Below are 57,671 nucleotides of genomic sequence, written 5' to 3'. Positions count from 1 at the left end.
ATTAGAAGATGTCACAGAACGGATGGTTTTAGAACAAACTTTAGTTCAAGCCACTAATGAAACCCGTTTATTATTGAGTCGATTATCAGCATCTAAAGCGTATATTGAGCAAATTATTACAGCTATGGCAGATGCACTCTTGGTGACGAAGCCTTCGGGAATCATTAAAACAGTTAATCGTTCGGCACAAAATTTATTTGGTTATAACGAATCTGAGTTAGTTGGCAACTCTATTCGCCTAATTTTGTCTCTAGCTGATGACTTACTCACCGAACATCAACAGCAGCTTTGTGTTGAGCAAAAATCTATCAATAATTGGGAGGTTGCCTGTCAGAAAAAAACGGGAGAAAAAATAATGGTATCCTTCTCCTGTTCAGCGATTCAAATGGAAACAGAAGGTAGTCCCCATTTTATTTATATTGGTCGAGATATTACGGAGCGCCAGTGTACACAAAAACGGATAGCCACTCAACATGCCATTAGCCGTATTCTATCAGATTCAGGCACAATCGAGGAGGCGATGCCAAAAATTTTGCCTGCAATTGGTGAAACGTTGGTGTGGGATTTGGGTGAACTTTGGATTTCAGAAGTGATAGGCGATCGCGAGATAGATAGGATAACACCTCAGTTGCGGTGCGAACATACTTGGGTTAGCCGTGCGATTCCAGAATCGATGTCGATAACTCAGCCATTAATCGCATCCCCTAAGGGGGGATTACTGGGTCAAATTTGGACGAGTCGTTCTCCTGAATGGATTAGCGGTATCACCTCAGAATCTCTATCCCCAATCTTGCCAATTGCTGAATTACGCAGTGCTTTTGGCTTTCCGATTCAAGACGATGAGCAAATTTTGGGTGTAATCACCTTCTATTCCTATGATGTGCAACCCCCAGATCCGGAACTAATGCAGGTTATGGCAACAATTGGTAATCAGTTAGGACAGTTTATAAAGCGTAAACAAGCAGAAGCCGCATTGCGACAAGAGCAGAAAAAATCTGAACAGCTACTCCTGAATATTTTACCTGAACCGATTGTCGATCGATTGAAACATGAACATCAGATCATCGCCGAGGATTTTGCTGAAGTTTCGGTTCTTTTTGCCGATATTGTCGGGTTTACTCAACTGTCGTCCTCAATGCCTCCGATTACGCTGCTTAACTTACTCAATCAAATCTTTTCGATTTTCGACGAACTGTGCGAACAGCATCAATTGGAGAAGATTAAAACTATTGGGGATGCGTACATGGTGGTGGGGGGATTGCCGCGATCGCCCCTCAACCATGCCCACGCGATCGCCCGAATGGCACTGGATATGCAAGCCGCGATCGCCCAATTTCGTGACCAGACGGGACAGGCGTTTAATATGCGAATTGGCATCAACACCGGACCTGTAATTGCTGGCGTAATTGGTCTAAAAAAATTCAGTTATGATTTGTGGGGAGATACCGTGAACATTGCCAGCCGCATGGAGTCACAGAGTATACCCGGACGTATCCAAGTAACAGCGGCAATCTACGAAAAATTAAAGGATACATTTAAGTTTGAGCAACGAGGCATGATTGACGTGAAGGGTAGAGGCAAGATGACTACCTATTTTCTTATTGCTGTAAAATAAATTATTATAATTAGATAGCCAATAAACACATTCAAGCGAGGAGGTATTTGCTTTTCTCCAGCTTGGTTAAACTCTACGCTGATCAGGTAGAGACGTAGCCAGCTACAGCGGTGATTAATAAAAGCAGGATAATAATGAATGAAGAATAATTAATAGTGGGAAATACTATAACTGCTATATATAACTTTTATGCTGTAATTATTGAGGTCAAAAATTATTAGGAATAAAATAAAGCTGAAGAGATTAGCTAATCTAGGTCATATAAATTCCAATGCACCCTCTGTTCAAAAAATTATTATTTTCTCGTCATATTGAATACTTAGCCGTTGATGAGTCATTCAATATTTTAGAACTATCTCATAAAATCGCTCAGTTCGCCGACCGTCCTCAGGATTTGAGTATCGGTAAGGATGTGCGTCTGAGTTTCCCGGAACTTATAGGAATTGAAGAGATTTTAAGCCATATCCTTCAGGGGCGACAGTTAAACTTTGATTTAAAAGGAATTGGACGATTTTCTGGACGAGGTAATCTTCTCTATTTTGATATGTATATTATTAATGACAGTGAAGACTATCAAGCAGGCAATAAACTCATTATTTTATGTGAGGATGTCACTGAGCGGATGAATTTAGAACAGACCTTAGTTCAACGCTCAAATGAAACGACTTTATTATTAGATGCTTGGGCAGCATCAAGTCAATATCTTGATAAAATTATTCAATATATAGGAGATGCTTTATTCGTCACTAATTCGTCATCTGTTATAAAAATTGTCAACAAAGCAGCTAATTTCTTATTCGGCTATAACAATTCTGAGTTAATCGGCAAATCTTTATCTTTAATTATTGATGAGTCTCAGGTGAAAAATTTAGTGGCACAGAAAAATGGCTCTTATTGCAATGGCATCAACACAACTAAAGTGGTTTGTCAGACTAAGACAGGAGACAAGATTCTCGTGGCATTTTCCTGTTCTAGAATTGAGAGCGAATTAGAAGAGGAACAAGATATTATTTATATTGGGCGTGATATCAATCGATGAAGTAAATTTAAGAAATATTAAGAAACCTCAAATTCTTACTGTTCCCTAATCTCAACCGTTAACTTTAATTTTTTCTGGTGCTAGTTCCCCAATCCCCCGCCCAAACTGCATAAGTGTCACCGGATGAGAGATACCTTGGCTTTAAAGAGGTTAAACTGGCAGACATTAGATCCCATCAGCATCAACTATGGAAGCAGGAACATTTCTCCCATCCCCACCCCACCTAAGTCAAGACTTAGCCATTTCTACCCATGGATTGACGAAGCAATTTGACCGACATATCGCCGTCAATGATATCGATTTACAAGTCGCCGCTGGTGAAGTCTATGGATTGATTGGTCCCAATGGCGCTGGGAAAACGACGCTAATTCGCATGTTAGCCGCCGCTGAGGAACCGACGACGGGTGAAATTTATATTAATGGCGATCGCTTTTTGCGGGATCAAAGCAACCCCAAACTCAAACAGCGCATTGGTTATCTCCCCGATGATTTCCCTGTCTACGAAGATTTAACAGTTTGGGATTATCTGGACTATTTTTCCCGACTCTATCGCCTGCGAGAACCCCGACGTACTCGACGCCTGCGGGAAGTGTTGGAACTGGTACAGCTTACCAGTAAGCGCAAAAGTTTAATTGCTACCCTATCGCGGGGAATGAAACAGCGCCTGAGTTTAGCGAGAACGATTATTCACGAACCGATTCTGCTGCTACTGGATGAACCCGTTTCCGGATTAGATCCGATCGCCCGGATGCAGTTTCGGGAAATTATTAAAACGTTACAAGAAGCGGGAATGACGATTCTGATTTCGTCCCATGTCTTGAGTGACTTAGCTGAACTCTGTACCTCAGTGGGGATTATGGAACTCGGCTATTTGGTAGAAAGTGCGCCTTTAGCCGAACTTTATCGCCGCCTTAGCCGTCAGAAGATTATTCTCTCCAGTTTAGGAGATATGGACGCATTGGCGGCTGAACTGAAAAATTATCCCTTAGTGCAAGAAATCGAGCGAATTTCGGGAAAGAACCAGATAAGGGTTGATTTTACTGGGAATCCAGAAGAGAGTGCGATGTTATTGCGATCGCTAGTTGAAGCGGGAATTCCGTTAACCGAGTTTCACTGTACCCAAGAGGACTTAGAAACTATATTCTTAAAGCTAGGACACCAACAAGTCTCTTAGAACGTTTTGAATTATGTGTAGGGGCGGGTTTTACTATTATCGTTTTTGACATCACCCCGATGTCACTAAACCCGCCCCGATCCAGGTTTTTTCACGAATAACAAATGACATAAGACTAAGGACAAATGACCAATTTAGGAGACTGTTTTCATGGTACTTAAAGGAATAGACAAACTAGGAGACTGGAACCCGCAACTGTTGCGGGAAGTGAAAGGAAGGCTGAAGGGGCGGAATCTCGCGATCGCACTTGGCGCATCGGTACTTGGCTATCTAGCCATGTTCTTCTATGGATTGAATCAATTTACTCGCTTGATTGATCCTGAGCGTCACTACTACGTTGACAAAAATGAGATATTTTGTAAGCTGCGTGATACATACCTAGGAAATCAAGCCAAACTATCCCAACTTCAGGAGCAATATCGCTTACTTCAAGACCAATTCTTTCGCTATAGCAGCGCCGAATACTATGATCTAGCAAAAATTAATCAACTCAAAGGCAGTATAGAGAACGTAAAAACACAAATTACAAATCTTCAAGGAATTGCTCCGATTTATGAATGTCCCAAAGATGCTATCGATATTCCGCTTTGGTGGCAATATCAACACGGACAAATGTTCGGATGGCTGAGTGTAATTGCCCTGTTCATCCTGCTAATTGTAGGGACATATATGCTCATCGCTGACTTAGCCGGAGAGGAACGTCGCGGTACACTTAATTTTATTCGCGTTAGTCCCCAATCGGCTCAGAGTATTTTATTGGGAAAAGTATTAGGCGTTCCTATCTTACTCTATATAGCAGCAGTTTTGCTTATCCCCTTGCATTTGTGGTTAGGCTTATCTGCCCAAATTCTCCTGGTAGAGATTTTCAGTTTCTATGCTGTTTTAATCGCAGGTTGTACCTTCTTCTACAGTGCTGCATTGCTGTTTGGGTTAATGAGTTCTTGGTTAAATGGATTCCAATCCTGGTTAGGAGGTGGCGCTGTATTCCTATTTCTGCTGATAGCATTCAATCGGTGGACTTGGATTACTCAGAATCCATTGGATTGGATGAAACTATTTTCTCCTGATGTCATTCTGCCCTATCTTTACAATCAAACAGAACATTATAGTCCTGACTTTATTGGCTATAGTACGCCAATAGAAAGCCTGCAATGGTTCCATATACCTGTGGGGTTGACTGGATTAGGTATCGTCAGTTTTGTCCTATTGAATTATGCTTTATGGACAGGTTGGATTTGGCAAGCCCTGAAGCGACGCTTTCAAAATCCCAATACGGCTGTCCTAAGCAAACGACAAAGTTATTGGCTAGTTGCTTGTGTGGAAATCTTACTGTTAGGATTTGCTGTGCAAGAAAAGCAGGACATCTATATATCTTATTCACTCGTTGATAATCTGTGGATCATTTTCTGTTTCAATGTTGCGCTATTCCTGGGTTTAATTGCAGCACTTTCCTCTCACCGCCAAGTCCTACAGGATTGGGCGCGTTATCGTCAGCAAGAAGGAACAATTCGCAAAAAGTGGAGAATCGTTCATGATTTAATTTGGGGAGAAAAGAGTCCAGCTATCGTTGCCATTGGGATTAATTTAGCGATTGCCACAACGCCTTTTTGGGTTTGGATTGCATTGTGGAATGAGCCAGGATTCGACAAACTCAAAGCCTTGTTAGCCGTCGCTTTCTTCATCTGCATTACGCTAATTTGTGCCACCCTAGGGCAGCTAATATTAATGATGAAAACGTCTAAGCGGGCGCTGTGGGCAACGGGTACTATTGGGGCTGTTCTTAGCTTGCCACCAATTATGCTGTTAGTATTGGGAATTGAGACTCACGACAATCCTATTCCATGGCTATTTTCCTCATTTCCTTGGGCAGGAATTGAATATGCGGCTACCTCAATGATGGCTTTTGCTATCCTTAGCGAATTCCTACTCTGGGGACTCTTAACGTTTCAGCTAACACGGCAATTACGCAAAGCAGGTGAGTCAGCGACTCAAGCTTTATTAGCAGGACATTCCTCAAGTCGTCATTAGATTAAGGTAAATTTCGTTCGTAGTAGGCACTTTAGTGCCATAAGCGTTCGCATCGCTGACTACAAACTGATAAAAGACCCGTTAAACTTGAGAGTATGAGTTCAGCGTTTGTGGTTAGGACTCAAGGTTTTAGGCGCTAAAGCGCAACTACGAACGAACAGTTAATTTGGAGATATTCTCTATGTTTTCTACACTGATAAACCGACTGGGTGATTGGAATCCCCAGTTGATGCGAGAACTTCGAGGACGGTTGCAACTCCGCAATGGATGCCTGGTTGTGGCAACGTCTTTAATGATTCAAGCGTCAATTTTGTTATCGTTTTCTAGCCAAAACTGTACGAGTTATGTTAATAATCGCTGTGTCGAATTCGTCTGGAAATTGGACTGGCTGATGATTTTCAGAACACTCAATTGGATTTTGCCTCTGTCTTTATTTTCCATCGGCGTCTACTTGCTGGTTTCCGATTGGATGCAAGAACATCGGCGGGGTACGCTCAATTTTATTCGCCTCACTCCCCAATCCAGTCAGCGTATTTTATGGGGGAAAATGCTGGGTGTGCCGATATTAGTTTACCTGGGATTAAGTTTTGCTGTTCCTCTACATTGGGTTGCAGGAATTGCCGCAGGTGTTCCCTTGGCTTGGATTATCAGTTTTTATGCTTTAAGCCTGGTTACTTGTGGATTGTTCTATGGTTTAGGATTACTCAATGCGTCTTTAACTAAAGCGTCTTATCAAGGGTTAGCAGCTAGTCTAATCGGGGCGTGGTTAGGGAGTTTGTTTATTGGGGTGCTGGATTGGCATTTTGATTGGCAAAACTTGACCTACAGGGATTTAGGAAATTGGTCTTGGTTTCTTTGGAATCTGGGTGAAGCACCTTTACAGTTAACATTGTGGATACTAATTACAATTAGCGTTAGCGCCTACTGGGTTTGGCAAGCAACTAATCGTATGTTCCGCAATCCCAATGGAACCCTATTAAGTAAACAACAGAGTTATTCGTTAGTAGGAAGTGTTCAAATTTGGCTATTGGGATTATTTTGGTCACTTCCCCGCCAATTTTTAACTAGCCAAGATGCACTATTTGGCTGTCTGTTTGGAATTTCTCTGTTTAGCTTGGTTGTCTTATTAGCGGTTAGTTTTGCAATTTCGCCGCAACGACAAAGTTTGTTAGATTGGTCAAGGTACGGGCAATTCCAACGTCAGAATTCAATGGTTAAAAATGTGCAGATGTCATGGTGGGAGTGGCTTTGGGGTGAAAAGAGTCCTTCATCTGTCGCGATCGCGGTGAATTTAGGGATTACGGCAATTGTCTGGTTCCCATGGTTACTGCGGTTTCCCGTCGCCGTCAATGATAAAGTGAAAGCGATCGCGGGATTGTTACTGTGTGCTAATTTAATTGGATTTTACGCCCTTCTCATTCAATTGATGTTGATAATCCGACGCAAAAAGCCGTGGATTTGGGCAGGAAGTACCTTGAGTATGACGATTTTTGTTCCTCTATTTATTTTATCTGTCATACAAGTGGAATTCACTTCAGGAGTACAATTGCCAGGATTATGGCTTGTGTCTGTATTTGGTGCGCCTTGGATCATTTTAGAACAGACATCCGCCTTCACCGTCTTATTTAGTGTATTGGGTCAATGGGTAATAATGGCAGGATTAATTATGCAATTAACTCGTCAGTTAAAACGTATCGGCGAATCGGCATCAAAACCGCTATTTGCCAATCCTAATGCTTTGCCTAATTTATCGAAAGTGCGCTGAAGTTTCACCAACCAGTTTGGGTTAACACGACAACCATTTAAGGTGTGCCATGCCACTACTGGATTGACACAGCTAAAATTGTGGATTAGATGTGACAATTGAATCGGGCGCAAGTCTTTGCGCCCCTACAGTTTCTGGATGGAATGTAATTCATTAATTACATTAGGTGTGCCAAATCATTACTTTACCAACTTCCCTGTTTCTCCCCTGTCGCGTGGAGAGGGGCTGGGGGTGAGGGCTGTAAGTTGACGAATTCCCCCACCCTATATTGCTTCTATCGCGGCTTCGAGTGCGATCGCGATATGAGTCCAGTGGGTTCCCCCTTGACAAAATACGATATAAGGCTCTCGCAATGGTCCATCGGCGGAAAACTCCGAGGTACTCCCATCAATAAACGTTCCTCCCGCCATAACTAACTGACTCTCATATCCCGGCATTTGAGCAGGTACAGGATCGAGATAGGAACCAATGGGAGAATATTGCTGAATCGCCCGACAAAAGGCGATTAATTTCTCCGGTGAACCTAACTGAATTGCCTGAATAACATCCCGGCGAGGTGCCATGGGTTTAGGATTGACGGGATAGCCTAACTGATCAAAGATATAAGCGGTTAAATGCGTTCCCTTAATTGCCTCCCCTACCATTTGCGGGGCGAGAAAAAGTCCTTGAAATAATAACCGATTCTGTTCAAATGTCGCCCCACCTGAACTACCAATTCCGGGGGCGGTTAATCGACAGGTTGCGGCTTCAACTAACTCGGCTTTTCCGGCAATATATCCCCCAGCAGTGACAATTGTGCCACCAGGATTTTTAATCAACGATCCCGCCACTAAATCCGCACCAACCGCTGGAGGTTCTGTGTCTTCAATAAACTCGCCGTAACAGTTATCGACAAAACAAATTGTATTCGGATTTTGCTGTTTAACACATTGGACAATTTTTTCGATGTCTGTTATTGAAAGACTAGGACGCCAAGAATAACCACACGATCGCTGAATTAAGACGAGGCGCGTCCGTTGTCCAATTGCTGTTTTTAACGCCTGCCAATCAATGGTTCCATCAGCCGTTAATTCTAACTGACGATAATCAATGCCAAACTCCTGTAATGATCCTTGACCTTGACCTCGAACACCAATCACTTCTTCTAAGGTATCGTAAGGCGCACCCACCACAGATACCATCTCGTCACCGGGACGCAAAACCCCAAATAAACAACAGGCGATCGCATGAGTTCCAGAAACCAATTGAACTCGCACGGCTGCTGCTTCAGCACCCATGATTTCTGCAAATACTTGGTCTAAGGTTTGCCGACCTAAATCGTCATGACCATAACCACTTACCCCAGCAAAGTGATGCACCCCAACGCGATAATTACGAAAAGACATCAGGACTTTTTTCAGATTTTGCTTGACGTTGATGTCAATATCTTCAAAAATTGGGCGGAGTGCTTTAACAGCGTCTTGAAGCTGTTCTGAACTGTTGAGTATCATGGGATTATATTTTCGATATAATACATAAAATGCAACGTATTTTTGTCCAACTGGTTATCGTAACCAGTTTAGCCTTAAGCCTCCTCCTGACTAGCATCGCTCCGGCTGAAGCAATGACGGTTAATTTTACTTGGCAAGGCAATCAGGGCTATTTGGCAACAGGAACATTCAATTATGATGAAAAAACGGCTCCTGCTATACTATCAGAAAAAGGAGTGGGTACAACTCAAGCCTTAGAAAGCTTGACCGTTTCTTTTGCTGAGCCATCGAATCACCCAATCAAAACATACAATACTATTAACGATGGTGTATCAACGGGCAAGTATTTTCAGTTTAACTTTAATACGATGACTCAAGACATTATCGGTTTAATTGATATTGGCGGTGAGTTACCCGGAGATATTTATTTAAAAGGAACGGTTGATACAGACTTATCCTTGATTCAAGTTTTTGATTCAGGAGTGGAGAAAATAGTCGATAGTAATTCAGGGACAATTGTTATCCAAAGTAATTAGGGGCTACTGAATACAGCGCTTTTCAAGTAAGTGAGGTACACAGACAGATCCCCGACTTCTTCAAGAAGTCGGGGATCTTGCTTAGAGACTGTACCAGGCTTCGCCTATGTTTGTGTAGCAGCGATTTCAATCGCCGTGGGAAAAGAGGGTGATAAAGGCTTATGACAAATGACAAAGGACGAATGACAAATGACAATCCCTACCTTCTCCCACCTATTGACACCAATTGTTCAATCGCATCTGCCTCAGTTGGTAAAGCGGCGGTGAGGACTTCACTACCCTCCGGAGTGACTAAAACATCATTCTCAATCCGAATCCCACGCACATCAGCAAACTCAGCCAAACGATTCCAGTCAACCACATCTTGATACTTGGCGCGTCGTTCTGGATCATTTAAAATAGCTGGAACTTGATAGAATCCAGGTTCAATCGTCACTAGCATTCCCGATTGCAAGGGTCGATCCAATCGCAGAAATCCTAAACCAAAGCGATCGCTCCTGACTCGACCTTCTGCATATCCGGCTAAATCCCCTAAATCTTCCATATCATGCACATCTAAGCCGAGCAAATGCCCAACGCCATGGGGAAAGAATAAAGCATGAGCATCTCGTTCCACTAAATCCGATACCTGTCCCCGCAGAATCCCCAAATCCACTAATCCTTCAGTCAGGGTGGCGGCGGCTAACAGATGGATGTCGCGATATTCGACACCCGGATGAATTTTCTCAATACAAGCGTTATGGGCGGCTAAAACAGTATCGTAAATATCGCGCTGCGTCGAAGAAAATGTTCCGGTTACAGGGAAGGTACGAGTCACATCGGCTGCCCATCCCCTCTCCGTTTCCGCCCCCACATCCGTCAACAGTAAATCTCCCGGTTGCAAGGGATGGTGATACTGTTCATTGTGCAACACTTCACCGTGAACGGTGACAATACTGCCATAAGCACAACTCATGTTGTGGGCAAGAATCACCCCTTCCATCGCCCCACGGATTGTGGCTTCGTAGAGGCATTCTGTTGCCACATCTCTACCCCCGATTGCCTGCATTCCCGCTTTATGGGCAGCTACTGTCACGGCGGCGGCTTGGCGTAACTCGGATAATGCCTCCGCGTCGTGGCACAGTCGCAAGGATACAATCGCTTTGGCTAAGTCTCGGTCAATTCCTTCGGAGGCGTTAGCCCTGTTGACGCATCGATTTAACAGTTGTTCTTGCTGCTGATACGTCGCCCTATCTTGCACCGCAACAGTTGCAGCATCGGCTGTGCGTGAGGCTAAGTCTGAGAACGGAAATGCCGCATCAGCACCAATTTTTTCGGCAATTTCCTCTCGTTTAGGCATTTCGCCATGCCAAAGGGTACTGGCTGGCGAGGGTTCATCCAGAAACAGTTCCAACCTGCCCTCTTTGAGATAAATAGCGGCACCTTCCAACGGTAAACCTGCAAAGTAGAGAAAATGACTACTGGCGCGAAATGGAAACGGATTTGCCGGAAAGTTGCGCGGACAAGATTTTCCCGCCCAGAGAATGACCGGAAAATCAATAAGCTGGGCGAGACGAACGCGGCGATCGCGCAGGGTTATGGCTAGGCTACTGTGGTTTTGCTGACTTTCCATTAACAGTTGTGTTGACCCATTACCGTATGATAACAAAACTGTTATATCTTAGAAGTCCAATCTGTAACTTGGAGTTCAGCGTGAGAGCCTGCTACTTTTTTATCCTATGAGTCAAAACTGTTGGTGTATATAAGGAAAATTCGCATCTGAGATTATTCAGGATCATCATCAGCAGTGGTGTCTATCCCTTCCGATTCATACCGTTTTTCTGCCTCCGTTTTTTCTTCAGTGGCGTCTTGATCCGCATCTATGACTGAATCGTTCTCAGTTGCCTGATTTTCTTCTTGTGGCGTGGTTTCACTGATGGGTTTTACCAGTCCGCAGGAGGTCATCGTTAAACTGCCCATCATCAGCAGTAAGCTTAATGAAGCGAGAGACGTCCAAAGGGGTTTTCTCGTGTTTGGTTTTCCTAAAAACATGAGTCAGCCTTTATTTTTATTTATCCATTTGGTGCGTTTCAAAGGACGATCAAGCGACTCAAAAAGTTTCGTTAATATCTTGTGTTTGGGTTAACTTATTTTTATTTTAAAACCGAAAAATATATTTGAATCAAAGCGTAATTGATTGAGTGAATTTAGCTCTGTTCAAGACTTACGCTGCCACATATTTACAGCAGATTTCAGGTCGATGAGGTACAGCCTCAAGCAAGATCCCCGACTGCTTGGAGAAGTCGGGGATCTGTCTGTGTACCTAACTTACTTGTAACCTCTTCTCTTTCGGAGGGGAGACTTTCGGAGGGGAGAATGGGAAGCGGAACTATCCCTGACAGACTGGCTGATTTCAATCGATCACAATTGACCCTAACCTCGTGTCATTTTGATATGATCCATAATCTGTTGTTTTTTAGAATCGGAATTCATCGAAAAGCCTCGCTGAGGAATGGTGATCGAGCGTTTGATGTGTTCCATGATTCGCTGTTTCCGTTGGTCTGAGTTAGCCATGTTGAGTCCATTGAATGTTACTGTATGTTAAGTTATTCTAATATATTCGTTAAGTAATGTGAACAGTTCCCAAAAATTAATGGACGATCGCTCCGATTGGATTTACAGCTACCCAACCCTAGAGACGGGGACATTACTCAGACGCTACAAGCGGTTTTTTGCCGATATTCAGCTTACATCAGGGGAAACCATTGTCGCCCACTGTCCGAATACGGGTCCAATGACAGGGGTTTCCACTCCTGGAAGTTTAGTTCAGGTCTCCCGTAGTGATAACCCCAAGCGCAAATTAGCCTACACTTGGGAGATGATCCAAGTCAATGATACCCAACCGACTTGGGTGGGGATTAATACCGCCCTACCCAATCGGGTGATGAAGATCATCCTGGAACAAAGGCTGATTCCGGAATTAACCAATCGCTACAGCCAAGTTCGCCCCGAAGTGGTTTATGGCGCAAACCGGAAAAGTCGGGTCGATTTTTTACTGACGGGGGAGAATGACGCGCCTCCGATTTATTTGGAAATCAAAAATACAACTTGGGCGCAGGGAACCTTAGCCTTATTTCCCGACACCGTAACCACACGGGGACAAAAGCACCTACAAGAACTCCAGCAGTTACTACCCCAAGCCAAGGCAATCATGCTTTATTTTATCAATCGAGGGGACTGCGATCGCTTTAGTCCGGGTGATAGTACTGACCCCGTTTATGGCAAACTCTTGCGAGAAGCGGTTCTCCAGGGGCTTGAGGTGTTACCCTGTCGTTTTGAGACTACTCCCCAAGGTATTCGTTATTTAGGGTTAGCCGAGTTTCTTGTTGATTAGAGATGATTGAATTACCCGCCTACGCCATTAGTTAGGCATAAATGAGCAATTAGCAATATTCATGGCTTTCTCGATTTCTAGATCGATATACTGCTCTGATTACCTGCCCTTTGTATTTTCTTGTAACCAAGCCGATAATTCCTCTAAATCGTTAAAATCTACAATAGCATCACCTAGACCTTCTAATTCTTCAACAGACAAGTTTTGAAGCTGATTAATGATTGCTGGCGGAATTGACCCAAACTGACGCTCCAGCAAACGTAATGTCCATCGGATTGCTTCTTCTACTCGTCCTTCTACTCGTCCTTCTACTCGTCCCTCCTGCTTTGCCTTAACAATAAATCCCCGTTGATCTTCAAGGAATACCTCTCGCTTACGTAATTTTTCTAATTCCTCTACACTTAAATTCGCTTGGTTAGCAATATTCATGGCTTTCTCGAGTTCGGACACCTGTCTAAACGTGGGTGGAATGACTTCCAAGCTGGGAGCGTCTTTAATAAAGTAAATCCATTTATCGGTTAAAGTTTCTAACTTCTCAAGCGTTTTCGTGAATTTGGGTAATTCCACAAAAATTAGTTCGATTTCCGGATCGGTATAGTCAAATAATTCCTGTTTTTCCTTTAAGCCAAAACGAGTCAGGAACCGCTGAGTCTGGTTAAACATCTGGAAATCCGTTATCGTTAAGGCGATCGCGGGTTTAAGATGGGAGTATCCTTCTCCATATTTTAATTGATTAGCATAGGTTTTTGTCAGGTTATAAATAACGCGCTTTTCAAAAGACGCCACATTGAGTACCTGCATTTCGATTAACACCGTTGAGCCGTTATCCAGGACAGCTCTGACATCCAGATAGCTGTCTTTTAAATCGACAACATCCCCAGGATTGTAGGGATCAATAATTTCTAAATCCTGAATCACCGGATTGGCATTATAAATTAGGGCATTTAAAAAGCTAATCAAGATGTCTTTACTGTCGTTCGCTCCAAATATTTTCTTAAAAGCAAAATCAGTTTTAGGACTAATAAATATCATAATTATAATTTACCAATAAAGTTAAAGGATGAGATTGAATTTAACATATTTTGCCTTTTTGTAAAGACGTAGCCTGGTACGTTTCTCCAGCAGACGGTTTCAATTACACCGACGGGTGTTCTAGGAACGAGTCTATGTATTGATCATCATTGAGACTAGCCTTCTCCCTGAAGTGGACAGAGATATTGCTGGGTTTGTCATCCGTCCGCGATCGCGAATGAGGAAGTCGCGTCAATACTACTGTAAATTCACCTAGACAGGACGAGCCATAACGACTCGACCACTTGGGGATAGATTGTTCGGTGAAATTCCTCCTAGCGGCAATAGTTTATTGCTTAAAATGATATTAGACAATACTGGCAGCGTCCTCTAAGCCTTGCTGATACACTTCCTTCTCGTTTCCTCAAGGTAGGGCGACACTGGAGAATGTTAACTATGGACTCTAAGCATGAACTTTTTCGTCCTAATTGGCTTCAACGGTAATGTGACCTGATCACGCATGAGCCAAGACATCTGTAATAAATATGACTAAACTGAGAGTTAAAAGGTCCATTGACAATTTTCGCACTATGGGGATCGGGAGGATCAACTTGAGCAAGCATTTAACACCATCTGTAGCAGGTTTAACCCTATTCGCCTTTTTTGCCGTAACCGCACCGCTTCCGGGAATGGCGCAAGTCCCCACATTTTCGCCCCTTGCACCCACGACGGTTACGAATCCACCACCAGATTTACCCTATACACTCGGATCAGGCGATCGCGTGGGCGTAACCATCTTTGATGTTCCCGAATACAGTGGAGACTACCAGGTTTTAGTCGATGGTACCCTTAATTTACCCGTTGCTGGCAGTATCCCTGTCGAAGGGTTAACCATTAATGCGGCTAGTGAACGGATTTCTCAGCGATACGCTCCCTATGTCAGACGCCCTTTAGTCACCTTAACCCTGATTGATCCTCGCCCCCTAAAAATTGCCGTCGCCGGGGAAGTCAATCGTCCCGGTTCCTACAGCGTCACCCTCAACGAAGGGCAACAATTTCCCACCGTGACTCAAGTGGTTCAGCTTGCTGGCGGAATTAGCCGCTCGGCTGATGTGCGAAACGTGCAAATCCGCCGCCGGATGAACTCAGCTACCCGACAAACCTATACCATTAATCTCTGGGAGTTATTGCAAAATAGCGATCTCGCTCAAGATGTGACCTTGAGAGATGGTGATGAAATCTTTATCCCCACCACCACCGGAATTGACCCCCTAGAAAGCCGTCAACTGGCAACCGCGAGTTTTTCGCCAGAGGCGGTTAAGCCAATTAAAGTTGCCGTCGTCGGGGAAGTAGTGCGTCCGGGTCCTTATACCGTTACCGCCGCCACATCGGGCGCGGCTACGGCTGACCAAGCTGGTGGCGGCGGTGGTAACAATACAGAACCGCCAACGGTAACTCAAGCGATTCAAGTGGCGGGCGGTATTACTCAATCTGCCGATATTCGTAATGTTGAAGTGCGACGCACCACCAGAGATGGCTCTGAGCAACTGATCGTTGTCAATCTCTGGGAACTCCTGCAAGAGGGTGATCTCTCTGAAGATGTGATTCTGCAACAGGGAGATACGATTAGAGTCCCGGAAGCCGAAACTCTAACCGCTTCAGAAGCTACAAAATTGGCATCAGCGAGCTTTTCGGCGGCAATTATCAATGTCAATGTAGTGGGAGAAGTCGAGAAACCGGGTACAGTATCAATCCCAGCGAACGCCCCCTTAAATCAAGCCCTGCTAGCATCTGGCGGATTTGATAATCGCCGCGCCCGCAAGAGTTCTGTGGAGTTGATTCGTCTGCAACCCAACGGTACGGTTAAAAAACGGGAAATCGATGTGGATTTTACGGCTGATGTTAACGATGAAAGCAATCCACCATTGCGCCCTAATGATGTGATTATCGTCAGACGTTCCGGTTTGACCCGCGTCACGGATACATTGGGGACAATTGTCAGTCCTCTTGGTAGCGTGTTCTCTGTGTTTAGATTTTTTGGATTCTAGAGCGTCGGCTGGCTGCAGTAGAGACGTTGCATGGCATGTCTCTACAGATAAAGAGGGATATTGTCGCTTCTGTTACTGTTTTTGAGGAATTTCAGTCGATAATTTGATGACTGAATCAGTATTAACAGTATTGCAGGAGAGATAGGGAATCAAGGATTGATTGTTGATGGCTGATTCCCTATTCCCATCAAATTTGTAAATTTCAGCGGTATTCGTGACGATTTTGAACCAACCTGGTACACAATTAAACAAGGTAAAATGATTTTTTGACGAACGCGCTCAATCCACGCAGAAGGAGTAGGGGGAAGATGGAGATCGGTCAGATTCAAGAACCATTATCGCCCAATGGCAATGGGAAACACCCAAAGTATGCACCACCGCTGGTCTACCGGACACCACCTCCGGAACCCGAACCGGATGAATGGACATTGCAACAGTTGGTCAACGTCATTCGGCGTCGGGCGTTAGTGATTGCTGGAGTCGCGATCGCAGTGACCTCGGGGATCAGTTTTTGGACGTTGAATCAAACCCCTAAGTATGAGAGCAAGTTTCAACTGTTGGTCGAACCCGTCACCGAGGAAGGAGACTTAGACAAACTCACGGAAGTGGTGGGTGGCGGTGATGGACGGAATTCCACACTGGATTATGATACCCAGATTCAGGTGTTACGCTCTCCTCAGCTAATGGAGGCTATTGTCCAAGAGATCCACAAGCATTATCCTGAGGTCAGTTACGAGTCCTTAATGACTCAGCTAATTGTCAGCCGACTGGGGGACACCAAGATCCTGGAAGGGCGTTATCGGGATACTGAGCCGGAAAGAGTGCGGCGGGTTTTACACGAAGTCGCTCGAGGCTATCTACGCTACTCTCTGCAAGAGCGACAATTGAACCTGAAACAGGGAATTCAGTTTGTTGATGACCAATTACCCGTGCTGCGCGATCGCGTGAATAAGCTGCAAGGACAACTGCAAGCCTTTCGCCAACAACATAACCTCCTCGACCCGGAAATCCAAGCCCAAGAGTTATCCCAGCGGGTGAGTGCGATCGAACAGCAGCAGTTACAAACTCAGGTTCAGTATCAAGAAACGCGATCGCTTTATAATACGCTCTTACAGCAGTTGGGATTATCACCCCAGCAAGCGGTTGCTACTGTAACCCTCAGTGAAGCCCCTCGCTACCAACAGTTACTCAACCAACTTGCGGAACTTGAATCCCAGATTGCCCTAGAATCGGCGCGATTTACGCCCCAAAGTCCCACGATGCAAGCCTTGCGCCAGAAACGGGATAATCTCTTACCCTTACTCAACCAAGAATCCCAAAACGTATTGGGCGCAAGCCTGACCGAGGCTGGGGTTTCCAGTGCTTCCCCCAATTCGATTCGCACAAACTTGACCCAGCAACTGGTGCAAGCGACTAATCAACTGCAAGTCTTGCAAGTCAAACAAAGTGCGATCGCGCGATCGGCTCAAATGCTTAACCTCCAGGTTAAACAAATCCCCGTCATCGCCCGCCGCTACACAGACTTACAGCGAGAACTCCAAGTCGCCACCGATAGCTTAAATCGCTTTCTGGCGGTGCGGGAAAATCTGGAAATTGAAGCCGCCCAGAAAGCCTTACCCTGGCAGATTATCGTCAAACCGCAAGTTCCAGAAGTCCCCGTGTGGCCCAATACCCAGCGCAATATCACATTAGGTGCGATCGCGGGATTATTGTTAGGCATGGGCGTGGCTTTGCTGATCGAACGTTTGGATAATGTCTTCCATTCTCCCGATGAACTCAAAGACTTAACCAAACTTCCCCTACTGGGCATTATCCCTTACCAAAAACAGCTCAAACAACAGATGATGTCTACGGCAAACTTAACCCAGGTGGCATCAGCTTCTTCTTCCGCCAATGGTGAAAAATCTCGCCGCTCATCCCGAAGCTACAATGCGTCTCCCTTCTTAGAATCATTCCGTTCGCTCCAAACGAATATTCGGTTTTTGGGTAGCGATACCCCCGTTCACTCCATCGTTATTAGTTCAGCTACCCCCTCAGAAGGAAAATCCACTGTTTCCGTCCACCTCGCCCAAGCCGCCGCCGCTATGGGTCAACGAGTGTTGCTGGTGGATGCGGACTTACGCCGCCCTCAGGTGCATCACTATTTGAACCTAGACAACCAGGTGGGCTTAAGTAACGTCATTGCCACTGGATTGACAGCAAAACAAGCAATCCAGCGCCTACCGATGTGGGATCGGTTGTATGTCCTCACTGCCGGACAAGTCCCGCCCGATCCCAGTCGTCTTCTGTGTTCCAAGAAGATGCAACATTTAATGGAGCAATTTCATGCGGTTTTTGACCTAGTGATTTACGATACACCACCTGTGTTAGGACTAGCTGATGGTCGTCTCTTGGCGGCTCACGCTGATGGTGTGATGATGGTGGTGGGCTTGGGTAAGAGCGATCGCTCGGCATTAATGCAAGCCCTAGATACTATGAGAATTTCTAACGCCACCGTGTTAGGCGTAGTTGCCAATGGTGTTAAAGGGTATACCACCCGGTCTTACTACTACTATCACAATCACTATGGAACCGAATCCGACATTCTCAAAGCAAAACAGCTATTGATGAAACGGATGGAGGAAAACATCCAGCCCGATGACGAAAACCAGAAGGATGGCGAATAAAAAAGGTTTAAACCTTCACCTGTGTAGGGGCGGGTTTCACTACTATCATTTCTGTTTCACCTAAATGCGACTAAACCCGCCCCGATTAAATCTGATCATTGACAAAATAAATTAAATGTTGTAGTAAGACCGATACCACTGCACAAATTGTTCCACACCCACTTCAATGGACGTATTCGGTCTAAATCCCACATCTTGCATTAAATCATCCACATCCGCATAAGTAATCGGCACATCTCCCGGTTGCATGGGTAGCATATTTTTCACCGCCGTTTTGCCCAAACATTGTTCTAAGGTTTCGATAAGTTGCAAGAGTTCAATCGGTTGATTATTGCCAATGTTGTAGAGTTTGTAAGGTGCAGAACTTCTCGAACCAGGTGAAGCATTTCCTGAGGCTTCCGGCGGCGGAATCTTACCCATGACTCGCACCACACCCTCGACAACATCATCAACGTAAGTAAAATCCCGTTGCATCCGACCATAATTAAACACATTAATCGGCTGTTCAGCCAGAATCGCTTTGGTAAATAAAAATAATGCCATATCGGGACGATACCACGACCCATAAACCGTAAAGAAGCGCAAGCCTGTTGTTGGAATATTGTACAAATGACTATAGGCATGAGCCATTAATTCATTCGCTTTCTTGGTAGCCGCATAGAGGCTAACAGGACAATCGACATTATCCTGTACTGAAAACGGCACCTTCGTATTCGCACCATATACCGAACTGGATGAAGCAAACACCAGATGCTTGATGTCAGAATGGCGACACCCTTCCAGGATATTGGTAAAACCCACCAGATTACTATCCACATAGGCGTAGGGATTTTTCAAGGAATAGCGAACTCCCGCCTGCGCCGCCAGATGGATGACAAACTCGAAGGATTCTTGGGCAAATAACTGGGCAATCCCTTCGCGGTCGGCTAAGTCTAGTTTATAAAAGCGAAACCCCGGTTGGTTCTCCAGTTGCGCGAGTCGGGCTTGTTTGAGGGAGACATCATAGTAAGCATTCAGGTTATCCAGTCCAATCACGGTATCACCCTGGGCAAGTAACCGTTGGCTGAGGTGGTATCCGATAAAGCCGGCTGCACCTGTAACTAAAACATTGACCACACTTGAATTCCTCTTGTAAATGTCGGCATTGGTTAAGCTGATACCGTTTGATCGGATGATCAAGGCAAGTTTAGCATTCCAGGTAGGGGAAACAATCCCGATTAATTTCTCGCGTCCGCCCCGACACATCAACGGGGTTATGTAGAAAAGAGCTATTCACGAGACGCTGACAATACTATACTTGGCAACGATTAGGGTTTAATTTGGGGAAGTATCACGCCAGTGACCAACGAGACGATATCAAGTCATTCCATACAAGCCAATCGGGTTAATCAAGAACGAACCCACTGGAAGCAAGTCAGCATTCAAATTGTGGTCGTCACCGCATTCCTCAGTTTGGGGTTCCTGCTGGATGGCAATATGGGTGGCGGTAATGAAGTCAATATTTTACCATTTGCCAGACAGTATGCTGACCCAAGTTGGATTCCGGGAGACTGGTATCTCAATCAGCCTCCGGGCTATCGGATACCATTCCTGGCATTGTTTGGCTCAATGGCGGCGGCTTGGGGGTTTTTAGCCACGTCTTTAATCGGGCGGCTGTTGTGTTACACCCTGATGGCTTCCGGGTTAGTGTTTCTGGGTCGAAAGTTGGGGTTGAGTTTGCCCTTGCTGCTGTTGGCGGTTGGCTTATTTCTCTATGTGGATGACAATCAAGGGATAGTTGCCCGTGAATGGTTGGTGGGAGGAGTTGAGCCGAAAGCTGTGGCTTACGGTCTATTGCTGTTCACCATTGGGCTGATGTTAACGGGTCGCTATCGGCTGATGGCACTCTGGTTAGGGCTAGCCACATTATTCCACATTTTTGTCGGGGGTTGGGCGTCTCTGGTGATAGGAGGATGGTTGCTACTCAGACGCCGCCACCATTTTAGAAGTCTCCGCTATCTGGGTTCCGTTCTGGCGATTTATCTGATAGCCAGTGCGCTATCGATTTACACGATTCTGGAACATTTATTGACACCTAGTCCCACAGGTGTTGTCGAACCGTCCTATGTTTATGTGTTCATCCGTACTCCTCACCACCTAAATCCCCTTTATTGGTCGGCGGAATGGTGGATAAAACCTGCTGTCTACTTGCTAGTGTTGGCGCTGAGTGCGGCAATACTTTGGCGCCAGCGACAGTCTCAGGAACATGCGGTACGGATGGGGCTGGCGGAGTTCACACTATTGACTTTGATACCGTTTGGCTTAGGACTTGCGATCGCGCCGTTTGATGCTCAGGGTACGTTCCTACAATATTACCCGTTTCGGCTGGGGGATGTGATGCTACCCTTGAATACTTGTCTGCTGTTTGCTTGCGCCCTGGAGCAAAGCTTTATCGGTAAAGCAAGACCCATTTTGTTATTCGTTTGCATCGTGTTATTGAGTGGAGCTTGTACTGTTCAGGCTGTACAATTTCATCAAGCTTTAGTTGCCCTATCTGAGTTTCCCAGTGAACAACAGGGGATAGAGCCGGAAGGTAAAGCTATTAGTGATTGGATTCGCAAGAACACCCCTGATGATGCGCTGATTGTTACACCCCCCGCAGAACTTACCCCCTTTACTTGGGTAGCAGAACGCCCCACTGTCGCCAAATTTAAGTTTATCCCCCCGACGAAGGTGGGAGTGTTGGACTGGTATGAACGTCTCACTGACTTGAGTGGTACACTCAACCCGTGGCCCCAACCGGGTGAACGAGTCACGTTTAGTAAGATGAAGCAGGCGCTGAGGGCTGGTTATAACAGCTTAACCACTGACCAAGCCCAGGCTGTGATGAATAAGTATGGCGCTGATTATCTGCTCACGAGTACCACTCACTCTCTAGATTTTGCGATCGCGTATCAAAATTCGCGTTATATTCTCTATGTTAAGTCTTCAGATAGGCAATAGGCAATAGGCAATAGTACAGAATGTCTTAACCTGCCTTTGTAAGGCTATAACGGTTTAATTTTAGGCAATGGTTCATGTCGATTTTTATTGGTTTTTCTGATACCTGATGCAGGGCGACCCGATAAGGTTTATGGGTGAACTGTGTTCATTTTTGCAGCGGGTCGCCCCTACGGTTCAATTGATATCAATAGGATTGATGGGGTATGCCAAATGTGGCGGTAAATAGTCGGACATGACTTTACACATAAGACATAAGACATAAGACATAAGACCAATGAACCATGAACAATCAACAAATGACGAATGACAATCCCCGCCCTTAACCTTAACTTTTCCCACCTACTTACTGGCAAAGTCTCTCGCACTCAGAAGGTGTTTTGGTTGAGTTTGAGCTTGACTTTTGCTGCTATTTATGCATATCCAGCACTGCAAGAGGTGTTGAGTCATGACTATATTGTGCAGGATGATGCGCGGCAGCATGTTTTTTGGATGCGTCGGTTTCTCGATTCACAGGTGTTTCCTGGGGATTTAATTGCTGATTATTTTCAATCGGTTGCACCCTGGGGATATGCTACATTCTACCGACTCTTTGCCACGGTAGGAATTGATCCGATGACGTTAAGTAAGATTTTACCGCCAACGTTGGGATTGGTGGCTACCGCCTACTGTTTTGGCATTACTCTACAACTTTTGCCTGTACCCGTGGCGGGATTTATCGCGTCGTTACTATTGAATCAAAATCTCTGGATGAGAGATGATTTAGTATCGGCTACACCTGTCGCCTTTGTCTATCCGCTATTTCTCGCTTTTGTGTATTATCGGTTGCGCCGATTGTTACTACCAGCTCTTGTCGCGATCGCGCTTTTGGGGGTATTTTATCCTCAGTGTGTCTTGATTGTGGCTCTTTTGTTGATTGTTCAGCTAGGGCGGTGGGAACAAGGGCGGTTTCGCTTATCTCCAGTGCGCTCAGATTATTGGTTTTGTGGGTGGGGATTAGGAGTCGCATGTGTGGTTCTCTTCCCCTATTTAAACCCGTCAGAATTTGGTTCTGTAATTACGGTGACACAAGCGAGGAGATTATCGGCTTTTTCGGCTGAAGGATGGTCAAGTTTTTTTAATGATGACCCCTGGAATTATTGGGTTTGTGGTAAGCGTAGTGGTATGCTGCCAACGGAATGGTGTCGGTTGATGGCAAAGTATTCGATTCTTTTAGTACCACCACAGGTTTGGGTAAGTTTTTCTTTGCCGTTTTTGTTGAACTATCCCTCGCGGTTCCCTTTAGTTAAACGGGTGAGTGGGGGGATTAGGCTCTTACCTCAGATGCTGCTGGTATCGATGGGTATGTTTGTCGCGGCTCATTTGTTTCTATTTAAGTTGCATCTTCCTAATCGTTATACAGAACACAGTTTGCGGATTGTGGTGGCGTTGGCGGCGGCTGTGGCGCTGACTATTTTGTTAGATACGGGTTTACGGGTGGCTCAAACGAAAGGGAAACCGCTTTGGGGGGTTGGGTTTATGGGGGGTTTGGTGGCTATTCTTATGGTTTATCCCAGTCTTTTGCAAGCGAATGATTACCCGTTTCCGATAAGTCGTTACACGGTGGGAACGATGCCAGAACTTTACGAGTTTCTGCAACAACAACCGCAAGATACAGTGATTGCTTCGTTGACGGAGGAAGCGAATAGTTTACCGACGTTTGCCCAGCGCTCGATTTTAGTGGGGGGAGAGGGATATGCGTTGCCTTATCATTTGGATTATTACCATGAAATGTATCGGCGGACGGTTGATTTGATTGAGGCTCAGTATAGTTTAGATGAGGGAGTGGTGCAAGATTTTATTCGGCGGTATGGGGTGGATTTATGGTTAGTGGAACAGGGGGCGTTTACGCCGGAGTATGTGATGGGTAATCGTTGGATTCAAGAGTATGAGGCGGCGGCGACAGGGGCGAGGTTGAGTTTGCAAGGAGGAGGGCTTCCGGTTTTGGCGGCAAAGATGGAACGATGTATGGTGTTTGAGGGGGAGGGGTTGGTTGTTTTGTCGGCGGATTGTTTGGGTATTAGTCATTAGTCATTTGTCCTTTGTTAGGTTAGATTTGTTGTCTCATGATTTTATTTTTAAACGCAGAGGTACGCAGAGGGAAGCGCAGAGAAGCGCAGAGGTTTTTGCGGGATGTTAATGGGGCGAGTCGCGGTTTTGGAGAGGAGGATGTTCTTAATGAATATGGCATATTTTGATGTAAGAGTGGGTTTTATAGTCGTACTAATGCAGGTTAGGACATTCGTTACTGTTAAATGTTGACTGTTCACTGTTCACTGTTCCCTGTTCCCTGACAAATGACGAATGACAAATGACGAATGACAAACTATCTCGTTCTCAGATTATCGTTTGGTTCAGTCTCAGTTTGACGTTTTCTGTTGTTTATAGTCTTTTGGCACTTCAGCAGGCGTTTAGTAGTGACTATTTGGTGGATAGTGATGCCAGACAGCATGTGTTCTGGATGCAACAGTTTTTAGAGCCACGGCTATTTGCGGATGATTTAATTGCCGATTATCATCAGTCGGTTGCGCCAGTTGGATATGCGACGCTGTATCAGATTATGGCAGGTTTTGGGATTCATCCCCTGGTATTTAATAAGCTGGTGCCGACTATTTTGGGAGTGATTACCACGGGTTACTGTTTTGGTATTGGTTTGGAATTGTTACCTCTGCCAATCGCTGGATTTACGGCATCTCTATTGCTGAATCAAAATCTTTGGACAACCTATACTCTGATTTCGGGTACGCCGAGAGCGTTTGTTTATCCAATTGTGTTGGCGTTTTTGTACTATTTGCTGCGGCGCTCACTGTTTCCTTGTCTGGGTGCGATCGCGCTTTTGGGGGTATTCTATCCTCAGTATGTGTTGATCTGTGCGGGAATCCTGATTTTGCAGATGGGAAACTGGCAAGGGGGGCGATGGCGGCTTTCGGGGAATCGCCGGGATTATTGGTTGGGTGGGTTAGGATTGGCGGTGGCGATTCTGGTACTGCTACCCTACACTGTACAGTCTAATGAATTTGGGCCTGCGATCGCGGCGTCTGCGGCGAGAGGATTACCGGAGTTTATGCCTGAGGGGAGAACCCCTTTTTTTGATGCGAATCCTTGGGAGTTTTGGCTGTTTGGCAAGCGTAGTAGTTTTTTGGGGGGATTGTCTCTACCGCCGTTACTGTATCTGGGGTTACTACTGCCGATACTGTGGCGCTATCCCTCCCGCTTTCCCTTGGTGAAGCAGGTGACGAGGGGTATGGCGATTTTACCTGAGATGGTGATAACGGCGGGTATGACGTTTGTTCTCGCCCATGTTTTCTTGTTTAGGCTACATCTGCCGATTCGGTATACCACCCATAGCCTGCGAATCGTCATGGCATTGGCGAGTGCGATCGCGTTTGTGGTAGTAGTAGATGCATTGGTTTATTGGGCAAGGGTTACCTCTCACCGCTTTAGAAGAGGCTTCGCCTGGGTAGTTACGGCGGTTTTGGGGATGATACTTATTTTCTATCCCTGTTTTGTGAGTTTCCCGTTTACCCGATATAAACAAGGTCAGTATCCCAGTTTATATGAATTTTTAGCTCAACAACCGCAGCCGAGTCTGATTGCTTCCCTTGATGAAGAAGCCAATAATTTACCGACGTTTTCCCAGCAGCCGGTTTTAGTCAGTGAAATGTATGCGATTCCCTATCATGTCGGGTACTATAATCAGATTCGTCAACGGGCGATTGATTTGATTCAGGCTCAGTATAGTCCAGACTTATCCCAGGTACAACAGTTTATTCAACGCTATGGCGTCACCTTTTTTTTAGTGCATCGTGCCGCGTTTACACCCGACTATATTGCAGGGAGTAATTGGTTGATGCAGTATCCCCCAGCGACAGAAGCGATTGCTCAGTTGCAGGCAGGAATAAATCCCGCCTTGTCTCAGGTTACAGAACAGTGTAGTGTATTCGAGACGGATGCTTTGATGGTTCTAGACGCGCAATGTATTATGGGGATTGCTGAATAAAGAAAGCTGGGGTGTAGGGGCGGGTTTTATAGATAACTTATGGCAAAAACGTTGTCGGGGCGGGTTTAGTCATATCTGGGTGCAACCCTGAATGATAGTAGTAAAACCTGCCCCTACCTTAAACCCGCCCTTCTAGGGCAGCGGCAGGAAGTTAGGGTGAGAACATGAAAGAAATTCGTCATCAGGTCATAATAGCTTGTGTGGCAATAACAATCATCTTGGGTTTATTTTTTCGCTTCGCTAACCTAGGAAAAAAAGTCTATTGGACAGATGAAATTTATACATCAGTTCGCGTCTCCGGACATACCATTCAAGAGTATAGTCAGGATAACTTCAACGGCGATATAATTCAAGTTAAAGCCTTACAAGATTATCTACAACCTCGCCCCCAAAACGGCTTAAACGATACGATGAAGGCATTGGTCAATAAATCCGAGCATCCACCATTATATTATTTAATGGCTCATTTCTGGGTGCGCTGGTTTGGCAATACTCCCCCTATTACTCGCAGCTTATCCGCGTTCATCAGTCTATTGGTATTTCCGGCAATATACTGGCTATGTTGGGAGTTATTTGAATCTCCGATAACCGGATGGGTTGCCGTTTCCCTGATTGCCGTTTCTCCAGTTCATATCCTCTACGCCCAAGAAGCACGGCAATATAGTTTATGGACGGTAACTATTTTACTATCCTGTGCCGCTTTACTCCGAGCAATGCGAATGAAAACGCCAGTAAATTGGGGGATTTATGCCGTAACTCTGTCACTGGCACTCTATTCTCATTTACTCTCATTCCTGGTGTTAATCGCTCAAGCCATCTACGTCGCCGCCATGAATCGCTGGCGGTTAACTCAACAGTTCAAGGCATATCTGTTCGCCTTAATCGGAGCAATCGTGGCATTCTTACCCTGGTTCGTCTTAATTCGCGAAGTTCGAGCCACAGGTTGGACATCAAAAGATATTCCACTATGGATTCTCTTCAAGCGTTGGATGTTTAATCTAGCCGCCGTATTTTTTGATCCGCAAATTAGCTATGATAAGCAACTATTCGATATTCGCTATGGTATGGATAATGGACAATTTGGGTTGAACTATCCATTAACTTATCTCGTCATCCCAATTCTACTTCTGGTAGCTTACGCAATCTATTTTCTGATTCGCACCACACCGAAACTGGTTTGGTTATTTGTCCTAATTTTAATCAGTGTCACAGCACTCCCTTTAGCCTTACCCGATTTACTGGGGCGGGGACAACGTTCGACGATTGCCCGTTATCTCATCCCTATTTTTTTGGGTATTCAATTGGCGGTGGCTTACTTACTCAGCGTCAAAATGACTCCCGGTTTTACCAAAGCTGGACAACAGAAACTGTGGCAAGTGGGAACCGTTTTTTTAATTTCTCTAGGAGTTTTATCCGGTGCGGTGAGTTCTCAATCCGAAACCTGGTGGAACAAATACACCAATTACTATGACCCCCAAGTCGCTCGGATTGTCAATCAATCTCCCACCCCTTTAGTCATAAGTAGCAGTGTCGTGAGAACCACATCGCTGAGTTATTGGCTCAACCCCGAAATCCAGTTAATAGTAATCGAAGCCCCCCCACTTCCCGATAATCTCAATCAATTTAGCGATGTATTTTTATTTCAACCCACCAATGACTTACGGGCTGAACTCGAACAGCAATCCCCCTATCAAATAAAACCCGTCTATGAATTAGGATGGCTTTGGCAAATCTTGTCCCCTAATTAGGGTGTGCTGTTGTGAGGTTATGGGGTGATGGGGTGATGGGGTGATGGGGTGATGGGATGATGGGGGAGAAACAGAAATTATCGTATATATTTTAAAGTTATTGCCTTGATTGAACCCCCCACAACCCCCAATACTACCTGGAGCGCTCCCTCTGCGAACCTCTGCGCTTTCCCTCTGCGAACCTCTGCGTTGAAAAAAATCGACTCTTCCCTTCTACAAACCATTCAAAAATCCGTCTCTCTATGCCGAAAAACCACCCCAAAAAAACCCGACTCTCCCTCATCACGCATCAATCCCAAACCAGAGTAATTTTCTGGTTATCCCTCAGCCTCATCATTGCCACCAGTTATAGCCTTTTAGCCCTACAAAAAGCCTTCAATTCCCCTTATATTGTCCAAGATGACGCCAGACAACACGTCTTTTGGATGCAGCGATATATAGATTCCCAATTATTCCCCAATGATATCATTGCCGATTATTTCCAATCCGTCGTTCCCGTCGGCTATAAAACAATCTACCAACTCATCGCCAACCTAGGAATCACACCCCTAACCCTGAGTAAACTCCTCCCCCTACTCCTCACCCTAATCACCACGGCTTACGCCTTTGCACTCACCCTACAACTCCTCCCCCTACCCATCGCCGGATTTATTAGTTCCCTCCTCGTCAATCAAACCCTGTGGATGCGGGATGATTTAGTCTCCGCCACACCCAGAGCATTTGTCTATCCATTACTTCTGGGATTCTGGTATTATCTAATCAGGCGATCGCTCATTCCCAGTTTAGGTGCGATCGCGCTACAAGGATGGTTCTATCCCCAAAGTGTTCTCATCTCCAGTGGAGTCTTAATTCTCCAGTTAGGGAAATGGCAAGGGGGACAATTACGACTGTCGCGGGAAAGGAAGGATTATTACTTCTGCGCGGCGGGTTTAATCGTGGCATTTTGCGTCATGTTACCCTACGCCATCACCACATCCGAGTTTGAGCCAATTATTACCGCCAGCCAAGCCCAACAAATGCGGGAATTCTGGGCGGGGGGGCGAGCCAGCTTTTTTACCGATAATTTCTGGGATTTCTGGTTAAATGGCGATCGCAGTGGTCTTCTCCCTCGACGCCAATCCCTCCCTATCTTACTATACGCCGCCCTCTTCTTACCCTTTTTGGGTAAAATTTCCAAACACTTCCCCCTAACCCGACAGATAAAACCCTCAATCATCCTCCTCCCTCAAATTCTCCTCATCTCCCTAACTCTATTTTTTACCGCCCATTTACGACTCTTCCAACTCCATTTACCCAGTCGTTACACTGAACACACCTTACGACTCCTCCTCCCCATCGCCACAGGAATCGCCTTAACCATTTTATGTCATGGACTATTCCAGAAAACAAAAATCATCGCCATCGGTTTCGCCACAATCCTCGCCGGAATCCTGCTATTCTACCCCCTCCTCGTCACAGACTTCCCCAAAACCGCCTACGAAATCGGAACCGCACCTGAACTTTACCAATTTTTTACCCATCAACCCAAAGATAGCCGCATCGCCTCCCTATCCAGAGAAGCCGATAACCTCCCCACCTTTTCTCACCGTTCCATTTTAGTCAGTTGGGAATATGCCATCCCCTATCACCTCGGCTATTACATCCCCTTGCGCCAACGCGCCATTGACTTAATTCGCGCTCAATACAGTCCCAACCTAAGCGAGATCAAAACATTCGTCCAACACTATAATATAGACTTCTGGCTAATCGACCAATCCGCCTTTACCCTCGACTATATCACCCACAACAAATGGATACAACAATTTCAACCTATCGCCACAGAAGCCAGCCTCAGAATAGAACAAGGAACACCCTTAGCCATTCCCCCCTTAATTCCAAAATGCTCCATCTTTCAAACCCAACGATTTATAGTATTAGACGCAAAATGTCTTTAAAGTCAAATAGTTCGTAGTTGCGCTTTAACACCATAAACGCTGATATTGTGAACTATAGCAATCCTATTTGAGTTGTGTCCAAAAATCTGATAATTTTCGGGAATGGGTAATGGACTCCTAGCAATCTTATACTATAACTACCCAAATAGGAAAATCAGATTGGAGGATAATCCGTTGAAGACTGCTGTACCATCAAAAACTATCGATAGAGCCTTTTGCGCCTTAGTGATTTTTAGTCTATTGATTAACCTTTGGGGAATTAACTGGGGGTTACCCAGTTTTAACGGCTGGGCGGCGGACGAACTCACGCCGATACGAGTGTTGGAAGCCGTGGAACAAGGATTTGCTAATGGGTGGCATTATAAGTATCCACCATTTCATTTCTACCTGCTTACGCTTTTCTATTCCCCTGTCTTGCTCCTCCATCAATTGGGTGTGGTAAATGTCTATAGTTTACCCACCTATACCCTGTTATTTTATATCGGCAGAGTTCTCAGTCTGATTATGGCAGCCGGGATTTTAGGGATTGTCTATAAAATTGGACAAGAACTCTATGATCAACAATCAGCATTCTTTGCTACCGTCATCACCAGCTTGAATTTACCCTTTATTTATTATGCCAAAACCATTAACCTTGATATCCCCTATTTATTTTGGTTCATGTTATCATTACTCTTTTATATCCGCCTCTTAAAAAAGCAACAAACTAGGGATTATCTATTATTTGCAGCGACAGCCGCGATTGCGGTTGCCACGAAAGACCAAGCGTATGCCTTCTATATCCTAACCCCTAGCTTTATTGTATGGCAGCACTATCAATATTTGCAGCAACGTGATTCATCCGTCACCCTAAAAAATGCCCTGAAAGACCGAAAAATTGTTCTTTCATTAGGCGTAGGACTTGCCCTATTCCTCGCTATCCATAACGTTGTATTTAACTTAAATGGTTTCTTTGCTCATGTCAATGATATTACATCAGGGGGCGCTACCATCAGTCCTCGATTTGAGCGAAATATTTTTGGACACCTGACCATGTTTTGGCAAAGCTTGAGGCATATTAGAGTGTCTTTTGGCTGGTTTTTATACGGAATCTGCATACTGGGTTTGCTCAAGGCTGTTTGGCAACGGAAACACTATTATCTCCTCTGTTTACTGATTCCGATTGTCTCGTATTATTTATTTTTTGTCAGCATTGTCATGTATAACGCCCTGCGTTTTCTGCTTCCCGTATGTCTAATTTTGGCGTTTTTTGGTGGCAAGTTAATCGGGGATTTTCTTAAGTCCTATTCCCAGCTATTTCGCGTTAAAGCTTTATCAATTATAGTTGTATTTATTTATACCTTTTTTTATGCCACATCCGTCAATGTATTGATGACCCATGATTCGCGATACTCAGTGGAACAATGGATGATAAAAACCATTACCCCCAACGATTTTATTTTAGGAGCTGGTGACGCTAAATACTTACCCAGATTAGAAAAATTTAGCTCCGAAAGTCTCAAGCGCCCGACTCTGGAAACTCTCAAACAGAAAAATCCAGATTATATTATTGGTACGAGTGCCTACGATAGTCGTCGCTTTGAAGCAGGTACACCTAAGTATGAATTTTTCTCTAAACTAGAAACAGAAGAACTCGACTACGATTTAGTTTTTCAGTATAAAGCTGATCCCCAATGGGATTTACTAAATCATCAAGAATTAGGCTATCGACATATCAATCACATGTATGTTTACTCCAATTTCGATAAAATTAATCCAGAAATAAAAATTTATAAAAAGAGTAGTCAGTAAGTCAGCACAGTTTAACGTAAACGGTCATTTGTCATTTGTCCTTGGTAAGTGACCCGGATTTAGTATTAGATCCGATTACTACGTTTGTCAATCATATCTGCTAAAAGCGCAAACATACCGATTTGGGTAGCTGCGACAAAAAGAATCAGAGTCGATTCAGTTAAATCCTGCCGAATAAAGACATCTTGAAACAGGGAAATTAAAAAGCCGACAAAGAATAAACTAGCCACAGGGAAAAATATTCGCATTGGTGCAAAATATACGCCCATGCGAAGAATTAACTGAATAAACCCTAAGGTATCACGGATTGGCTTAATTTTACTTTTGCCCACTCGATGATAGTAATCAATCGGTTCGTAATGGACGATATAATTATTCGTGAGCATGGCAATTGTAATCGTGGTTGTAAAACTGAAAGTATCCGGGAGAATAGTCAAGAATCGTTCCACCACATTTTTGCGAAACACCCGCATTCCACTATTCAAATCAGGAATGCGATACTTCGTCACCCACTGGGCGAAGTGGACAAGAAACCACTTGGGAATCTTACGAATTCGGGAATAGCGAACATTAGCCCCAATCCGCGCCCCGACTACCATATCGGCTTGAATTGCCAGTTTCACTAAGTCAGGAATGCGTTCATTTGGATAAGTTCCATCGCCGTCTGTAATCGCGATAATAGAGTATTTAGCACATCGAATTCCCGTCTTTAGCGCTGCACCATATCCTCGATTGATTCCATGGCGGATCACTTGAATAGTTGGATACTGTTGTAAAATTTGAGCCGTGTGATCCGTCGAACCATCATCGACTACAATAATTTCCGAGTTGCACGGCGCAGATTTGAGAATTGTCTGCAAGTGTTCCAGTGTAGCAGCAATACTTTTTTCTTCATTATAGAGGGGGAGGACGACTGAAAAATCAGGGCAAGTTCCTGAAACTAAAGCGGATACCTCACCCCATCGCTGACTATCTGGCATTATTTATCTATTCCCCTGATGAAATAAGAGTTGAGCTTATTTCAAGATACTATCATAACTGGCTTTTCTGTACTTGGGGAACAGGGAATAGGGAATAGGGAATAGGGAATAGGGAATAGGGAACAGTAATGATTTGAGGCTTGTGAATATTTCTTAGTACAGCGTACAGAATTTATGTCCAGGTACTTATCACCCTAAGTCCGGGGCAAGTTCATCACTTAGGCGATAATTAAAAAATTCTTTTAAATCGGGGATAATAGTTTCGCCTAAGCAGAATAATTTTTGATGCCGTATGTTTAATGTTTTATGAGTTTGCAAAGGGATTTAATTAACGACGACTCTACACTCTAGACAACATGGCACAGTTGAGGAACTTGGGTCACTTGTTTGCGTGGGCTATTACCAATTTTATAAGATTTTACAACAGAAAGCTCGAAAAGCTGGGATGCATTCAGCCGTGAGTAGGGTTCAAGGGATTCAGGCATGGATTGGTAACAATGGGGACAGAACCAGTAGACTTGGTGAGAGCGAATGTGCCTGAGTAAGGTGTGTGAGCAACAAAGACAACTATGACTAAACATCTTTTTCCTTCCTATTTGCAGTAGAGTTCAATTCAATTCCGGTACGATACCGTTATTGGCGTGGTTTGACGAGACTGTAGAGTGTGATACAATCTACGACAACTCTGCTTTATCTCTAGACTAAAACCGAAATCTGAGGAAATTCTGAGGATAAAAATCTGTTTCAAAAGTTTATAGTTTCTGGACTGTAGCGAATCGGACAAGAGTATTAAAAGAGTATTAAATAAAAGCTATTCAATTTATTTTTGTGGTAGGCAATCAGGCGGATCAGGGGTCATGGTGTCAAACTGGGGCGTCAAAATAGGGATTCGATGACGATCGCACTGTAGATAGGAGTATGCCCCAACCCAGGATCTGTCGCATCAATGGCGGAATACCGGGTTTGGGCAAACCTCACGCACGCGATCGCAAGAATACAGTATGGTTATCCATCAACAAGCCAGCCACCCCAACCCTACCCCACAGGCGAACCCGACGTCATGCCCGTTTCAGGAACAAAGGGGGGATTCTGAGGCTTGTGCGTTTCTAGCCATCTTCAATGACTCCCTGGATGCTATGGTGATTGCTGATAGTCAGGGAAAATTACTCCGAGTCAATCGGGCGGCGGGTGAGTTATTTAAATTGTCTGAGGATCAACTCCTGCATCACACGATATTGGAGACGACACCGATTAGTCTTCATCACTGGCATTCCTTTCTCGCCCAAGGGCGAATCACCCACAACTTTTGTCTCTGGCGTGCCGATGGGACTCAACGCGATGTAGAGTTAGAAGGTACTGCCAATATGTTGCCAGATCATCATCTATTAGTGTTGCGAGATGTAACTGAACATCAGCAAGCGGAAAAGGCATTGCGGCAATCCCAGCATGTGATTGAACAAATTAGTCAATCCATTTCCGCTATTGTTTATATTTACGACATCATCGAACAGCGTAATATCTATAGTAATCGCACCATCACTGAGATTTTAGGGTATTCTCCGGAAACAGTACAAGCCATGGGAGAAACCCTGTTTCCTCAACTGATGCACCCGGATGATTTAGCCAAATTAGCGGCACGAATTGAAGGCTTTGCGACAGCTTCCAATCGAGAAATTATCGAAACTGAATACCGAATGCGTCGTGCCAATGGGGAATGGTGTTGGCTTTATAGCCGAGATACAGTGTTTGCCAAAACTCCCGATGGCAAACCTCAACAAATTTTAGGTGTCGCCACCGATATTACCACGATAAAATTAGCCGAAGCCAAAATATTAAGCTTGAATGCTGAATTAGAACAACGGGTGAAAGAACGCACCGAAGCCTTACAGCAAGCCAATGAAGAACTCAAACGAGAAATTCGCGATCGCCAACAGGCTGAAAAAACGTTACGAGAGAGTGAAGAACAATTCCGGTCTATTTTTGAGAATGTCTCGGTGGGAATTACCCTACTGGATCTCGACGGGTATATTCTGACAGCTAACGAAGCCAATTGTCGGTTTCTAGGCTACTCCCCCGATAAAATCATCGGAATGCATTTTTCTCGGTTGACTCACCCGGAAGACTTGTCTCTGGATACCGACTTATTTGATTCAATCGTGTGCGGAAAACGCACAAACTACACCATCGATAAACGCTATCTGCGCCAAGATGGTGCTTGTGTTTGGGGTCGGATCACGGTATCGATGATTAAAGATGAAGAGAGTTCACCCCGATATATAGCCGTCGTTTGTGAGGATATCAATGATCGCAAACAAATGGAAGAGGTATTGCGAGAAAGTCAGCAGAAATATAAAACCCTGTTTCAAATCTTTCCGATTGGTATTTCCATTACTGATAAAGGGGGAAATATTATTGAAGCCAATTCCGCCAGTCAGGAAATTTTAGGACTATCCTATCAAGAACACACCAGTCGCACTTATGATGCTCCCAATTGGCAAATTATTCGACTCGATGGTACTCCTATGCCAGCCTCTGAATTTGCCAGTGTTCGCGCTTTAACCGAAAACCGAGTCATTGAAAATATGGAAATGGGAATCGTCAAAGCCAAGGATAAAATCACTTGGATTAGCGTCACCGCCGCCCCCATTCCTCTCGCTGATTATGGCGTTGCCATTGCCTACATTGACATTAGCGATCGCAAGCGCATGGAAAAGGCATTACGGGAAAGCCAACAAAAATATAAAACCCTGTTTCAAATCTTACCCATTGGGATTTCAATCACCGATAAACAGGGGAATTTGATTGAAGCGAATGCGGCGAGTGAGAAAATTTTAGGCTTATCGGTTTCTGACCGAATTAATGCTAAATATGTGACACCACAATTGAACGTGATCCGACCCGATGGCACAGTAATGCCCCGATCCGAATTTGCTAATGTCAAAGCCTTAATTCAAAACCAAGTGATCAAAAACCATGAAGCTGGAATCGTTAAGCCAGATGGAAAAATTACCTGGATTAGTGCGACAGCTTCACCGATTCCGTTACGGGATTCGGGTGTGGTTGTTGCCTATTTAGATATTACCGAACGCAAGCAAGCCGAAGAAGCCCTCCAGCAAGCGAAAGAAGTGGCAGTTCGAGAAGCCAAACGCAGCGAAATTGCCAACCGTGCCAAAAGCGAATTCTTGACCAATATGAGTCATGAACTCCGCACGCCGCTGAATGGTATTTTAGGGTATGCTCAATTGCTCAAACAAGACACAACCTTAACCAATGCACAGCACCATAATTTGAACATTATTTATCAATGTGGTGAACACCTGCTCACGTTAATTAATGACATTCTTGACCTAGCTAAGATTGAAGCGCAAAAGATGGAACTCTATCCCACAGAGTTTCACTTGCCCAACTTTCTCCATAGTCTGGCTGATTTGTTTCAGTTACGTGCCCAACAAAAAGATATTATCTTTACCTATCAAGTGCTTTCACCCCTTCCTAATGGGGTGATGGCAGATAACAAACGACTGCGACAGGTTCTGTGTAATTTACTCAGTAATGCGATTAAGTTTACGGATCGGGGTGAGGTGACATTTACGGTGAGTGTTGTCAATCGAATCGATGTAAAATCGGCTTGTACAAATTATGCCGTTGAATCAAACCAGGGCGGGTTTTGTACAAACGTTACCATTAATAGTCAAAATCAAGTCCCTAAACCCGCCCCGACAAACCCGGTTTACTCGAAGGTGGCGAAGGGTCAACACTGTAAAACAATTCGTTTTCAAATTAAAGATACAGGTGTGGGTATTGATTTGAGTCAATTAACCAAAATCTTTTTACCCTTCCATCAAGTCAGTGATCATAGCCATGCGACTGAAGGAACGGGATTGGGATTGGCGATTAGCCAGAAATTAATTCAACTGATGGGGAGTGAAATTAAAGTTAAGAGTATTCCCGGTAAGGGGAGTACATTTTGGTTTGATATTAATTTACCCTTAGTCTCAGGATGGCACGAACCGAATCCTTCTACCAAACGCCGGATTACAGGCTTCAAAGGGGACAAACGGAAATTAATGATTGTGGATGATAATAGAGTGAATCGTACTCTATTGCGGGCGATGCTAAAGCCTTTAGGGTTTGAAATAATAGAGGCAGTTGATGGTTTAGACTGTTTGCAGAAGGTTGTCGAATGTTATCCCGATCTAATTTTAATCGACTTAGTGATGCCAGAGATGGATGGATTGGAAACCACACGCCGAATGCTAGCATTACCCCAACTTCAGGATAAAGATATCGTCGCGATCGCGCTTTCTGCCAGTGTCTACCCCCAGATTCAGCAGGAGAGTCTCGCCGCCGGGTGTCGAGGTTTTCTCGCCAAGCCTGTGGAAACCCAGCAACTTCTCGACGCGATCGCACTCCATTTAAACCTAGAATGGATTTATTCCCTACCCCAATCTCTCTCCCCAACGAAGGCGGCTACTCTGACGCAGACGCCGATTATTTCCCTACCCGCATCAGAAATTACAGCATTAGCTGATTTAGTTAAAATGGGGGATATCCAAGGCATTATCGAACGCGCTGAATCTCTAGCCCAACAAAATTCGCAATTTGAACCCTTAACCAGCCAAATTTGTCAGTTAGCGAGAGGGTTTCGATTGAAACAACTGCGGGAACTGATTCAAGATCATCTTGTTGATGGTTGATAGTTCATGGTTCATGGTTCATTGTATTCCTTCTCCTCTAAGGCAATCCATTATTCAGCCGTCAGGGGTATTCCAGGAATTCTTGATTACATCTTTTTAGCCAAACCATTACCCTATTAATCACTATATGTCTTGGTTGGTTGCTTGTTTCATCATTTATCATTCATTATGACCCTTCAAGTTCCGGAGAAAAGTAAACTGCTGATTGTCGATGATAACCCCACCAATTTAGGGTTTCTCTTTGAGTATTTAACTCAATCTGACTTCAAAGTCTTAGTCGCCTTAGATGGAGAAAGTGCGATTGAACAAGTGCAATATGCCCAGCCGGATCTGATTTTATTAGATGTAATGATGCCGGGATTGGATGGATTTACAACCTGTAAATGCCTAAAATCTGATCCATCGACTCAAGATATTCCCATAATTTTTATGACCGCGCTGTCTGATACCGTCGATAAAGTCCAAGGCTTTAAAATTGGTGCAGTTGATTATATCACCAAACCCCTACAACCCGAAGAAGTATTGTGTCGCGTCCAAACCCATCTTGCCTTGAGAAATCTGCAAAAGCGACTCATTAACCAAAATAAAAAACTATTGGATTCACAAGATAAAGAACGGCAAAGATCCTTAGAACTTGAGCAGGCATTAAAAAAATTACAACAAACCCAACTTCAACTCATTCAATCCGAAAAAATGTCAAGTTTGGGTCGGATGGTTGCCGGAATCGCCCACGAGATTAATAATCCGTTGAATTTTATCTACAGTAATGCTTCAATTACAAAAACTTATCTAGAAGAACTCTTACACTTGCTTCATTCTTATCAACGTACCTACAACAATCCCAGCCCCGAAATTGTTGCAGAGACTGAAGCCATTGACTTGGATTTTTTGCAGTCAGATTTACCCAAAATTCTCAACTCAATGCAAGTGGGGGCAGAACGAATATGTCAGATTATTCTGTTGTTGCGGAGTTTTTCTCATTTGGATGAATCAGATTTTAAATTAACGGATATTCATCAAGGAATTAACAATACACTGTTTTTGTTACAGCACTGTTTTAAAGCTCAGTCAGACCGACCCGCTATTCGAGTGATTAAAGAGTATAGCGATCTGCCTAAAATTGGCTGTTATGGTGGTCAGCTTAACCAAGTATTTACATCTATTATCACCAATGCCATTGAAGCCATTGATCAGGAGAAAGCGAAATGGAGAACAGGCAACAATGGGTTTGAATCGAATCCGCTAACACCAACGATTTGGATTTGTACGGAAATTAAAGACAATACCAATGTGGTTATTAAAATTGCCGATAATGGTTCAGGGATGAATGATGAGATCAAACGCCAAATCTTTGATCCCTTTTTTACGACAAAGCCTGTGGGGTCAGGAACAGGTTTAGGTTTGGCGATTAGTTATCAGATTATTGTCGAAAAGCATAAAGGTCAGTTACAGATGAATAGTCAACGGGGAAAAGGGACAGAATTTGTGATTGAGATTCCTCTAGATTTGAAGGAAGAGTAGAATTGATGGATTATAGATAATTAAACTTATGACATCAGGCTTGAAATTAGGCAACAGGCAACAGTAAAGGTTTGAGGCTTGTCAACATTTCTTAGTACAGTGTACAGAATTTATGTCTAGGTACTTAGATGAATAATGAATTCCATTAAATCCTACCTCGTTACACCGCCTTGAAATCAATTTCAAGGCTTATAGCTAAAGTCCGTTAAAACGGACTGGGACAAGTTATTAATTTGTACGGGTATTTTTTTGATAATTAGCAACGTGTAAGTATTCAACCGAACGTTATATGACAAATGGATAACCTATGTCCTACAGCCAGTTTACCCTTGCTCAAGCCGTGGCAGACTTTAATCTCGTCTTGGTTGAAGCGCCTCAATTTCTGCCGGAGGTGACTCCGGTTACACCGTCACCCATATTAACGGAATTCCTAGAAACAAGTCTACCTTTAACCGCCACAGGGAGTGAAAAGGCACGGTCTGAGGGTATTATTTACCCAATTCTCTGGGAAGTCAAACGCCTTTTATCTTCTCAAGTTAGCTTGTTTTCAGGAGAAGAGTTTGATGTCGATCCCACTGTGGGTTTAAATGGGGTGTGTGATTTTATTTTGTCTCGTTCGGTTGAGCAACTTTTTATTCAAGCCCCAGTGGTTATATTAACGGAAGCGAAGAAGGCAGATATTCGCACGGGATTAGGTCAATGTGTGGCGGAAATGGTGGCGGCGCAACGGTTTAATGCGGCGGCGGAACGTTCGATTACGACGGTGTATGGCTGTGTAACCAGTGGTACACAGTGGCGGTTTCTGAAGCTGGAGGGACAAACGGTAACGATCGCGCTAACCGATTATCCGTTACCCCCAGTTGATCAGATTCTCGGATTTCTAATTTGGATGATTAGAGACGGTTAATTGTAGGGGCGGGTTTAGCCGTTTACTGAACGGGCGTACCAATAACCTATCAAGAAAACCCGCCCTCTTTTTGTTTCGATTTGAGCTAAATTACAAATGACAAAGGACATAAGACGAATGACAAATTACGCTGTCTTGAAAAAGCGGATAATTTCGCGAACGTGATCCAGGAATTGACTATCTGTGGTTAATTGGGCGATCGCTTGTTGGGCTTCCCGGGCTAAACGCCTGTGTTCAGCCTCATTCTGGGCTTCGAGTTGATCAAAAGAAGCGCGGAGTCGGGCGACATCTTTGCGCGTTTCTTCCCAGTTACGGTTCTGTATCGCTACCCAAGACTGCTGATTTTGGGGATCGAGTTGGGGTTGAATCTGTCTGATATCCTGTTCTAAGTTTGAGACGCGATCGCGCAATTGGTACACATCCTCACGGGGATACTTAAACTCCCGGCGAATCATCGCTAAACGGGCGGCTAAATACTCATAGAGTCGAATCGCTGGGCGTAAGGCGGTTAACAACAATGCTGCACCTGAACTAATGTAACCTACCGCACTAATCCCCATAGCCGCTAGCGTGTAAAGCCCAATCGCAGATAGAATATGTAAAGCTATCGCTACCCAGAGCGATCGCGTTGCTACCACTTGAGCATAATTCACCTGTTTGGTGTCAATCTGTATCCCCTTTTCCGCCGATTGCGCCGCATCTGCCAAAACCGACTTGGCTTCAAAGTGGACATTCCAGGGAACTGTCACAACCACCAACAGCCACCAAAAGCTGGCAACTCCAATCACCCAATCCAGAAAATGTCCGGCGCTGATATGCAACCATTGCAGGATGCCAAATATCAGTAGGGTGATGATTCCCAATGCGCCACTCCATCCGATAAAGTTAAATAACATACCTGTGACCTGTAAGTGTGAAACGTTTTCCCCGATCATGGGTAAGGGTTCCAGGAACAGGGGTTCAGCTTGTGATAGTTTCTCTTGTTTCACAGGGGTACACCTGATCCGGTTGATTGTTACGAGATATTAAATAAACGCTAAGTACCGAGGAATCTGGGAAACTTTTATATGTCTAAGTCATCACAGACTTTGTGCAGAGGAAAGTTTTGAAGGACTATAAACCTACAAGGATTGAAGCGGACAAGATGAGAAAGCGTGCATTTTTTACACAAGTAGCCACCCTAGCCACAATCGCCCTATCTAGCCTAATCGCGAATAAATCCGTGGCGGCGACATTTGAGCAAATTCCGGTTGAGCAAAATAAATTTATTGCGGTTGCTGCACCTTTTGGCGAGAGTTCCCATCAACTGCTGATTATTGAACAAAAAAGCAATGCGCGGCAGTGTTGGAGTGAAAGTGGCAGTAATCCGGTTATCGTTGATCCCCTATTATTAAACTTTGACTTTAGCGGAATTTGCGGACGTAGCACCGATAGTAATGGCTATTCAATCCGCATGGCGGGTGAAGATTTGGGCTTAGATTACCTGCTGAGAATTGTTGAACGCGATGGGGAATTAGTATTGGTGGGAACCAATAGCCGCGATCGCAGCGCCCCAGAGGTTATAGTGGGTAGAACCCAAGGATTAGCCAATGGGTTTGTCAAGATCGTTTTAGAACCCGGTTGGGACTTTGCCCGACGTTCCTATCAAGGTAAACCATTGGGTCATATTTATCTGGCAAATAGTCAACCCTTAAGCAGTATTGGTACAGGTGGCGGTTCCGGTACAGGTTCTAATCCAGGTACAGGTTCCGGTACAGGTTCTAACCCTGGCACAGGTTCAGGAACTGGCAATCCAACGGTGACATTTCCTGATGTTGCCAATGACATTTATGCCAATGAAATTCAGCAAGCCGTGGCAATGGGATTTATTGCTGGATTCAGAGAAGATAACACATTTAGACCGCAAGCGGCTTTAACTCGTGAACAATTGGTTTCGATTATTTTTGAGGCACTGAATCAACTTCCCAACGCTGATTTAGAACTGCCTGATCAAGTTACCTTTGCCCCTTATCCTGATGTTAATCCCTCCCGATGGAGTGCCGCAAAAATTCAATGGGCGCGGGAGAATAATATCATTAGTGGTTATGCGGATGGAAAGTTTCGACCCACCCAACCAGTGACTCGTGCTGAACTGATGGCAATGGAACGACGGGCGGCGGAGTTTGCCTTAAGCCTTCAAGGTCAACAACCCACGCTGACAGCCAATCAGTCTGCTTTACAGTTTAGCGATATTCAGGGTCATTGGGCAGATGCGCTAATTACCCAAATGTCGGCTTATTGTCGAGTGGCGTCTCCGTTGAATGAAAGGGGAAGTGCTTTTTCTCCCAATAGCCAAGCCCAACGGAATTATGCGGCGGCGGCGACGGTGCGAATGCTTAATTGTGTGAAATGATTTGTCATTCGTCATTCGTCATTTGTCTTATGTGTAAAACCATGTCCGACTAATTACCGTCACATTTGACATACCCCATCAATTCTATCGATATCAATTGAACGGTAGGGGCGACCCGCTGCAAAAATGAACACAATTGACCTATAAATTTTATCGGGTCGCCCTGCATTAGGTATCAGAAAAACCCAGGAAAATCGACATGAACCATTGCCTAAAATCAACCCATTAATTTTCCCTACATAACCCTGAATCGCCTAGGATTAATTATCGGAAACTGCCCCATCAATTCTATCGATATCAATTGAATGGTAGGGGCAACTGGAATACTGCTCCCCTCTTGCTCCCCTCTTGCTCCCCTCTCCCAAGCTTGGGAGAGGGGCTGGGGGTGAGGGCTGGCGTTTCAACGGTAATGTCACAGTAAAGGTTGTGCGGTCTGGGCGGGTTTAGTTACATCTGGGTGAAGTGAAAAACGATAATAGTGAAACCCGCCCCTACACAGACACCTTCATCAAAGGTATGGCTCAACACCATCAACCATCAACACTATGTTAACGGTAATGTCACAGTAAAGGTTGTGCCGACATTAACTTCACTGTCTACGCTAATTTCACCGCCATGAATGTCCACGCAGCGCTTGACGATGGAAAGTCCTAATCCTGTTCCTTTAATTGTGCCGACATTGCTGGCACGATGGAAGGATTCAAACAAGTGCTTTTGTGCCTCTGGAGGAATGCCAATTCCACTGTCTTGAATCTGAAACGTGACACGGGTATCGCTACTGAATAAATTAAACGTGACTACGCCGCCTTCGGGGGAGTATTTTACCGCATTCGCAAGTAAATTAGAGAGGATGGGGCGCAATAGGTTAACGTCTAGACAAGCCTCGCTGACTTCACCTTGGTGGTTAAAGATAATTTGGTATTGTTCCCCAGCATTGGTCTGGATTTCTTCGACTAAGTTATGACAAAATTCAACTAAATTGATGGAAATAAGTTGAAGATCAACTTTTCCAGACTCGGCTCTACCAATCAGTAAAACGTCATCTAACAACTGAATCATCTGGTTCACAGATAGTTTAATTTGCCGCAAATGCTTTTCTTTTTTAGCATCCATACTATCTCGACAATACCGTTCCAGCAGATCATTTGAGGAACTAATTGTGGTGAGGGGGGTGCGGAATTCATGGGAGGTGATGGCGATAAACTGAGTTTTTAGTTGGTTTAATTCTTTTTCTTTGGCTAAGGCTAACCGCAGCCGTTCTTCGGACTGATGGCGAGAGAGGGCAATTTCAATCGTGGTTTTCAGTTCGTCTTCTTGGAATGGTTTGAGCAGATAACCAAAGGGGGCGGTTATTTTAGCTCGCTTTAAGGTAGGCTGATCAGCATGGGCAGTCAGATAGACGACGGGAATATTCAGACGTTGACTAATCTCCTTGGCGGCTTCAACTCCATCCAGTTTTCCGGGGAGTTGAATATCCATGAGAACTAAGTCAGGTTTAGTTTGAGTCGCTGTGGCGATCGCCTCTTCTCCCGTCGTCACTATCCCCACAACTTCATACCCTAGTGTCTGCAAAGTGGTTTCAATATCAAAAGCCACAATTTCTTCATCTTCTACAATTAGCAGCCTTGCATTGGAGATCATGATGATTGTTTCCTTGCTAATAGAGAGTGGGTTGGGTTAGCTCAAACTTGAACGTCCTAGACAATTTTATATCGTTATGGCTATATTTTATGGAATGATCTTAATGAATAACAAAACATAACCAATGTATTAAAAGATACCGAGCATGGAGCAAGTCAGGCGAGTTCAATGTTGTCTGGGAGGATTAGCAACTCCGGTTAAATACAATTATAAATCGAGTTCCCTGTTTGCGATCGAGTTTTATCTCACCGTTAAGTTGCTTAGTCAACCGACACACAAGCTGTAAGCCTAGAGACGAGGTTTGCCTAAAATCCACGTCCTCTGGAAAACCAATGCCATTATCACGGATAATCAAGTATAACTGTTCTTGGTGAACAGAAGATAGAGAGTCTGAAGTGGCGTTTGTTAAGTTGTTTTCCCCATCTTCCCCATCTCCAATGGCACTGACTTTAGAGTTTGTAGTCAGCGCTTCAGCGCTTATGGCACTAAAGTGCCTACTACGAACCCAGCTTAAGTCAGCGACATTCCCCCTATCTCCCTGATCCTCCCCTTCGCCTTCATTAGTTCCTCCTCTCGTCTGGAGAGTGATGCAAATATCACCATTGCGGGAGTCGGGAAAGGCATATTTTAAGGAATTGGATACTAATTCATTAATAATTAATCCACAGGGAATGGCGGTATCAATCGACAGCGAAACGGGAGCAATCGTCAGATTAAAGGTAATCCTTTTTTGCCTTGCTCCATAGCAGCGAGAGAGAGAGTCAACCAGACTTTGGATATAAGCGCCAAAGTTAATCTGGGATAAATTCTCAGACTGATACAGTTTTTCGTGAATCAGTGCCATTGCTTGCACTCGATTTTGACTTTCTTGCAAAAGGTCTAAGATTTCGGGTGCTTTCAGTTTTCTTGCCTGTAAGCGCAACAAGCTGGAGATAATTTGTAGATTATTCTTGACCCGATGATGAATTTCTTTGAGCAGGGTTTCTTTTTCGATTAAGGATGCTTTAATTTGTGCTTCTGCTTGCTTTCGTTGGGTAATATCGCGCCAGGTTACGGCTAACCCATCATCGAAACGAACAGCACGAACATCGAAGGCTTGTCTCAAGTGTTGTGGATGGGATAAATCATCATAGAAGAGTAATTCTTTCACCAACGGTTGACCCGTTTCCATAAGCTGGCAGTAGGCATCGAATAACTCATCTTGATAAGCAAGAGGCAAAACCGAGTAGATTCGTTGACCTCTTTGTACGGGTTGAGTAAAACAGTGATACTGATTAGTAGCGGCATTGACATACTCAAGGACAAAATCAATAATTTGACCTGAATCATTGCGAATAGGTTCATACAAAGCAAAGCAATCTAATATACTATCCAGCGAAGTTTGGAATCGGTGTTCACTTTGGGTTAATTCGTCTTGTAACTGTTGCTGGTGAGTAATATCTTCGATCATGGCAACACAAAATACAGGTTCACCAATCAAGTCGCGCATCACCGCAACAGTTAGATTTGTCCAGACAATCTCACCGTTCTTTTTAAAATAGCGCTTCGGCATCCGGAAACTATCGATTTCCCCCTGCTCAATTTGTTCCATGTAGTGTAAATCATGCCCCATATCATCAGGATGGGTAAAATCGTCAAAGATAAGCGACATGATTTCTGACTCAGAGTATCCCAGCATCTGATAATAAGCAGGATTGACTTGAATAAACTGATGGGTATGAAAGTTGATCAGGGACATACCAATGGGAGCATGATCAAAAATTTGCCGGAATTGTTGTTCTCTTTTTTGTAAGGCGGCTTCAGTTTTTTTGAGGTTCGTGATATCGAGAATTGTACCAAATACACCAATTATCTGGTTGTCTAAGTTTAAAATGGGTTTCCCTTTAGCGAAAAGATAGCGAATCGAACCATCAGGACGAATCAGTCTATAGTTTAATTGATAAGGTTGCTTATGTTGGATACTATAGGCAACCGTTTGGGTAAAATATTTGCGATCATCGGGATGAGTAATCTGGTGTACCAGTTGTGCATAAGTTGGTTCACCGTGATGGGGATCTCGACCAAAAATCCGGAATGTTTCGGCTGACCAAGTAATTTTATGAGTCGCCATATCATAATGCCAATGACCCAGATGAGCTAGTTCTTCGGCTTCTGCAAGTTTAGCTTGACTTTGGCGTAAATGTTCCTCAACTTGCTTGCGATCAGTGATATCTTCAGCAATTCCTACATTGCGGTTAACTTGTCCATAATCATCGAAAAGTGGCAAAGTACGCGCCCAAATCCAACGCTGTTCACCATTGGGTTGAATAATCCGATATTCTTGCTCAAAGGGTTCGTTCCAGATGTGATTTTTCCATTCAGTAATCACGCGATCGCGATCATCTGGATGAACTACATCTTGCCAAGAGTCTGGCTGTTGATAGAGGGAGTCACAAGAAAGTCCCCAGATTTTTTCGTAAGCTGGACTAACATAGATCATCTGGTCAACCGTGCGGATAAATAAGACTTCCCGCAGGGTTTCGGCAATTTGGCGAAAGTTTTGTTCGCTTTCTTTTAATTGAGTGTTGACGCGCTGACAAGATTGAGTTTCTTTGACCAGTTTTTGACTGGTGTGGCGTAAATCTACGGTACGCTGATTCAGGTTAGATATCAGTATTTTATTGAATAACTGAGAGAGATTAACTTCTGCTTTTCTGCGTTCGCTAATGTCCAGGCTACTGCTGATTAACCGATAAATCCGCGACTCTTGATTGTACAAAGGTGTGAGCGTGGTTAACCACCAACTATCCTGAGATTGGCAATAGGTTTCATAGACAATCGGATGTCCCTCCTGAACGCATCGGGTATAGTTATCCACGATAGCGGCGGCTTCATCCGCCGGAAAAACCTGTTCCGGGGATTTGTCTTTTACTTCCTCTAAACCTTTACCCATCCATTGTTCAGAGGCTCGATTCATCTCCACGAAACGAAATTCACCAGAGGGTAAAACATCAATTACCGTAATCGGATGAACGACGCCTTGATAAATACTCTCTAGGAATTGTTGTCGTTGTTGAAGTTTGGCGTAGGTTGGTGATTCCATTTTTCACTAAAGTAGCTAGGGTGTAGGGGCTGGTTTGACTACTATTGTGTCTTATCTCACCCCAATGTAACTAAACCCGCCCTGACTTGACCCTTAGGTAGATTGGCACGTATTGGAAAATGTGCTAAAAGTCAACATAACAGAGTTAGATCGGATAGATATCAATATCTGCATCTTGCGATCGCGGCTACCCCAGCCTTCCTGCTTTCCTGTTTCCTATTGCCTATGTCTAACAAAACCCTAGGTTTAGATACTCCACTGTATAAATACTTATTATCGGTGTCCTTGCGAGAACCCGATATCCTGCAAAAATTACGGCAAGAAACCGCCACTCATCCAGATAGCGCGATGCAAATCGCCCCGGAACAAGGGCAGTTTATGGCATTGTTGGTTCAGCTAATAGGCGCTAAGAAAACCTTAGAAATTGGCGTATTTACAGGTTATAGTGCCTTAGCCGTCGCCTTAGCCTTACCTGAGGATGGCAAGATTGTCGCCTGTGATGTGAGTGAAGACTATACCGCCATTGCCCGCCGTTATTGGGACGCCGCCGGAGTCTCGGATAAAATAGATTTGCGATTAGCGCCTGCTTTGGAGACATTAGACGAATTATTGGCAGCAGGGCAAGCAGAAACGTTTGATTTTGCGTTTATCGATGCTGATAAAGTAAATTATCTGGCATACTATGAGCGATCGCTGCAATTAATTCGTCCGGGAGGTTTAATTGCTATTGATAATGTCCTGTGGGGGGGACGAGTGGCTGATCCTCAGATTCAAGATAAAAATACCGCCGCGATTCGGGCATTTAATCAAGCCATTAGTCAAGATGAACAGGTTATTTTAAGTTTAGTTCCTATTGCTGATGGATTAACCTTGGCATTGAAGCGGCGTTAGATTTGCCAAGAACTCAAGTTCTTGGCTAAAAGCTTAAACCCGTTAAAACGGGTTCAATATCTTACCACGAATAAATGACAACCTATAATTTTGTCAACTGAGTTAGGAAAGACAACTAATGGTTAATGCCGCAATTGATAATCAATCCCCTAAACATGTAGTAATTATAGGCGGTGGGTTTGGTGGACTTTATGCCGCCCAATCGCTGGCAAGGGCATCGATTCAGGTAACGTTAATCGATAAACGTAATTTTCATTTATTTCAGCCTCTATTGTACCAAGTGGCTACAGGTGGTTTATCTCCTGGCGATATTTCTTCTCCTTTACGCGCCGTACTGAAGCGTCATAAAAATACTCAGGTATTGATGGGAGAGGTGATGGATATCAATCCTCAAGATGGCTTGATTAAACTTAAGGATGGTAACATGATTAAGTATGATACTTTAATTGTGGCAACAGGTGTAAGTCATCACTATTTCGGCAACGATCAATGGGCAGAGAAAGCACCTGGATTGAAAACTATTGAAGATGCGTTAGAAATGCGGCGACGCATTTTATCGGCATTTGAAACCGCAGAAAAAGAAGCTGATCCTGATCAACGTCGGGCGTGGTTAACTTTTGTGATTGCCGGCGGTGGACCTACAGGAGTAGAATTGGCAGGGGCATTAGCAGAACTGGCTCATAGTACATTAAACCAGGATTTCCGCCACATTGATACAACAGAAACTAAGATTATTTTATTAGAAGGAATGGAGCGAGTATTGCCTCCCTATCCGCCCCAATTATCCGCCGAAGCGCAAGCGGAACTTGAGCATTTGGGGGTTCAGGTACAGACAAAGACACTGGTTACCAATATAGACGAGGATCAGGTGACGATTAAAAGCGGCGATCGCACTGACCAGATTACCGCAAAAACCATTCTCTGGGCTGCTGGGATGAAAGCCTCCCCAATAGGAGAGGTACTGGCTAAGGCTACAGGGGTAGAGTGCGATCGCGCTGGACGAGTGATAGTTAATCCTGATCTCACTGTACCAGGACATGCCAATATTTTTGTCATTGGTGACTTAGCCAATTTCCCCCACCAATACGACGACGGCAAACCCTTACCCGGTGTCGCCCCCGTTGCCATGCAAGAGGGGCAATATGTAGCCAATTTAATCCAAAAACGCCTCAAAGGGGAAACATTACCCCCGTTTCATTACACCGACTACGGCAGTTTAGCCGTGATTGGACGCAATGCGGCGGTTGTTAATTTAGGATTTGTCAAATTCTCCGGCTTTTTGGCATGGTTAACCTGGATTTTTGTGCATATCTTTTTCCTAATTGAATTTGATAATAAAATCATCGTCATGGTGCAATGGGCATGGAGTTATTTCACCCGTAATCGTGGCACTCGGTTGATTACTAATCCAGAGGAGTAATCGTCATTCGTCATACTCGCTTCGCGAGAAGCAAGCTACGTCATTTGTCATTCGTCTTATGTATAAAACCATGTCCGACTAATTACCGTCACATTTGATATACCCCATCAATTCTATCGATATCAATTAAATGGTAGGGGCGACCCGCTGCAAAAATGAACACAATTAACCTATGAAATTTATCGGGTCGCCCTGCATAAGGTATCAGAAAAACCAAGAAAAATCGACATGAACCATTGCCTAAAATTAAACCGTCACTTTTCTCTATGTAACCCTAAATTGCGTATAATTAATTATCGTAAACTACCACATTTGGCAGGGCGAGTCGAGAGCAGTTAATCCTAACACCACCCCATTTAAGCAGCGACTCGCCCCTACAGGTGATCACCGACAATCGCTTGAGACAAGCGAAGGGTCAAAACTCAGAGGTTTAATTGGGGTCTTCCGTAGTTAGTGTGCTAAATTGTTAGTTTGATTTGCCCTAATATTAGACAGCAATAGAGCTTAGCGACGGTTCAAAACTCTCTCACCACGGACTTCCAACTAAAGTAAACGCACTCCAATAATAAGGATGAGTGAGTTCCTTTTTTGACAAATTAGCTAATTCTGGTGGTAAAGCAATCCGGCGATTTGGCGTAATCAAATAACCCTCTTCTAATCGCACTTGTCCGCGAATCATGGCTAATTGTGCCTGTCGTAATGCTTCCGCTTTCAGAGGCGATTGCTGTAATTGTTCATAAAAACCTGTCATTAACCCTAACGTGCCTTCATCACTGACATACCATAAACTCCCCAGGGCAGATTTCACCCCAGCTTGTACCGCTAATCCAGTAAATCCTAACTCCGCTTCTTCATCCCCTAAAGCCGTCCGACAGGCACTTAATACCATCAGTTCCACGGTGGGGTCATGTAATCCCAACTGGCGGATATCACTCAGTTTGAGTTTATGATCCCAAAACTGAATATAAGAAGAACTGGGTTGACCCGATTTAAATTCACCATGGGTGGCTAAATGGATAATGCCAAAGGGTTGAGATGCTCTCGCTGTCTTCAAATTAGCGGCGGTAAAGGTTTCATTCAAGAACGATTTCCCCTGCCATAATTGAGTCGCGATCGCGGATAATTCAGCGGGTACAGCAGGTAAGGGGTTTTGGTCAGTAAATTGAGACGCACCCATAGCTAAAACGTGCAAATCTCTCACATCTCGATAACGGGTATCAGTGAGGGAAAGACTAGGCATGACACCAATACTATACCGTTCAATCATAAACTGTTCCCCATCATGCAAGACAGCCAGGGGTAGGGAACGCAATCCCTGATCCATAATGAAGGCTAGATTATTAATCTCTTGGGTCTTTAATTCTGTCTCTAAGGGTGCAATTAGCCATTGATAAAACTGTTGGGCATAACGTTGATAGGGACGAGGAATGTGAGTATCCGTAACGGCGCGGCGCAATTTGTTAGCGGTATCCATTACTTTTTCGCGGGTTGCACCAGGTATCGAGCGGCGTATGAGTTCCCCATTCGCGGTGACGAGGATAATTTCGAGTTGATCACTATTTCGTAAGGGAGACTCCTTGGCTGAAGATTGACTGTCTTGGCTGCGAGTTTGGGGCGCTACTGTGGTGGGTACAAAAACGGCGTAGATAAGTGCAGGTTTAGCCCCTGTAGCTTGTTCGATACGATGTAAAGTTGCCCGGGCATCTGCCAGAGTCAAAATGGTAGTATCTTGGAGTCCTAAATAGGTTTCATAGTCACGGGTTAACGATTCCTCCCATTTGGCAACCTGGGTGTCAATTTCGATTTCCGGCGGTTCGTCTTTGTCGGGAGGTAAAGTGGGTTCAGTCAAAGGTTTGAGTAAGTTAACAGGATTGATAGCAGCGTTAGTTTCTGAAGTGAGGAACTCCGGAGGCAAATTTGGTGGCGTTACCGGAATGGGCGGGGAATCAACGCTGATAATTTGAATATTGCCCACCTGCTGAGTAAACAGAAAGGATTGAGTTGGGGCAATAGTAAAATCGCCACTGGTAATCGTTCCCCTGGTTCCATTAGTTGTGCCATCACCCACGATGAAAGGAGTAACACCATTTCCACCATGTCTGATCGTGATAGAATCTCCACCCAATCCCCCAGCCGTAGAGATGCTGGCGCTAATCCCATTCTGGTCAACAAATGTTCCCGTAGCACGGAAAAATTGACCAGCAGTGATATCAACTTGACCGCCTTGACCATTATTTCCGCCTTGGGCGTTGATCCAGGTAACTTGAATATCACCAATGGGGTCTAACGTAACATTACCGCCATCGCTGATAGTGCCGCTACTATTAATTTTTCTGGTTGTAATTGCAGTCGCGGCATCAATTAAAATATCACCGCCACTGAATCCAGAACTGTTGAGATCATTAGTGGTAATTTCTCCATCACGACTGGTTAACGTAATGTTTGCCCCTTGACCATTTCCACCGGAACTAGCATCAATATCTCCCGTGGTAATATCTTGAACAGCGGTTAGTGTAATTGCTCCCCCATTGCTGGTTTGAGCATGACTATCGAGGATGCCGCTACGAGTATCAATTGACCCGTTACTGGTTAAAGTAATTGCCCGACCTGGATTAATAATTGTACCTGTCGTAATCCGTTGATTCGCTTGCAGTGTAATCGTGGCATCTTGAGTGCCAGTCAGGGTAAAACCTGTGGTATCAATTGCCCCTGAACCAAAAGGCGATCGCAAAATTACCGGAACCTTAAAAATGATGTCATCTGCCACCGTAATTGTACCCTGATTATCCTCGCCACCAATCACAACTTGCTCAAATCCATCTTGGAATAGATTCAGTTTATCGGTATCCAGATTCCAAGTATTACTATTACTATTCGTTGTCTCTCCAATCGTCATATCGACAGTTGGGTCAAAAGGAGATAACGCCACCGTTCCTGTCCCTTGGACTTGTGGCGTTTTCGGGAAATTCGGATCATCAATCACCTGAATTTGATCTGCAATCAAAGTCGTCGTACTCTCTCCCGTTCCTCTAGCTTGAATAAAACCATCTTGCACATTAATTCCGGCTGCACCATTGGCACCGATTCCCTCCAGGGTCATAGTTCCCCCACCCGTTTTCTCCACACCACCCCCTCTTAAATCAATGCCATAGTTATTGTCTCCTGTTCCCTTACCCACACCAATTAGAGTAATCGCGCCATCCCTGGCGGTAATTCGAGAGGGATTAGTCTGGTTAGGATCTATTTCCTGAATCCTAATCCCGTGATTTTCCGTTATTCCCGCGCCAGCAATTCCCTCAATCGTAATATTTCCAGTTCCCGTCACCTCAACAGTAGAACCCCGAAATAGTTCAACCCCATGATTAAATTGATCGGGTTCAGTTCCCCCCTCACCAATAAACTGAATATCCCCATCTCTGGTACTAACCAAACCCCCTTGGTCAAGTTTGATTCCTTGACTCCCATGTAACGTCCCTTCTCCTCCATTCCCGCCAGTCCCTTCAACAATAATTGTTCCTGTTCCTGTTGACTGGATACTTCCACCCTGATTCCCAATAGAAACCCCATAATGTAAACCATTATCCCCAGAACCTCCGGTACCAATGAGATGAATGGTGCCATCTTGCGAAGAAACCGTCGCGTTATTAATCGAGATTCCCCGATTTCCTCGATTATTATCTTCGCTGAAATTTCCGCCGTTTCCCCCTGTACCGTTTAAAGTAATTGTTCCTTGTCCAATTGCTTCGACACGGCTACCCTGACTAATTTGGATACCGGGAATACTGGCTCGAGTATTCTCTTCAGTTCTGCCAATCCCCAGGATAGAAATATGACCTGTACCCGACTCAACTGTCCCTGACGCGATCGCAACCCCAACCTGATTCGGTATAATTCCCCCAGAATCCGTCTGTATCTCTGCCGATGGTGTTACCTCGACCCCAGTTTCCACCCCATTAGCCGGACCCGTTAACAACGTCGCTAAATCCAGAGGGTTTGTCGGTAACGCTAATCCCCCATTACTCCTCGGTAACTCTACCTCGAAACTTAACACCTGTCCCGGTTGAGAGACTTTCACCAAACGAGAATTCGGCACAGCCGTGATAATAATCGTTCCCCCGGATGCCGTCAGCGTTCCTGTATTCACGACTTGTCCACCCAGTAGGGCTAAATCCCGTCCGGGTTCAACCGCCAATTCTGCCGCATTAATAATGATTCCTCCTTGGGATAAGTCAAAGGCAAATTGACTGGGATCTCCGACCAAGTTCTGATAATTATTGTCGCCCAATGCATTAAACCAGTTATTGCCAAATCCAATTCCTGTCGCCGTCGTTACCTTAAAATCAGCCGGGACATTGAGTTGAGCATTAGCACCAAAAACAATTCCCGCTGGATTCATTAAATATAAATTGGCTGTTCCCCCTGTCACCTGAATTAATCCATCAATAATGGAGATATTTTCGCCAATCACTCGTCCCAGAATATTTCTCAAATCCGGAGTTGCCAAAAAATTAGCAACTTGATCTGAATCAACGCCAAACTCTCGGAAACTGTGGAATAAATTCGTTCCATCATTCGACAAACTGCCACCGTGAATATCAAAGTTGTCGCCATTTTGAGTGACAGTTGTACCCGTACCGTCATCGGCTTCGATAATAGATTGAGCCAACACTGGAGCCGCCGTTACCAGGCTTACTGTTCCAGCTAAGAGAGTCAACAGGCAGATTTTGCACCACTGAGCAGATTTCATCAGGTTAATTGTTTGTTACAAACAGACTGCATTCTATCCCAGTGTTCTCTTTTATTTTTCCTTCAGCAACAAAACTCTAAAAAACGCTAACTTGTGTAATCTTTCGGTTGGTGGAAATAAACTCAACCCGATTAAAGGCTGTAAATATTTCTCAAACTCTTACATAAGACAGATGACACAAGACCTAAGATGAATGTCACTGACTTAAGGCTGGTGGGCAATGCCCACCCTACTAAAAAACGCTAAAACCGTTTATTATAATGTAACGGTTTTAAATGAGTTGTGTAATATTTTATTGCCTATTGCCTATTGCCTAATCCCTGTTCCCTAATCACTCAAAACCGCTAAATGCAAAATCCCATCGCCCTGATTCACCAACGGATTCTGCGTGTGACCAATCACTAAGCCATCAAAGGGTGCATACGCTTTAATGCTATTCTCACCAAAGGCATCGGAAATAATGCATAAAACTTGCTTTTTGTCAACGCGCTGACCCAATTTAACAGTGAGGCGCAAAATCCCACTCCGGGGCGCTCGTACCCACTTACTTTGTTTAACTTCTAGTGATGGGTGCAACGATTCAGGGAACGTCAACTCAATCATGTTTAATCCCACCATCATCCGTAAAATACCCTCTACCCCAATTGCGATCGCATCCGGATCAAATCGCAACGCCTCACCCCCCTCATACAAGAGGATTGGGATACCTCGCTTCGTCGCGGCTTGGCGCAACGATCCATCCCGCACCGTTGAATGCATCAGCAGGGGTGCAGCAAACGCTTTAGCACAGTAATAGGTTTCTGAGTCATCTAAATTCGCCCGTATTTGCGGTAAATTCGTGCGATGTTGAGCCGCCGTGTGCAAATCAATCCCGTGGGTACAGCGACTCACTATTTCTGTCATAAACAAATCCGCCAACCGAGAGGCTAAAGAACCACGGGGGGAACCGGGAAACGAACGATTTAAATCTCTGCGATCGGGCAAATAACGGGATTGTTCAATAAAGCCAAAAACATTAACAATTGGCACCGCAATCAGGACACCATGAAGCTGAGATGGATTAATCCGTTCTAAGACTTGGCGAATAATGTCCACCCCATTAATTTCATCACCATGAATCGCCGCACTCATCCACAGTCGTGGACCCGCCTCCACACCATTAATCACCGTAATCGGTAACGAGAGTAGCGTTTGCGTTGGCAGACGGGCAACCGGAATTTCTGTGCGCTTCCGTTCTCCGGGCGCAACACGAATCCCACCAATTGTTATAGTTTCATGATTCACAGTTGAGTTTTGAATTTTGATCCTTCACTGCATTTGAGGTAACCGAGTTCGTAGGGGCGGGTTTAGGGACTTACGTTTCGCTATTGATGATAACGTTTGCACAAAACCCGCCCTTTCCAAATGTAGGTGCAGGTTTCACGATTATCGTTTCTTCCCTCACCCATAAGTAACTAAACCCGCCCCGACTTGACCCTGCGCTTCGCTATTTGACAAAGGACAAAGGACCAATGACAAATGACCCATTAATACTGAATGCGATCGCGCGTTTTTCCGGATGCTGCATTTTTCTGCAAAAAGTCAATAATTTTCCCCGCCACATCCACACCCGTCGCGTTTTCAATCCCTTCTAAACCAGGAGAAGAGTTAACTTCCATCACCACCGGACCATGATTAGATCGCAACAAATCCACACCCGCCACTCTTAGTCCCATCGCTTTCGCCGCCCGTACCGCCGTACTACGTTCCTCTGGAGTTAACTTAATTTGTTCAGCATTACCACCTCGATGCAGATTGGACCGAAATTCCCCCGGTGCGCCTTGTCGCTTCATCGACGCCACCACTTTGTTATCAATCACAAAGCAGCGAATATCCATACCCCCCGCTTCTTTAATAAACTCCTGCACCAAAATATTGGCATCTAAACCGCGAAACGCTTCAATCACCGACTTCGCCGCTTGATGAGTTTCTGCCAAAACCACACCAATCCCTTGAGTTCCTTCCAGCAATTTAATCACCAGAGGCGCACCGCCCACAATTTCAATTAACCCATCAATATCTTGAGTGGAATTAGCAAACCCAGTCACCGGAAGTCCCACACCTTCACGGGAAAGAATCTGAAGACAGCGTAACTTATCGCGGGAACGAGAAATGGCTTGGGATTCATTCGCCGCGAACACCCCCATCACTTCAAATTGGCGCACCACAGCCGTTCCATAGAACGTCTTAGACGCACCGATGCGAGGAATAATCGCATCCAACTCTTCCAAAACTTTCCCCTGATACACCACTTTGGGCTTATGAGACGTAATATTCATATAACAACGCAGGTAATTAATCACCCGCATATCATGACCCCGCGCTTCCCCCGCTTCCTTGAGGCGTCGCGTGGAATATAGCGAAGCATCTTGGGACAAGATAGCTATTTTCATAAAAGGACTATAGAATCATTTGCTTAATTGTGCGCTTCCTGGTTGAACTTTGGACAAAAGACCGACCCGCATCGACTAAAAAGCGTTTACGGACGGCTTGACGCCCTAACAGCATCCGGAATCCCATAACATCTCGGTTCGTCAGGGTAAGTTCAATCAACCAGCGCTCCCCGTTTAGTTCTACCATAGTTTGGATAACAGGTCGTAACTGGGCATGACCCCCAGAATTGCGAACCTGTCGCTGGTCAATCAGTTCAGCTTCGGCGGAGACAGTGCGATGGGTATCTCGTTGATAGGGATGGACTTTGAACCGAACCATGGTTTTGTCATCCCGTGAAAAGGTTTCGACATCAAAGGCGTGTAAGGCGGAGGAACGCGCCCCGGTGTCAATTTTAGCTTTGATCTGGGCAATTCCTAGATCCGGCAAGGCGACTCGTTCCCGCCAGCCGATAATGGATAAGGACTTGGACATAAATTCAGTAGACTGAAACGTTTTCGGTTAAGAGGAGCAGGGGAAGCTGGGGAAGCTGGGGGAGCTGGGGGAGATGGGAGACAAAATTTCTATAGCCCATTACCCTGTTCCCTATTCCCTGTTCCCTCACGAATGACAAATGACGATCCCCTCCGTTAGTAGGACTCGTTCCCACCTAACTTATCGCCAAAAGAAGCTAAAATTCCCTTGACGAGTCTCAAGGATAAAGCAAAACCATGACAAATGCATCTCCCATCCCCGTGGTTGTCAACGGTGCGGCGGGTAAAATGGGTCGTGAAGTGATTAAGGCGGTCAGTCAAGCCGAAGATATGACCTTGATTGGTGCCGTTGATCATAACCCGAACTATATGGGTCAAGATGTTGGCGAAGTCGCAGGTTGTGGTGCATTGGAAATTCCAATTCTGAATGACCTGCAAGCCACACTTGTCATGGCGACTCAGGAACAAGTGCAAGGGGTGATGGTGGATTTTACCCACCCTGACAGCGTTTATGAGAATGTTCGTACCGCGATCGCTTACGGGGTTCGTCCGGTTGTCGGTACCACGGGACTCACGAGTGATCAAATCAAAGACTTGGGCGAATTTGCCGAAAAAGCCAGCACAGGTGCTTTAATTATTCCCAATTTTTCCATTGGCATGGTCTTATTGCAACAAGCCGCCATCCAAGCTTCCCAATATTTTGACCACGTTGAAATTATCGAACTCCATCACAATCAAAAAGCTGACGCCCCAAGCGGTACAGCGATTCAAACCGCTCAACAATTAGCTGGATTGGGCAAAACCTATAATCCCGCTAAGGTAGAAGAAACCGAAAAACTGGCGGGGGCTAGGGGAAGTGTCGCCAATGACAACATTCGCATTCACAGTGTCCGCTTACCCGGTTTAATCGCTCACCAAGAAGTCATCTTTGGTGCTACTGGTCAAATCTACACCCTACGTCATGATACTAGCGATCGCTCTTGTTATATGCCAGGTGTCTTGCTTGCCATTCGCAAAGTGACTCAGCTCAAATCTCTCTTCTACGGATTAGATAAAATATTGTAATGTCATTCGTCCTTTGTCCTTTGTTTTTCTAAGTACTCAATCTGACAAGAGTTGTTTTACCGGAAACAGTGACTCAATGACCAATGACCAATGACCAATGACCAATGACCAATGACCAATGACCAATGACCAATGACCAATGACCAATGACCAATGACCAATGACCAATGACCAATGACCAATGACCAATGACCAATGACCAATGACCAA

General features: G+C 44.7%; 36 protein-coding genes (1 of these 36 running past the window's edge). 22 read left to right on the top strand and 14 right to left on the bottom strand.

Annotated features, from left to right (window positions below):
* The 5 genes from RIG66_RS06510 to RIG66_RS06490 form a co-directional block, all read left to right on the top strand.
* Positions 1 to 1,615 carry the 3' portion of an adenylate/guanylate cyclase domain-containing protein gene (locus RIG66_RS06510; RefSeq protein WP_446376334.1) on the top strand. It extends 353 nt beyond the left edge of the window, so the window shows 1,615 of its 1,968 coding nt (coding positions 354-1,968); the start codon falls outside the window, past its left edge; the stop codon is at positions 1,613 to 1,615.
* Between the two features lie 271 nt (positions 1,616 to 1,886).
* Positions 1,887 to 2,654 carry a PAS domain S-box protein gene (locus RIG66_RS06505; protein WP_446376332.1) on the top strand — a complete coding sequence of 256 codons (768 nt, stop codon included), beginning with the start codon at positions 1,887 to 1,889 and terminating at the stop codon, positions 2,652 to 2,654.
* 187 nt (positions 2,655 to 2,841) lie between these two features.
* Positions 2,842 to 3,828: an ABC transporter ATP-binding protein gene (locus tag RIG66_RS06500; protein ID WP_446376330.1), complete on the top strand. Its 987-nt coding sequence runs from the start codon at positions 2,842 to 2,844 to the stop codon at positions 3,826 to 3,828.
* 150 nt (positions 3,829 to 3,978) lie between these two features.
* A complete protein-coding gene (locus RIG66_RS06495; RefSeq protein WP_446376328.1) occupies positions 3,979 to 5,856 on the top strand; it encodes an ABC transporter permease in 1,878 nt (625 codons plus the stop codon).
* Positions 5,857 to 6,037: 181 nt separating this feature from the next.
* Complete coding sequence (locus RIG66_RS06490) at positions 6,038 to 7,621, top strand: hypothetical protein (RefSeq protein WP_446376326.1); 1,584 nt, start codon at positions 6,038 to 6,040, stop codon at positions 7,619 to 7,621.
* A gap of 263 nt (positions 7,622 to 7,884) precedes the next feature.
* Here the strand turns inward: RIG66_RS06490 and RIG66_RS06485 are convergent, their stop codons facing one another.
* Positions 7,885 to 9,111 carry a methionine gamma-lyase family protein gene (locus RIG66_RS06485; RefSeq protein ID WP_446376324.1) on the bottom strand — a complete coding sequence of 409 codons (1,227 nt, stop codon included), beginning with the start codon at positions 9,109 to 9,111 and terminating at the stop codon, positions 7,885 to 7,887.
* A gap of 29 nt (positions 9,112 to 9,140) precedes the next feature.
* Between RIG66_RS06485 and RIG66_RS06480 the strand changes: the two genes are divergently transcribed.
* On the top strand, positions 9,141 to 9,626 hold the full coding sequence (locus RIG66_RS06480; RefSeq protein WP_446376322.1) for a hypothetical protein: 486 nt from the start codon (positions 9,141 to 9,143) through the stop codon (positions 9,624 to 9,626).
* 199 nt (positions 9,627 to 9,825) lie between these two features.
* On the opposite strand, the gene RIG66_RS06475 is transcribed toward RIG66_RS06480, so the two are convergent.
* The 3 genes from RIG66_RS06475 to RIG66_RS06465 form a co-directional block, all read right to left on the bottom strand.
* The gene (locus RIG66_RS06475; protein WP_446376320.1) at positions 9,826 to 11,238 is read right to left on the bottom strand and encodes an aminopeptidase P family protein; all 1,413 of its coding nucleotides are present in this window, start codon (positions 11,236 to 11,238) and stop codon (positions 9,826 to 9,828) included.
* Between the two features lie 152 nt (positions 11,239 to 11,390).
* On the bottom strand, positions 11,391 to 11,570 hold the full coding sequence (locus RIG66_RS06470; RefSeq protein WP_446376318.1) for a hypothetical protein: 180 nt from the start codon (positions 11,568 to 11,570) through the stop codon (positions 11,391 to 11,393).
* 468 nt (positions 11,571 to 12,038) lie between these two features.
* Positions 12,039 to 12,179, bottom strand: coding sequence for a hypothetical protein (locus RIG66_RS06465; RefSeq protein WP_006100453.1), 141 nt, complete (start codon positions 12,177 to 12,179; stop codon positions 12,039 to 12,041).
* Positions 12,180 to 12,258: 79 nt separating this feature from the next.
* Between RIG66_RS06465 and sfsA the strand changes: the two genes are divergently transcribed.
* Positions 12,259 to 12,999: a DNA/RNA nuclease SfsA gene (gene sfsA / locus RIG66_RS06460; protein ID WP_446376315.1), complete on the top strand. Its 741-nt coding sequence runs from the start codon at positions 12,259 to 12,261 to the stop codon at positions 12,997 to 12,999.
* 99 nt (positions 13,000 to 13,098) lie between these two features.
* Here sfsA and RIG66_RS06455 read toward each other — a convergent pair whose 3' ends face one another.
* Entirely contained in the window at positions 13,099 to 14,031 is a 933-nt protein-coding gene (locus tag RIG66_RS06455) for an Rpn family recombination-promoting nuclease/putative transposase (RefSeq protein WP_446376313.1), read from the bottom strand.
* A 590-nt stretch (positions 14,032 to 14,621) separates the two neighbouring features.
* Here RIG66_RS06455 and RIG66_RS06450 point away from each other — a divergent pair.
* Together RIG66_RS06450 and RIG66_RS06445 are read left to right on the top strand one after the other, a co-directional pair.
* Complete coding sequence (locus RIG66_RS06450) at positions 14,622 to 16,058, top strand: polysaccharide biosynthesis/export family protein (RefSeq protein ID WP_446376311.1); 1,437 nt, start codon at positions 14,622 to 14,624, stop codon at positions 16,056 to 16,058.
* A gap of 308 nt (positions 16,059 to 16,366) precedes the next feature.
* Complete coding sequence (locus RIG66_RS06445; RefSeq protein ID WP_446376309.1) at positions 16,367 to 18,724, top strand: GumC family protein; 2,358 nt, start codon at positions 16,367 to 16,369, stop codon at positions 18,722 to 18,724.
* A 111-nt stretch (positions 18,725 to 18,835) separates the two neighbouring features.
* Here RIG66_RS06445 and RIG66_RS06440 read toward each other — a convergent pair whose 3' ends face one another.
* Complete coding sequence (locus RIG66_RS06440) at positions 18,836 to 19,840, bottom strand: NAD-dependent epimerase (RefSeq protein ID WP_446376308.1); 1,005 nt, start codon at positions 19,838 to 19,840, stop codon at positions 18,836 to 18,838.
* A gap of 222 nt (positions 19,841 to 20,062) precedes the next feature.
* Between RIG66_RS06440 and RIG66_RS06435 the strand changes: the two genes are divergently transcribed.
* The 6 genes from RIG66_RS06435 to RIG66_RS06410 all read left to right on the top strand — a co-directional run bounded on the left by RIG66_RS06435 (position 20,063) and on the right by RIG66_RS06410 (position 31,215).
* Positions 20,063 to 21,706 (top strand): DUF6798 domain-containing protein, encoded by a 1,644-nt coding sequence (locus RIG66_RS06435; protein ID WP_446376306.1) that lies wholly within the window; start codon positions 20,063 to 20,065, stop codon positions 21,704 to 21,706.
* 303 nt (positions 21,707 to 22,009) lie between these two features.
* Complete coding sequence (locus tag RIG66_RS06430; protein ID WP_446376304.1) at positions 22,010 to 23,773, top strand: hypothetical protein; 1,764 nt, start codon at positions 22,010 to 22,012, stop codon at positions 23,771 to 23,773.
* A 280-nt stretch (positions 23,774 to 24,053) separates the two neighbouring features.
* Complete coding sequence (locus RIG66_RS06425; RefSeq protein WP_446376302.1) at positions 24,054 to 25,742, top strand: hypothetical protein; 1,689 nt, start codon at positions 24,054 to 24,056, stop codon at positions 25,740 to 25,742.
* Positions 25,743 to 25,906: 164 nt separating this feature from the next.
* Complete coding sequence (locus RIG66_RS06420; protein WP_446376300.1) at positions 25,907 to 27,490, top strand: glycosyltransferase family 39 protein; 1,584 nt, start codon at positions 25,907 to 25,909, stop codon at positions 27,488 to 27,490.
* A 242-nt stretch (positions 27,491 to 27,732) separates the two neighbouring features.
* Complete coding sequence (locus RIG66_RS06415; RefSeq protein WP_446376298.1) at positions 27,733 to 29,424, top strand: hypothetical protein; 1,692 nt, start codon at positions 27,733 to 27,735, stop codon at positions 29,422 to 29,424.
* Between the two features lie 174 nt (positions 29,425 to 29,598).
* Positions 29,599 to 31,215, top strand: coding sequence for an ArnT family glycosyltransferase (locus tag RIG66_RS06410; RefSeq protein ID WP_446376296.1), 1,617 nt, complete (start codon positions 29,599 to 29,601; stop codon positions 31,213 to 31,215).
* Positions 31,216 to 31,280: 65 nt separating this feature from the next.
* Here RIG66_RS06410 and RIG66_RS06405 read toward each other — a convergent pair whose 3' ends face one another.
* Positions 31,281 to 32,195, bottom strand: coding sequence for a glycosyltransferase family 2 protein (locus RIG66_RS06405; protein ID WP_446376294.1), 915 nt, complete (start codon positions 32,193 to 32,195; stop codon positions 31,281 to 31,283).
* Positions 32,196 to 33,196: 1,001 nt separating this feature from the next.
* Between RIG66_RS06405 and RIG66_RS06400 the strand changes: the two genes are divergently transcribed.
* The 3 genes from RIG66_RS06400 (at position 33,197) to RIG66_RS06390 (ending at position 39,320) form a co-directional block, all read left to right on the top strand.
* Positions 33,197 to 36,892, top strand: a complete 3,696-nt coding sequence (locus RIG66_RS06400; protein ID WP_446376292.1) for a PAS domain S-box protein — start codon at positions 33,197 to 33,199, stop codon at positions 36,890 to 36,892.
* A gap of 168 nt (positions 36,893 to 37,060) precedes the next feature.
* On the top strand, positions 37,061 to 38,413 hold the full coding sequence (locus RIG66_RS06395; RefSeq protein ID WP_446376290.1) for a hybrid sensor histidine kinase/response regulator: 1,353 nt from the start codon (positions 37,061 to 37,063) through the stop codon (positions 38,411 to 38,413).
* 307 nt (positions 38,414 to 38,720) lie between these two features.
* Entirely contained in the window at positions 38,721 to 39,320 is a 600-nt protein-coding gene (locus RIG66_RS06390) for a hypothetical protein (RefSeq protein WP_446376288.1), read from the top strand.
* 125 nt (positions 39,321 to 39,445) lie between these two features.
* Here RIG66_RS06390 and RIG66_RS06385 read toward each other — a convergent pair whose 3' ends face one another.
* On the bottom strand, positions 39,446 to 40,216 hold the full coding sequence (locus RIG66_RS06385; RefSeq protein WP_446376368.1) for a hypothetical protein: 771 nt from the start codon (positions 40,214 to 40,216) through the stop codon (positions 39,446 to 39,448).
* Between the two features lie 248 nt (positions 40,217 to 40,464).
* Between RIG66_RS06385 and RIG66_RS06380 the strand changes: the two genes are divergently transcribed.
* Entirely contained in the window at positions 40,465 to 41,712 is a 1,248-nt protein-coding gene (locus tag RIG66_RS06380) for a DUF3747 domain-containing protein (RefSeq protein ID WP_446376286.1), read from the top strand.
* A gap of 543 nt (positions 41,713 to 42,255) precedes the next feature.
* On the opposite strand, the gene RIG66_RS06375 is transcribed toward RIG66_RS06380, so the two are convergent.
* Complete coding sequence (locus RIG66_RS06375; protein ID WP_446376284.1) at positions 42,256 to 43,353, bottom strand: hybrid sensor histidine kinase/response regulator; 1,098 nt, start codon at positions 43,351 to 43,353, stop codon at positions 42,256 to 42,258.
* Positions 43,354 to 43,537: 184 nt separating this feature from the next.
* Positions 43,538 to 46,435 (bottom strand): PAS domain S-box protein, encoded by a 2,898-nt coding sequence (locus RIG66_RS06370; RefSeq protein WP_446376282.1) that lies wholly within the window; start codon positions 46,433 to 46,435, stop codon positions 43,538 to 43,540.
* Positions 46,436 to 46,660: 225 nt separating this feature from the next.
* Between RIG66_RS06370 and RIG66_RS06365 the strand changes: the two genes are divergently transcribed.
* Both RIG66_RS06365 and RIG66_RS06360 read left to right on the top strand, forming a co-directional pair.
* A complete protein-coding gene (locus RIG66_RS06365; protein WP_446376280.1) occupies positions 46,661 to 47,326 on the top strand; it encodes a class I SAM-dependent methyltransferase in 666 nt (221 codons plus the stop codon).
* A 118-nt stretch (positions 47,327 to 47,444) separates the two neighbouring features.
* Positions 47,445 to 48,746 carry an NAD(P)/FAD-dependent oxidoreductase gene (locus RIG66_RS06360; RefSeq protein ID WP_446376278.1) on the top strand — a complete coding sequence of 434 codons (1,302 nt, stop codon included), beginning with the start codon at positions 47,445 to 47,447 and terminating at the stop codon, positions 48,744 to 48,746.
* Positions 48,747 to 49,272: 526 nt separating this feature from the next.
* Here the strand turns inward: RIG66_RS06360 and RIG66_RS06355 are convergent.
* From RIG66_RS06355 to RIG66_RS06340, 4 genes are all read right to left on the bottom strand, one after another.
* Positions 49,273 to 53,493: a CHAT domain-containing protein gene (locus RIG66_RS06355; RefSeq protein ID WP_446376276.1), complete on the bottom strand. Its 4,221-nt coding sequence runs from the start codon at positions 53,491 to 53,493 to the stop codon at positions 49,273 to 49,275.
* Between the two features lie 327 nt (positions 53,494 to 53,820).
* Positions 53,821 to 54,777 carry a succinylglutamate desuccinylase/aspartoacylase family protein gene (locus RIG66_RS06350; RefSeq protein WP_446376274.1) on the bottom strand — a complete coding sequence of 319 codons (957 nt, stop codon included), beginning with the start codon at positions 54,775 to 54,777 and terminating at the stop codon, positions 53,821 to 53,823.
* A 242-nt stretch (positions 54,778 to 55,019) separates the two neighbouring features.
* On the bottom strand, positions 55,020 to 55,925 hold the full coding sequence (gene rimK / locus RIG66_RS06345) for a 30S ribosomal protein S6--L-glutamate ligase (protein ID WP_446376272.1): 906 nt from the start codon (positions 55,923 to 55,925) through the stop codon (positions 55,020 to 55,022).
* A gap of 7 nt (positions 55,926 to 55,932) precedes the next feature.
* A complete protein-coding gene (locus RIG66_RS06340; RefSeq protein WP_446376270.1) occupies positions 55,933 to 56,397 on the bottom strand; it encodes an ATP-dependent zinc protease family protein in 465 nt (154 codons plus the stop codon).
* Positions 56,398 to 56,633: 236 nt separating this feature from the next.
* Between RIG66_RS06340 and dapB the strand changes: the two genes are divergently transcribed.
* A complete protein-coding gene (gene dapB / locus RIG66_RS06335; RefSeq protein WP_446376268.1) occupies positions 56,634 to 57,461 on the top strand; it encodes a 4-hydroxy-tetrahydrodipicolinate reductase in 828 nt (275 codons plus the stop codon).
* Positions 57,462 to 57,671: the final 210 nt, after the last annotated feature.

Origin of the sequence: Coleofasciculus sp. E2-BRE-01, assembly GCF_040221695.1 — a bacterium.
Lineage (GTDB): Bacteria > Cyanobacteriota > Cyanobacteriia > Cyanobacteriales > Coleofasciculaceae > Coleofasciculus.
This window is presented reverse-complemented; position numbering and strand designations above follow the sequence as displayed.

Bases quoted from the DNA above. Each gene is read 5' to 3' on its own strand.
- RIG66_RS06505 (WP_446376332.1), top strand. From the start codon at position 1,887: ATGCACCCTCTGTTCAAAAAATTATTATTTTCTCGTCATATTGAATAC.
- RIG66_RS06500 (WP_446376330.1), top strand. From the start codon at position 2,842: ATGGAAGCAGGAACATTTCTCCCATCCCCACCCCACCTAAGTCAAGAC.
- RIG66_RS06495 (WP_446376328.1), top strand. From the start codon at position 3,979: ATGGTACTTAAAGGAATAGACAAACTAGGAGACTGGAACCCGCAACTG.
- RIG66_RS06490 (WP_446376326.1), top strand. From the start codon at position 6,038: ATGTTTTCTACACTGATAAACCGACTGGGTGATTGGAATCCCCAGTTG.
- RIG66_RS06485 (WP_446376324.1), bottom strand. From the start codon at position 9,111: ATGATACTCAACAGTTCAGAACAGCTTCAAGACGCTGTTAAAGCACTC.
- RIG66_RS06480 (WP_446376322.1), top strand. From the start codon at position 9,141: ATGCAACGTATTTTTGTCCAACTGGTTATCGTAACCAGTTTAGCCTTA.
- RIG66_RS06475 (WP_446376320.1), bottom strand. From the start codon at position 11,238: ATGGAAAGTCAGCAAAACCACAGTAGCCTAGCCATAACCCTGCGCGAT.
- RIG66_RS06470 (WP_446376318.1), bottom strand. From the start codon at position 11,570: ATGACCTCCTGCGGACTGGTAAAACCCATCAGTGAAACCACGCCACAA.
- RIG66_RS06465 (WP_006100453.1), bottom strand. From the start codon at position 12,179: ATGGCTAACTCAGACCAACGGAAACAGCGAATCATGGAACACATCAAA.
- sfsA (WP_446376315.1), top strand. From the start codon at position 12,259: ATGGACGATCGCTCCGATTGGATTTACAGCTACCCAACCCTAGAGACG.
- RIG66_RS06455 (WP_446376313.1), bottom strand. From the start codon at position 14,031: ATGATATTTATTAGTCCTAAAACTGATTTTGCTTTTAAGAAAATATTT.
- RIG66_RS06445 (WP_446376309.1), top strand. From the start codon at position 16,367: ATGGAGATCGGTCAGATTCAAGAACCATTATCGCCCAATGGCAATGGG.
- RIG66_RS06430 (WP_446376304.1), top strand. From the start codon at position 22,010: ATGACAATCCCCGCCCTTAACCTTAACTTTTCCCACCTACTTACTGGC.
- RIG66_RS06425 (WP_446376302.1), top strand. From the start codon at position 24,054: ATGACGAATGACAAACTATCTCGTTCTCAGATTATCGTTTGGTTCAGT.
- RIG66_RS06420 (WP_446376300.1), top strand. From the start codon at position 25,907: ATGAAAGAAATTCGTCATCAGGTCATAATAGCTTGTGTGGCAATAACA.
- RIG66_RS06415 (WP_446376298.1), top strand. From the start codon at position 27,733: ATGCCGAAAAACCACCCCAAAAAAACCCGACTCTCCCTCATCACGCAT.
- RIG66_RS06405 (WP_446376294.1), bottom strand. From the start codon at position 32,195: ATGCCAGATAGTCAGCGATGGGGTGAGGTATCCGCTTTAGTTTCAGGA.
- RIG66_RS06400 (WP_446376292.1), top strand. From the start codon at position 33,197: ATGGTTATCCATCAACAAGCCAGCCACCCCAACCCTACCCCACAGGCG.
- RIG66_RS06395 (WP_446376290.1), top strand. From the start codon at position 37,061: ATGACCCTTCAAGTTCCGGAGAAAAGTAAACTGCTGATTGTCGATGAT.
- RIG66_RS06390 (WP_446376288.1), top strand. From the start codon at position 38,721: ATGTCCTACAGCCAGTTTACCCTTGCTCAAGCCGTGGCAGACTTTAAT.
- RIG66_RS06385 (WP_446376368.1), bottom strand. From the start codon at position 40,216: ATGTTATTTAACTTTATCGGATGGAGTGGCGCATTGGGAATCATCACC.
- RIG66_RS06380 (WP_446376286.1), top strand. From the start codon at position 40,465: ATGAGAAAGCGTGCATTTTTTACACAAGTAGCCACCCTAGCCACAATC.
- RIG66_RS06375 (WP_446376284.1), bottom strand. From the start codon at position 43,353: ATGATCTCCAATGCAAGGCTGCTAATTGTAGAAGATGAAGAAATTGTG.
- RIG66_RS06370 (WP_446376282.1), bottom strand. From the start codon at position 46,435: ATGGAATCACCAACCTACGCCAAACTTCAACAACGACAACAATTCCTA.
- RIG66_RS06365 (WP_446376280.1), top strand. From the start codon at position 46,661: ATGTCTAACAAAACCCTAGGTTTAGATACTCCACTGTATAAATACTTA.
- RIG66_RS06360 (WP_446376278.1), top strand. From the start codon at position 47,445: ATGGTTAATGCCGCAATTGATAATCAATCCCCTAAACATGTAGTAATT.
- RIG66_RS06355 (WP_446376276.1), bottom strand. From the start codon at position 53,493: ATGAAATCTGCTCAGTGGTGCAAAATCTGCCTGTTGACTCTCTTAGCT.
- rimK (WP_446376272.1), bottom strand. From the start codon at position 55,925: ATGAAAATAGCTATCTTGTCCCAAGATGCTTCGCTATATTCCACGCGA.
- RIG66_RS06340 (WP_446376270.1), bottom strand. From the start codon at position 56,397: ATGTCCAAGTCCTTATCCATTATCGGCTGGCGGGAACGAGTCGCCTTG.
- dapB (WP_446376268.1), top strand. From the start codon at position 56,634: ATGACAAATGCATCTCCCATCCCCGTGGTTGTCAACGGTGCGGCGGGT.